Genomic DNA, 44,570 nt, shown 5'->3' with positions numbered 1-44,570 from the left:
AAGCACATTAAGTTTCTCTTCAAAAAAGGCTTATCCTTTGCAGTAATTCTAGCACTTATATTTTCTTCATTAGGAACCATTGCATTTGGAGAAGCCTGGCAGCCGAATACAGAGCAGCCCATATTGGTAGTCACAGGCCAGGGCATTGGATTAGCCAATGAAAAATCCTATACGTTAGAAGAGCTGAAAGCCATGACCCAGACTACAGCTCTTTACTCTGCAATAAACACCACTCCCACCAAGAGCATATATCTGGGTAAGGGTGTTAAGGCTAAAGATTTACTTGGCAAATCCGGTTTTGAGCAGGACAAATATGATTCTTACAAGATTGGTTTTGTAGCTTCAGATGGCTATACAGTCACCTTCGATCCCGCTCACAAAGGTGACTCTACCACATCCAAGAAACTTATAACTCCATCTTTCGGCACTGAAAGATACTATTTCCCTAAATTAAGCAGCGGTGATTCATCAGGCAAAGTACCTGTAGACACTATAATTGCATTTGATAGAGCCGGAGATAGGGGAAATCCGGATGTGATTCCTCAGGAATCTTCACTGGAACCATTATCAAACAAGGATTACCCCCTATTGATGGTAGGACAGCAGCATGTAGATGAGCAAAACAATCCGCTCTTCAATAAAACTATACAGAAAATAGTTGTAGGAGAAGAACTTGCTCCAGTATTAAAGATAGGCAGTAAGAGCTACACAAGAGCAGAAGTGCTGCTCTTGCCCAGAGTAAAAGGCAGCTGGACCTATATGAAGAAAACTGGTCCTGTAGCTGATTACTGTGTTGGAGTACCTTTAAAGGATCTCCTTTCAGGCTATGGAGATAATGACAAAGTAGAATTCATATCTGCAGACGGTTACAAAAATGAGCCTGTAACAATCGCCGATATCAAAGATGCTTCAAAGCAATACATACTTGCCTATGAAACAGGTACAAATTCCAATGATGTGCAAGGAGTTATTGATACTGCTAAAGATGATCCAACCATAGAGGGCTACTTCAGAGTTTACAGCCAGAATGGTTCCCTTATAAAGCTGGTAAATGAGATAAGGATAACTCCTGCTGCAGGAGGTATAGACTACTCAAAGAGTCCCTATAAGCACATCACCAACGGTGGCTTATCAGGGGATACCCCCTATAATGTAGACGCCATAACCGGAGCCACTTTGACCTTTGAAGGCCCTGGGCTTGAAGCCAGCATACCTCTTTCCATCAGAGAAATGGAAAACCAGGATGCAGGTATATTCCGGGGAGATTATACAGATATAAGGGATGGAAAAGAGACTACATTAAAATATGAAGGAATCAGACTGGATTATCTCCTTCGCAATATGACTTCTGGTGAGACAGGCATTAAGCTTACTGATTCTGCTTATAAGGTTCTTATAAAGAACAGAGTAAGGCAAACTATAGCAGAATTTACTCTGGAACAAATTGAACAAGCTGAGGCTTCCGGTAAACCCATCATAGTAGCTTACGGCACCTCCAATCAGGACGGCTCCAATGCAAGACCCTTCGTCTATGATGGAGAAGCTGGAGGAGATGCTTCTTTAGGCAATGAAGATGGCTGCATAAAGCTTGTTTATGATAAATCAGCATTTAATCAGGATCCTAATCCCGACTATACAAAGTTCGGCAATATGGCATATATCTATGTTGCTGAAAAAGAAACTCCCGGCTACAAGCATGACAAAGCACCATACAACACTCCAGAAAACTCTGAATACATTATAACCATCACTGGAGATAAGCTGGGTAGAGAAATAAACTATACAGTTAAACAGCTTGAGGATATGGTTAAATATGAAAATGGCAAACCTGCTGCTGACGGCATGGGTCACAGAGCTGAATACAGCCTATCCAATTCAACATATTGGTATGTAAATGAATATGAAGGCGTAAAGCTCTGGGATCTGCTGAAGAAAGCCGGCATACCAGCAGATATGGCAGTAGGTATAGACTCAGAAGCAATCGTTGAATTCTCTGCAACAGACGGATATAAGGATTTTGACAAGTTCACATTGGCTCAGATATCAAATCCTGAACTATTCGGCTACTATGAGAAAAATGCCGCCGACCTCAACGACGGTAAATATATCTCAAAACGATCAGAGGATCTAAGATCCACAGGTTATCCTGTATTGGTAGCCTATGGTGTAAACGGATATCCCTATGTAATAAAGAATACCCTTGAGGGTTACAAAAGCGGACTTGGTAATGATGGTGGTCCTCTCAGGATAATCTCTGGAAAGATTGAATATCACCATGCCAATGGTTCAAGGCAGGCAAAGCTTCTAGATAAAATAATAGTAGGTAAAGATGTAAACTACAGTACTCACAGTGGAAATCCTGATGATATATATAAGGCATTGGCTTCAGAGAAGTTGAATGTTACAGTTATAGGTATGGATGGAAGCACCCTTAAAAATGAAACCTTCACTGTTGCAGATATAGAAAACATGATATATGGTGCTGATGTTAAAAATACTGAAAAAGTAAAAGCCAAAGTAAAGAAATTCTTTGATGTAAAAAAAGGCGACAACACATACAGCGATCTCTATGAAGGTGTAGATTTAGCCTACTTCCTTAAGGAAAAGGTAGAAATACCCGGAAACAAAGGAACGGTAACTTTCACCGGAGATGATTCCAAATTGACAGTTACCCTGGATGAAGTATTTGCGGTTGACAATAAATCTGCCCTTGCATTTGCTAAAAATGGAGCTCCTATGGTAGCAGATAAAAATGCTGAAGGCTATGTAAGCTCCTATACTGACGGAACCAGTGAAAAAGTTAATGTTAAGAATGACGGCGGGCCCTTGATGATAGTAATGCCTTTTGGAAAAACATTGAGCAATGTTGATTCCATCACCATAAACCTACAGCCTGATAAATATGCACACATAGAAACTCCTTACAAAGACCTGGCTGATAGTACTTTGGTAGTTGAAGGGCCCGGAACCAAATTATCCACACCTAAGACTTTTAAGGTTTCCGACATAGAAGGAAAGCAAAATATAGTGGTCACTGGTGACTATAACATAAAGAAAACTGCCTCAGAGCAGCAGGTTCGCTACAGAGGAATAGATCTCTACAGCTTCTTGAGATCAGAAGATGTGGGTCTCCAATCCAATGCCAGCGAAGTCATATTTACAGCAGCAGATGGTAAAACCTTGACCTTCTCGTTGTCAGATGTGATGAAAGCGGATTATATAAATAATGCAACCAATACTGCCGATCTAAAGATGATATTGGCCTATGGTTCCAGCAGTGTAGACAATAGCAATATAGATGATGGTAAACCTTTGGTAGTAGACAAGGATTCTACAGGTTATGATCCTTTATATAACAACTCAGGCGGTCCTTTATATCTGGTGGTTGGACAAAAATCTCCAGAAGATATAAACTCTCAAAGCACATTGAAAAACGTTGCTAAGATAACCGTAAATGCTTCCGCCACCACCAGTTGGAAGCATGACATGAGCCCAACATATAGCCAGTACTTAGATACCTACACCCTGGAATTAGAAGGAACTGCACTGGAAAAACCAATAAAATTCACTCTCCGTGAGCTTGAAGCCATGGATGATATAATACTTAGAGACTCCTACACCTATATAGGTGAGCATCAACATGAAGGTCTAGACCTATGGAAGCTTATCTCTCAGAAGGCAGGATTGAAACCCGGAACAGAACTTACTTCCGTAAAGGTTGTAGCTTCCGACGGCTTCTCAAGGGATGTGCTCTCTGTATTCGGTAAGGAAGCCCTTGAAAAAGGTATAGCTGATGGCTTAGATAGAAAGATAATCATGCTAGCCTATGCAGGAGATGGAAATCCTCTGGTAACTGACACCAGCAGCGATGGCTATACCAGCGGCAATGAAGGAGGCCCCATCAGAATGATAACCCATTTGAATCAGGGGGCTTGCCTGAAAAATGTAGTGAAGATTATTGTAGATGGCAATACAACAGGAGCTTCTTCAACAACTCCTTTTGCAGATATAAAGGGTCACTGGGCAGAAAGCCATATAGAATACTTGTACTCAAAAGGAGCGACAAGCGGTACTGGAAACAGCAACTATAGCCCAGACAAAACACTTACAAGAGCCGAATTTGTAAAATTCCTTGTTAGCACTCTAAAAGGCATCGATTTGAAAGAAGCCAAAGAAGGAATATTCAAAGATGTGGCGAATGGACAATGGTATACTGATTATGCAAACTGGGCAGGAGTAAAGGGCATAGCCGCAGGTGTTAAAAATGATAATTTCCGCCCTGATGATGTTGTAACAAGAGAAGAAATGGCTGTTATGATATATAATGCTGCCAATATTATGAAAATAGAATTAGGTGCAGAAGTTGAATATAAAGAATTCACAGATGCTTCAAAGATAAGTGCCTGGGCAAAAGATGCGGTAAAGGCAGTCCAACAGTCAGGCATAATAAACGGCAAGCCTGATGGAAGCTTCGATGCACAAGGTCAGGTTACAAGAGCTGAGGCTGCAAAAATAATAAGAATGTTCATGGATAAAATGTAGAGATGCAAAAATATGGAGCAGGCAGTATATCTGCTTGCTCCAATCTTTACAATGGAGGTGGATTATGAAGACCAGAAATAAACTCTCATTGATAATACTAGTAATGGTATTATCCTTAAGCCTATTAACAGCATGTCAACCAGAAACTCCCTCCACTCCTGCTGCTGGAACACATGCAGGAACAACGCAAACAGAAAAAGCCGAAGAACAACCCCAAGAAATAGAAAAAACCTCTGAAGGAACTACACAGCAGGAGCAGTCTGATGAGGAACTATCTGCTGAAACACAAACAGAAACTTCACCTGATGCTCAAGCATCTGCTCCTGCAGAGCAAAAACCTGCAGATACTGAAAAAAGTTCACAGGAGACTCAGAAATCTTCTGAAGAATCATCACAAGCAAAATCCGATGATAAAACATCATTACATATAGAAGGTGCTGGTATAGAAAACCCATTAACACTTTCTCTTGATGAACTAAAAGCCATGAAAGATGCTTATTATGAAGATGACTATTTCTCCCTTAACAGCTACGGCACAAAGGAATATTTCCATTTCAAAGGTGTAAAAATGAAAGCTATTTTGGATAAAGCAGTCCTCAAGGATAGTGCAACTAATATCTCTTTTGTAGCTTCTGACGGATACAAGCATGAGATGACTCTAGAACAGGCATTGAAAGAAGACTATATAGACGAACAGGATCCCAGCAAAATGTATCCTGTAATCATTGCCTGGCATGAAAACGGCAATGATTATGATGCTAACAAAGGTGCCCCTTTCCGTTTGGTAATAGGCCAGAAAGAACCTGGTGATGTAAACAAACCGCAATGGGTGCAAAATATCGCCAGGATAATCATAGAATAAGGAGTTTGCTATGAAAAAGAATAAAATCTACATTCTTATGCTTCTTGTGCTTATTTTTGCAGTATCAGCAGCCTTATGGATTAATAATGACACTCGTATAGAAAAAGCACTGATAAAAGAAATACTTCCACAGGCAGGAAGTATAAAACTTATAGACGGAGCCTTAGGTAACCCTGTTATTCAGGACAACTTTCCTGCCATTGAAAAGGTTTACAGCATCGATGACACTCCTGCTGCCTTTATTGCTTCTGGAACTGGTTATGAGGGAGTCATAAAAACTCTGGTGGTTATGGATAATGATAAAAAACAAATTGCAGGAATACACATACTTGAGCAGGGTGACACACCAGATTATGCTGATCCCATCATGGAAAACTGGTTTACAGACAGGTTCAAAAACCTAGGCCTGTTTGAATACCTCAATCGTGTAGTATTGGATCCTGAAAAACCTACAGATATAGTCCAGGTAACAGGAGCCAGCGTATCCAGCCAGGCAGTTATTAATAATGTTAACTCGGCTATAGGAGCCTGGAATTACTTGGTGAACAATAAAACTTTGGACCCGGTGGATAACTTTATATCCCAGGAAATGTGGCAGAAGGACGAAAACAGCTTCATGATATCCTGGCCAGAGAACAATTCCATAAGGGTCAACATCGAAGATCTGAAGACTTATCCCCAAGTTACAACTGAGACTATACTTCAAAGAACCACAGGAGTTAAGATACCCATTAAAGCTGAAGGCCCTCTTCTTAAGGATATATTGGAAAAGAACGGTATAGACATCAATGCCTATGAAGCTATTGGCATCACAGGCAGAGACAACTATTATACCATGGTCAGCAAGGATATTATTCAAAATAGAGATATAATACTTGGAATCAGGTTTAACGATGAAGAAATAATCAGAGAAGAAAAACCTGTAAGAGTAGTCATTCCTGATGAGATGGGGGTATATTGGGTAAAGATGGTCAATAGGATTGATCTCTATACTCACATTTCACCAAAGGATATACAAAATGTTCATATATTCCAAGCCTTGACCCGTGATATACAACCTTACTATTATGAATATTACGGCAGCAAGGATGAATCCTACCTGGTAGGCAGAATATTATCCAAATTTGGGCATGTAGATGAAAATGGTTTCTTCACCATGGTAGGTTCGGATGGACTGGTTAAAAATGAAACCATCAGCATGGTTAGAGACAGATACTACATCAAAACCGGAGGAGACAATGCTCCAATGAACATAGGCCCTGCCTTCAAGTTGGGTATGAATGTGAAGGAAATGACTCATTTCTCTACTACAATTGATGCAGTAATATTCCCTGAGATGATAATGAAGGTAATAGACGAAGAAAGTATCCCCCAGGGTAAAGGCATGAGGCTTAAGGATGTGCTGGAAGAAGCAGGCATGATTATAGAGAGCGATGATGCTTTCATACTATTGGATACCAGTGGCAACAAGTATCCCCTAAGTCAAAATCAACTGGAAGCCTCCTACCTTATACCTGCTGATAACGGAGCCGATGCAGTAATTGGAGAGATTGTTGTAAAAGATGTTATGCAGATAAGTAAGATAAAAGATTAGGAAGTAATGAGCCATGAATAAGAATAAAGCAAAATCCATGAGGAGAGTCATACAAGCTGGCCTATTAGTGCTATTGCTTCTAATCCTCATCCTCTACAATCTTTATATAAGTGAATTCCTGGACTTCAGGATTTTAAGCATAGGAGATCTGAATCCTTATGGCGGCTGGAATGCATTAAAGGACTACTTAACTGACAGCAGCTATGAATTCGAGGGTTTAAGTAAGAGCATGGCGCTGACCATAGCCCTATTGGTTATGGCTATGGTTGGAGGCAGGTTCTTCTGTGGATGGATCTGCCCCATTGGAGCAATACAGGATTTTGGTACATGGATTGGCAGTAAAATAGGAGTAAAAAGATATCAAGCCCTAGGCAAAAGAAACTCCAATCCTCTATTCATTAAATATCCCATATTACTCGCCATTTTACTGCTATCCATATTTGGATATGGCGCAATTATAGCGGAGTTTTCTCCCTGGAGAGCCCTGTTGAACCTTCCGAAACTGGTTTCTGCATGGAAAGAAATGTGGATCGGTTTTTTAGTAATGGTGACTGTATTCATATCTGCATCTGTTATACCAAGATTTTTCTGCAGATATTTATGCCCGTTGGGTGCAGCCCAGACCCTATTCAGTTCATTAAGCCTATTGACCCTGAAGCATAGCAAAGGCTGCAGCCGCTGCAATAAATGTCTGGAAAATTGCCCTATAGGCATAAAGCTTTCACCAAATGATGATAATATATCGCCGGAATGCATAAGATGCATGGACTGTGTAGATAATTGCAAAATTACAACTGATATAAGTATTGCTTTGAAACTGGGTCAAAGGAACTTTTCTTCCAAATACTATGTATCTGCAGTCCTCCTCCTATTCTTTGTGGTTTGGCTCGGTATACCTAAGCTGTGGGGTGGCAGCTCCATGGTCAGCGGTATTGCTCTTAATAACCTGAAGGATGGAGTATATCAGGGTGAAGCCAAGGGCTTTGCAGCAAGAATCATTACAGAGGTTAGTATAGAAGATGGCAGAATTACAGGTATAAAAGTTATAGACCATCATGAGAGCAAAGGCTGGTACGAAGAAGTCTTTATGGTGCTCCCAAAAGAAATTATGCGAAAACAGAGAATTGAAGTTGATGTAATAAGCGGAGCCACAAAAACCAGCAAGGGCTTCTTAAAAAGCGTGGAAAGTGCCGTGAAAAAAGCAGTGGATACAGCAATATAAATCCTCCTTTTTTGTATAAAAAAGTGAAATTTATACAAAATAGTACTGGAGGTGTAATATATGCAAATACAGTTATCACAAAAAGAAAGAATGTTACTGGAAGACCAGAAGAATCATGAGCAAATATGCATACAAAAGTATACCAATTATGCTAATCAAACTCAGTGTCCTCAACTAAAACAAATATTCAATAATAATGCCCAGGCAGAAAGAAACCATCTTGATAGCATCAATCAATTGCTCAGCGGCAAAGTTCCTCAGATGAATCAGCAACAGAACCAGAGCTCAGGTCAGGCTATGGGTAATCAAGGCTTAACCAGCAATATGAGTACCATGGGTAGTATGAGTAACATGGGTAATATGAGCAATATGAGTAATGCTCAGCAGATTAGTGCAACCAACAAGGATTCAGATATGTGCACAGATATGCTAATGACAGAAAAATATGTTTCTGGAGCTTACGATACTGCCATATTCGAATTCAAGAATCCACAAGTTCGTGATGTATTGAACCATATACAAAAAGAAGAACAAAAACATGGTGAAGCTATCTTTAAATACATGGAAAGCAAAGGTATGTACAAAGTACAATAGTTCATAAGCTATAGGGAAAAAAGTACGAGGTATTATACAAAATACCTCGTACTTTTATTTTAATAAAGCATACAAAAACGGAATAATATGCTAAAATAGCATCATAGTATTTTGTATTGAAACTATTTTCAGGGGGTTAAAATATGACAAGGATAATAAAACATAAATATATACTGCTGGTTATACTCATTGCTTTATTAACAGTTTTAACTGCTACTGGCTGTTCTCAGCCAAAGATTCAGGTTGAAGAATTAAACAGAGGGATGACTGAATCAGAAAAGAAAATAAAAGCATTGGAATCTGAAATAGACATTCTTACAGAACAAAAATCTAATCTAATGCTTGAATTGTATTTGATAGGCGTGCCTGATAAGATTAAATATCTGAAAGGGTATCAAGGCAAAGTTAAAATAATGGAGGATACCACTTTCAAACTCATGCCTACAGGAAATTCAGAAATACTTGCCACTTTGCAGGCTGGTACTGTAGTTGAGGCATTAGCTGTAGGCGAAGTAACCACCTATGACCCTTGCTGAACTCTGCCTTTTGAAACCCAGGATTGGGTGCTAATCGTGTATGAATCCGATGATGTTGATTATCAGATAGGCTGGATAAGAGCAGCTGCATTAGGTGAGATCAACCAATAAATCTCACCTAATTTTTTCTAATGCCAATTAGCCAATCAGTTATGTCTTCATATACTTGTTGTCTATTGACTTCATTTATTATCTCATGGCGGCCTCCTTCGTAGAGTTTTAGCTTTACATCTTTTATGTTCAAGGCTTTATACATTTCATAAAGCTTTATAGTTCCTTTCTCATATTCTCCAAAGGGATCCTGGCTTCCTGAGATAATAAATATAGGCAAATCCTTGGGAATTGCTGCTAACTTATTATCATCATATAATGACCTTAACGCCCTTGATAAGCAGTAGAAAAACCCTACAGGGAATAATGTTCCACAGTAAGGATCTTCATCATATTCTTTTACTATCCTTTCATCACGACTAAGCCATGCAAATTTACTTTTTGGGTTCTTTATACCCTTGTTATAATTGAAAAAGGTTATGGAATCCAATAGCTTAACCTTTCTTCTATTTCCGAATAGTTTGCTGAATAAACTTGTGATCACTATACCAACAGATATCAACATACCCTCTTTTTTCGTAGAACCGGATAATATGACACCGAAAATGTCATTACCGTACCTGGTTATGAAATCCTGGGCTAAAAGGGAGCCGAAGCTGTGTCCTAAAACTACAACAGGCAAATCAGGATGTTTTTTCTTTATGTCATCAAGCAAATCATGTTCATCCTCAATTATTCTGTTGAATCCGTCCTCTCCTATATATCCAAGTTCTTCAATGCTATTGGCAGTTTTGCCATGGCCTCTGAGATCATTGGCATATACAATATAGCCATTATAATTGAGATACCTTGCAAAATCCTCATATCTGCCACCGTGTTCTGCCATGCCGTGGAATATGAGAACCACACCATTTGGCTTTTCCACCTGATCCCAGCAGCGTACATATATATTCAAGCCATCCTCGGCTCTCATCATATAATCCATAGCATTTACCCCCTTGTATTTCTATCTATATATTATTTTACATCATGATGTCATATATAGAGCTTATTATACCATTTCCTATTATAGGAAAAGTAAAATTACTCCTACTATAGAAATAACAGCCCCCAGTATTTCCTTAGGCAGAACTTTTTCTTTAAATATGGTAATTGAAGCTGGTATTATCAACACCGGTGATATGGAACTTATGGACGAAACGATTCCCGTAGCAGTATATTGAACTGCCAGCAAAGAGAATGTAACTCCTATAAAAGGCCCGAATATGGCTCCTATTGCTATTTCACCTATAGCTTTTCTGTCATCAAAGGCAGCTCTTATTTCAGGCCATTTATGTCTAACTGTTATAATAATCGTAAATCCTATGAATGCAGCAATGAGCCTTATCTGTGTAGCTGCAAAGGGATGATAGGATCCCATACCATGTTTGCTGAGTATAAGACCAAAAGCTTGTCCTAATGCTCCTAAGCAAGCATATACAAGTCCTCTTACCGGACGATTGAACTGAACTTTATTCTCTGCAGGATTCCTGCTTAATATTACAACGCATATACCCACCATGGTGGTAAACATTCCAACTAAGCCCAGAAGTGAAATCCTTTCTCCCATAATTAAAAATCCCACTAATGCAGTTATTGGAGGTGCTGCTGACATAATAAGCAAGGATATCCTTGAACCAATTTCCACATAGGCTTGAAAAAGAAACATATCTCCTAAAACAAAACCCATCAAACCTGATATTAAAAGCCAAAACCAGGTATGCCCCGTTGCGTCAGTGGGAAAAGCTAACCCCCTTGTAACAAAGGAACATATGCTTAGTAAAAAGAAAGCTATAAATAATCTTATATAATTCACCGACAAGGAGCCTACCTTTTTACCTGCAGACTCAAAGGCAACTGCATTAAGCGTCCAGCATATTGCTGTAAGCAGAGCAGCTATTTCTCCAATATGTGTTCCCATGAAGTTTCTCGCCCTCTTCCTCTTTATTTACATCGAAAAATTTAGCCATATCAATTATATCTTTTTATAGCACTGATAGTCTAGATATATTGGACCCTATAGTGCATTTTTGATTCTTTTGAGGGCTTCCTCCAATATGGTTCTTGGGCATCCCAGGTTTATTCTTACAAACCCTTCTCCTTTCTTTCCAAAGGTTATTCCACTATTTAATGCCACCTTAGCTCTATTTATTAAAAAATCATCCAGCTCATCCTGCTTTGTAAATATTTTCCTGAAGTCCAACCATCCTAAGTATGTTGCCTCCGGTTTCCTACATTTAACATTGGGCATGTTTTCTTTTATGAAACTTATCATGTAATCAAAATTATCTTCTATATAACTCATTACTTCCTCCAGCCATTCTTCTCCATGCTTATATGCCGCTTCTATTGCCGTAAGTCCAAATATATTAAGCAATCCTATACTCAAGCTTTGGCTGACTTTACTATATACCTCCCTCATATCCTCATCAGGTATCAGCACCATGGAAGAAGTAAGACCTGCTATATTGAAGGTTTTACTAGGAGCTGTGGCTGCGATTATAATCTTTTTGTATTTTTCGTCCAAGGACAGAATAGAATTGAACTTATAGCCTTTTAATATGAGATCAGAATGTATCTCGTCAGAAAATATTTTTACATCATATTTGAGACATATTTCCGCCATCTTCTCCAGTTCTTCTTTTCTCCAGACTCTTCCCACCGGGTTATGGGGATTGCACAGTATAAACAGCTTTATATTGTTTTCCCTTATCTTTTTTTCAAAGTCTTCAAAATCTATGGTGTAATAACCTTCTTTTTCGATTAGCTCATTTTCTATCATGATTCTGTTGTTATTTTTCACACTGGAGTGAAAAGGAGGGTAAACTGGAGTCTGTATCATAACCTTATCACCCTCTTTTGTATAGGCATGTATACCAAGGGTAAATGCAGTTACAACTCCAGGGCAGGTAAGTATCCATTCCTGGTCTATGTTCAGGTTGTTTCTCCTTTTATTCCATTCTATAAAGGGTTCAAATATCTTGGCTGAAGCCAAAGGATAACCAAAAACTCCATGATTGGCTCTACCTATCATTGCTTCTATTATCTTTGGGCTGGATACGAAATCCATATCTGCAATCCAAAGAGGTAAGATATCATCTCGTCCATAAGCTTCTTTTAATCCATCCCATTTAATGCAATCAGTATTTCTTCTGTCTATCAATGCATCAAAATTCATTTATATTCCTCCTTGTTTCTCTCATTTTTATATAGCAAAACATAGTATTATGTTAATTACAACCCTTTATTCTGCTGCCTTAAAATTATATATAGGCTTTATATTATCTATAATTTCTACCGTATCGCCTATATTGTCAACTATCTCTTCCATAGGCTTATAGGCCAGAGGACATTCGTCCAGAGTATCCTTGTTTACAGATGTGGTATATATGTCTTTCATAGTCTCTTTAAATTGAGTCAGAGTAAGAGAACTCTTAGCTTGTCTTCGGCTCATAATCCGACCTGCTCCATGGGGTGCTGAAAAATTCCATTCCGGATTTCCTTTACCTATGCAAATTAAGCTTCCATCTCTCATATTTATTGGTATCAATAGAATCTCGCCTCTTTGTGCAGATACGGCACCTTTCCTCAAAATCATGTTTTCTGTATCTATATAGTTGTGAATAGTTGTAAAGCTTGATGCAACCTTAAGCTTCATACCTTTTATTATTTCCTGGGCCATGGCTTTTCGGTTCAGGTCAGCAAACCTTTGAACTATTTTCATATCATGGATATAATCATCAAAAAGCTCTCCTGCAACATAGGCTAAAGCTTTAGGTATATCTGATTTTGAGTACTTGTTTAATGATTTATAGGCTTCTTCCTGGTAAAGACTTGCCACCTCTTTACCTAAATGTCGGCTGCCGGAATGAATGACCAAGTATAGACTGCCTTCACTATCCTTATCTACTTCTATAAAATGGTTTCCTCCCCCTAGTGTACCGATACTGAGCCTTGCTCTTTTTAAATTGACTTTATCCTTGCACTTAAGCTGGTTCAGGTCTATTTCATCATTAAATCTGTGCTCCTTATCTCTTATGCTAAACCCACATGGTATTTTGTTATAAATTAGCTTGTCAAGTTTCTGAAGTTCAATACGACTATTTTCAAGCTTTACGACCTCCATGCCGCAACCAATGTCAACACCTACAAGATTAGGAACCACTTTATCCTCAATGGTCATGGTAGTCCCAATAGTACAACCTATTCCGCTGTGAACATCAGGCATTATACGGATTTTGCTGTTCTTCACAAATTCCTGATCGCATAGAGCCTTAATCTGTTCAGCAGCTCCAGGTTCCAGATTAACAGTATATACAATTGCATTATTATATTTGCCCTTTATCTCAAACATTTTAATTTCCTTTCTACTTCCTTCAGAGTTCATAACTTCTTCCTTCCAATTCATCAATTACTTCCTTCAAAAGTATTCTTTTTGTAAAATCTCCCCGCTGATTTGCCTTTTCAATATGCTCCTTAAAACTCTTTTTGGTAGCTTAGTTTTATTTTACTATATAAGTTTTGCATATTGTATGTTTTCTAAAAATGCACCCTGAATATTAGAGTTTTTCTAACATTCGGAGTGCATTTGAATAGTAAAATATAAATGTTATTTAAACATTATATGAAGAAACCATTTGTCCAATGCTATAATCAGTGCTGCTGCAATCAGCCAACCCAATAGACCTAAAGCTAAAGATTTTACTGCAGGCATCCTTGCAATGGTAAAATAAACAGTTCCCAGGAAAGCTATGGTTGTAGGCAGGGCCAACATGCTGACGAGAACAACTTTCTGCAATGCCTGTCCATCTATCGATAGTGATAAAAAGTAATAGCCTACTAGTGTTACTACAGGAAATAAAACTATCATACCAGAAATATAAGGATTTTTCATCTTCCCCATCCAGCTAACTATCAGAACCAAGGTTCCACCAACTATAAATCTGGAAATTGCTTCAACAAAACTCATATCTTTTCTCCTTTTATCTGTAATGATGTATGTTAACACCGACTCTTCTAACATTCAGTAGAGCTTGAATCCCTCGCTAAATTAAATATACTTCAATTCGTATATCCTACGTTGGTATTAATGGTTATTGTATTAGTTGTGCCATCCCAGCCCACACCAAAGTTCATAGCAGAAGCCACATCTCTCAACTTAAAATAATTGTTTCCGTTTATACTATAGGCATTCACACTTATTGGCACACCATTCACCATAACATTCGACATATTGTGCTTGGCCTCTATTGATCCCTTCCATATCATCATTTCTAGAGGAGGATTGCCAACTGCTACATAGCCTCCATCATTTGTCCTGGTAACTGCATTTAAAACATCCCATTTAGAACCTCCAAAATGGTCAATATCGGCGATGATGCTGCAAAAGCTATAGATACATTCATTGTCACTACCATGATTAATGCTAAAAATATTGCATATAGTTTCTTCATCCTTATCCTCCATTTTTCTTTGTATTTCATAATATGTACTACCCCGTTTTGCTATATAATGCCTATTGTCTCTATTCTATGTAAACTTAGGATATAAGTCAATATTCGACTATATGTGATAATAGGTTCCTCTTGTTGTGTCTATGGTCTTGTAGTATTTTTGAATACTTCATATACATTGTACATGTTATAAAACAGGTGGTATAATGAAATGGAAATATTGCATTTATGGGAGACAGAACAATGACTGAAAAATATGATATAAAGCTTATAAATAAAAGAATTATTTCAATGATCCTGCCTGTAGCCTTTGAAGGAGTTCTTCAAATGTCTGCAGGCTTGGTTATGATGGGATTTATCGGCAGAATTGATGTAATAGCCGTAAGTGCCCTAGGTATAAGCCAACGAATAACACAGATGGTCTGGGCACTTTTTAAAGGCATAACAACAGGTGCATCAGTGTTTGTTTCTCAATACTATGGTGCTAAAGAACCAGAAAAGATGAAGCATGTAATACAGCAGACCATAATATCAGTAGTGATTTTAGTACTGTTGCTTCAAGCTGGAATATATGTTTTTTCATCTGATTTGCTGCGCATATTTGATCCAAGCCCTGAACTATTGGATAGTGCAAATACATATATTAGAACTGTTTCCTTTGGTTTGCCCTTTCTTGCCGTTATGCTGGTAATCGGAGGCGTGCTCCAGGGTATGGGCAATGCAAAAACACCCATGATCATAACCATGATCATGAATATAATAAATATAGTCTTAGGTTATCTATTGATATTCGGCAATTTAGGCTTTAAGCCTATGGGTATCAAAGGTGCAGCTATAGCAACTGCCTTATCACAGGTTGCTGCTTGTATGATTGGCTTGTATGTATTGTTGAATAAGAATGGAATACTAAATTCATATTTAAATAAGGACTTCTTCCGCATTGATTTGGCACAAATAAAGTCTGTCTACAGAGTGGGACTTCCTACTTCCATGGAGTCCATGTTCTGGCAATTGGCTGCAATAATACTTACCAGATCTATTCTTACCTATGGTGAAACAGCTTTTGCAGCTCATCAGCTAGGACTTCAGGCAGAATCCATATCCTATATGCCGTCTGTAGGCTTTGGAATAGCTGCAACCGCCTTCATAGGACAGGCATTAGGAGCTGGCGATAAAAAGCTTGCTAAAATATACCTGAAGCAAATAATGAAAGGTTCTATGGCCATAACATCCATTAGTGTAACAATACTGGTGTTCTTCCCTAAAACCATGATGGCTTTACTTACAGATAACCCTGAAGTAATAAGCTTAGGAGCCATATATCTCATTCTCATGGGTTTGGTCCAGATGCCACAGAATGCTTCTCATGTATTGGTAGGAGCCATGAGGGGTGCAGGTTACACCAACATCCCCATGTTGGTAGCCGGTACAGGACTTTGGGGTATCAGAGTACCTTTCACCTTAGTAGTAGTTTATCTTTTAAAGCTCCCTATAGTAGGTATATGGGTAGTAATGTGCATAGATTTAGTATTCAGATTCCTATTCAATGTAGTGCTCTATAAGAAAAAGAATATATATGATAAGACATTAGTATAGGCAGGGGAAATTCCCCTGCCTAATTAGTTTCTAAGCCTTGCTCCACAGTACGGACAATATTCAAAGTGAGGTTCTACTGTTCTGCCACAATGGGAACATTTGCTGCCTGCTGTATAGCCATAATTGTAATGCCCGGTTTCAACAGTCTTCAGATCCCAATATGTTATCTCCACATCTTCTCCATTTTCAATCCTCTTCCCTTTTTCCTGTGGTATTTCAAATATTCCACTGCAGTTGCTGCATATGACATAATATTTCTCATTCCATTTGAATAGAGGTATAAAGAAAAAGTGAAAGAAATTGTAGCTTTTTATAAGCTTTGCTCCTGATTCACTATTGCAACTGTTACAGGATATATTATTTAAATATTTTATTTCTTTTTCTTTGTTCTGTATTCCAAATATACCTATGAAAAACATATTATCCTCCATAAATCCATTAGTTTTTCAGATATATTATATCATTTTTCTGACACGTTGCCATAGAGATAATATTAGTATCCAAGGGCTTCATTTATCAATATTATCTTTATTCTTCCTACAGGATAGGATTTCTCGGTTATGGTCCAGGTATTGCATAGTCTCTGAGGACTGCTGCAATCCATACATTTTCCAGTCACCTGGCAGGGAGTTTTCAGGTCTGTATGGCGAATTGCATTCATAGGCGCAGCGGTGGATTTGATCCTATCCATTGCTTCATCAAGATTAGCTACTATCTTGTTGACCCCAATAAATATAACCACATTTTTAGGACCGAATGCAATTCCTGCAACCCTGTTGCCTATCATATCAACATTCACCAGCTGCCCCTTAACAGTAACTGCATTGGTTCCTGTCAAAAACATATCACTGGATAATGCTTTCTTGCGATTATATATCTGTTCTCTCCAAGTCAAATCCTTGCCAAAGGTTTCAATCAGCTCAACATCCTCCATCTCTTTGATTCTGGGTATAATTTTCAATAAATGGAGCGTGAGGGAATCTCCCCAGGCGACTACCTTTGGATTTGCCACATAGAATATTTCTTCCCAGAAGATTCTCTCTGCTTCCGCTTTATCATTGGCAAACCAGACATGAAATCTATTGGATTTTAGTGCTCCTATAACCTTATTTATATTATCCATTCAATATCCCTGCCTAATTTTATGCTAGTTATCAAACTCTGCTTAGTTTTTCTATGGCCTCTTTTTCATTTCGCTGCTGTTTACATCAGCAATCTTTATATCATTTCCTTTTATAACATTAATATCTTCTCATTCCTTATATATTAATAAATTTATTTATATGCAAAATAATACATAACCAAATCATAATTATCTGATATAATATCAGTAAAGATTTATTGAAAAATATGGGGGTAAATATTATGCCTAGTATCCCAGCTTTTATATCCTATGTAATCGTTACCACATTCACACCTGGTCCTAATAATATAATGGCTATGTCAAATGCCAGCCGATATGGATTTAAAAAAAGCATACCATTTAATGCAGGTGTGTTTACAGGCTTTTTTATTATATTTACTCTATGCGGCCTTTTTAGCATCACACTTTTCAATCTTATCCCATCTATTCAGTCAATTATGACTTATGTTGGTGCCGCTTATATACTGTGGCTTGCCTGGAAAACATATACCAGCAAACCCAATAGCGAGGAAGATAATACAAAAAACACAAATAAGTATATATGGGGATTGCTTCTCCAGTTTGTAAATCCAAAGGGTATCATTTATGCTATTACAACTGTTTCTGCTTTCATAGTACCTTATTATAAGTCTGCCCCAGTAATTGCAGGCTTTGCTGTGCTGCTAGCCTTTACTGCATTTGTATCAAATTGCTGCTGGGGATTGTTCGGCTCTGTGTTCCAAAGATTCCTTGTGAAAAATATGAGGGTTGTCAATACTATTATGGCATTGCTCCTTGTATATTCTGCCGTTTCCTTGTTCCTATAAAAGCCGGGTACTTGCACATTCCTCCAGAAAAGGTTGATACATCATTAGAGCATGATTTTCTGTTATAAACTCATCATTCAACAACTGTCCATCCATATCATAGCATCTCCTGCATATTACATTGTGCCTTATGTAACCTCCCCAGTATTCGTGGCTAATTGAGTGTTCCTTTTCATATACTTCATATTTAAAACAAGGTTCTTTCTCTGTTCTCCATTCTCCTGCCAGTTCTTCCTGGCTTAAGGTCAAGTGAAGCTGATAGATGTCATCAGTTCCATTGTATATCTGCAAATCTCTATAGTTGTATACGCATGTTGCACCGCTTCCAAAGGGTTGAGTCCTGTTGGAATCAGGAAAAACATCATAGCTGTGCCTATATCTCTCTGTCACTGTTAAAGGAGTATGCAAGGTCATCCAATATATAAGATTGGATAATTGACATAGACCTCCTCCTACTTCAGCTTTGTATCCTCCATAAAAAAGAGCCATGCCTTCTACATAGCCTTTCCTTTTGGTGGGCTTACCTATCATCCGCCAGTAAGAAAATGTTTCACCTGGCTTTATAATTATATTATTAAGCCTCTTTAAGGCTATATTAAGATTGATAATCTTATTATACTGATACCACATATCTACATCTTTAAGCTTTCTCAGAGTAGGAGTCTTGTGGCTGAAATATACATAGGGCAATAGATTATCATCCTTTGTTGATGCATACTTTTTCCGTCCAAAGTACCAATCCAAATACCTTCTATATGTATAATATTTTTTACCAAGAAAGATTCTTAGCCTTGATCGGACTTTAGGCCTCATTGCTAGTTTGTCATGGCTATATTTTATCAATATACCTCTACCTCCAAATGTGCAAGACATAATATAGTACTTTACCATCTTCCAATACAAATCATCCGCTCACAAACAGCCACCAATAAGGTGGTTATGATGTTAGACAAAATAATTGCTGCAATTAATTTCTTTTTATTTGACGTTTCTTTGCTTAGAAAATAATATACTACTGGTAATTCTACAAGAATAGTTAGGAATAGATAGCCGCTTAGTATCATATAATATGGCCCTTTATTAAAGGCAGCAGATAAAGAAAATCCTCCCGCTACGGGTCTGAATCTATATGCCCGTTCCAAGTATGGTGCAAGAAAAGACATTAAATTTGCTAGACCTACAACCTTCAGTACTTTTCTAGTGTCTGCCATACTTCCAACCTTAACCACAGAAGTTGTTTCAATAATAAGTGTAAATATAATGGCGAAGGGCAAAACCGTCATAGGACTTGTAGTCACCCAGTGCCAGGATGAGTTTCCATGAACCGCCGATGATAGAAACAGAATTATTATAATAGTAAATATAACAGCATTATAAAATCTATTCTTCATAACCCCAATCTCCCACATTCTATAAATATATCAATCTCCTTCCGTCCACCTAGTATATTGCAGCTATCATTAAAATAATTCCAATTATAGGAAAAACAACATAGGATATCTTCTGCATAGTCAGGTAAAACTCCGATGGTTTTGGGTCTTCCACATGCAGCCAGTAATTAAGCTTAAAGAGGAACAAAGGATACTTATAATCAATCCAAGTCACAAAAAACAAAATTATTGCATATATCAAATAGTGGATTTCCCCCCTGAAAGTATCCGTTTCAGAGAATGCAAATTCTGCGATATTCTTCAGGGGTACTTTATAGCTTTCATCATAAGCTATATCTACATTTCTCAATGCTGTAATATCAAAACTAAATAAAGGCTTACCGTTTTTATCCACCATGTATTGTTGCCCTTTTTTATACTCACCTTCGAAGATAATATTGCCGTCTTTGTCTATAATATTTTCAATGCTGGGATACCACTTATTTTCATGGTTTAGCATCACAGTATATTGCCTGTTTACATTGCCAGGAAGTCTATAAACAACTTCGATACTGTCGTGTGTATCCTCCAGTCCTTTTACAGTTATATGTATGCCACCATGCTTACTTTTTCCCATATAGTGTCTTTCGGCTCCTACAACGCTTTTTACTAGAAACGTATTATTAAAGTAAACACCTTTGGTGAAAAAAGCTCTGAAATAAAAAATCAATATTATTACCAGAATTGCAGGTAATACAATTTTTAAAAAGATATTCTTCCGATTCATCTCCCTGATTCTTTCAATTATCATTGTACTCTCCTTTCATATTGTACTACCATCAAAAACACTCGATAGCATTTTTACTTTCTTATTGGTGGCATCCAATTCAACTTCAACTCCTATTGGCAATGTCAGCATTGGATGGGTATGGCAACAGTCAAAGTCTGCCATGAAAGGAAGCTGCCTTTCACCTAAAACCTCCAATAGTATTTCATAAGGCTTCCTGCTTGTTTTCATATCATCAAAAAGTTCATGCTTTCCTAATATTATTCCGGATACTTTATCAAACACCCCATTGAGCTTTAATAGAGAAAAGCTCCTCTCCACTGTAGCTGCGTCCTCCAGGGAATCTTCAATGAAAAGTATATCTCCTTCTTTTATTTCAGGCATATATTGGCTGCCCCATATGCCCGTCATAGTATTGAGATTACCTCCAATCAACCTTCCTCTTGCAATGCCTTCATAAACAGTTATCCATTGATTTTTTCTCTTCTCCTTTTCTCTGTCCTGTTGTGACCAATCTATGTATTCATCTGTCCAGTATTCTGGCATTGGGAATTCATAAGGCAATGTTACATCTTCAATTAACATATTTCTAAAATATTCATAAGTATAATCTACAAAGGATGGAAATTCTCCGAAAGAAGCTACCAAAGCAGGCCCATAAAAGGTGGATACTCCGGTTTTCGCATATATTGCCAGGAGTATGGCGGTAACATCCGAATAGCCTATAATTATCTTTGGGTTTTTTCTAAAAGCTTCGTAATCTATATATGGTAGTATGGAATTGGAATTCATCCCTCCTATAGTAGACATAATGCACTTTACCTCAGGATTTCTGATTAGCTGATTCAGCTCATCTGCTCTTTCTTTTATAGTGCCGGATCTGTAGTAATCCTGTTTTCCTGTCAAGGCTCCTTCAATTATATTAAAACCTTTAGCTTCCAAATAGGCTTTTGCTCTATGGAACCTTTCTGGTACAGTATATGTTATAGGCGATGATGGCGAAAATATTCCAATGGTATCTCCCATCTCCAATTTTCTCATATTTGACTCCCCTTTATTTCAGCAATAAATATAGTGTTCTATGTGTATATATCTAAACTGTATCACACCCATTTGGTTTTTTCTACCTTTCATCAACATAGCATATTCAGTGTGAAATAGTGTTATCATGTATTTAGACGAATTTTATTTTAAAATGTTTAAGGAGATTGATATGCATTATATAGTATTTGATATGGAATTTAATCAGGATTTCTCTTCTTTGCAAGATACCGTAAAGAAATGGTCCAAATATCCCTTTGAAATAATTCAGATTGGTGCTGTGAAACTGGATTCTGATTTCATTAGAGTTGCTTCCTTTAACAGATTTGTGAAACCAACTATCTACGGAAAAGTAAGCTCATTTATCACTGAGTTGACAGGCATTACTACAGAACAACTTGTAAAAGAACAAGCATTTCCTGAGGTTTATAAACATTTTGTGGAGTTTATAAGGGATCCAGATTCTGTGTTTTGCATCTGGGGAATGTCTGATATAAAAGAGTTATTTAAAAATGTGGAGTACCATAATCTAGATTCTAAATGTCTACCTAAAAAGTACATTAATATTCAGCCCTATGTATCTAAATATTTTGGTCTCCCAACAAAAAACTTGCTCCGACTGCAAAATGCTGTCGAAGCTCTTCATATTCCTGTTATATATAGTTTTCATAATGCATTTTTTGATGCTTGTTATACTGCTGAGATATTAAAGAAGATAAACAGTCCATCTATTGAGCCTTGTTTCTATGATCCATCCTATGTGCCAGTCAAGCCAAGGCAACACAAAAGAGAAATTGATTATGACAAGCTCATACAGCAGTTTGAAAAAATGTATGCTCGTAAAATATCCAAAGTAGAACAGGAAATGATCAAGCTTGCCTATCACATGGGAAAAACTCGCCAGTTTTTGAAATAATAAAGAGTTATAGCTCCGGAAACCAGATTTTTATCTCTCTTTCGGCACTTTCAACTGAATCAGATGCATGAACTGCATTTTCTGATTTGGATAATGCATACCTGCCCCTGATTGTACCCGGTTCTGCATTTAATGGATCTGTGGCTCCGTTTAATTTTCTTACAGCATCAATAATGTTCTCACCTTCCATTACTACAGCGCAGACCTCTCCTTTTGTAATAAAATTCACTAGGGGCTCGTAGAAGGGTTTACCCTTATGTTCTGCATAATGTTCTTCAGCCATTTCCTTTGTTGGCTTTACAATCTTCAGTGCTGATATACTAAATCCCTTTTTCTCATAGATAGATATTATCTCCCCCATCAGTTTTCTTTCCATGGCGTCAGGTTTTATAAGTACCAGTGTTCTTTCCATAGTATCATCCTTTCTGCAAAATTCACGTCCTATGTATAGGATTATTACCAGACATTATGCTATAATATACCAATTATTTTGCTGCTCACATTCAAATTCAATAGTAGATGCTAATTATAATCTTTATATCCGGAATAATGTAATATTAGCAGGCTTCTGAATGTTAAATCGCATATACGCCTTTTTTCTGTCCTCCAATCCTTTTCCAATGCCAATCCTGAATATGGACTCCACTTTGTAAAGTAATAATGATTCATTCTCTTGTTGAATATGCCGTTGTTTTCTCTTAAAAGCTTAGCTAAAAAGTCAATCTGTTGCTCTAGTTCTTTAATATGACTGGTTACTCCAAGTCTGGCCAATATCTCCATCCTATGAAACCACATCATCCACTCCGAATCTTTGAGCACATTGACATCAGGGTTAAAATCCTGCATGCAAAATGCTGCTGGTGCTATTAGTTGATTTCTTTTTAAAACATGTATGTATGGTATAGGTGACAACTCTACCATTCTCTTAATAGAATCAACAACTATTTCTTTATTTTCCTCACTTCTCCAAGCTTTTGTATATGCAAGAAGCCTCAGGTCATATATACAAGGCCATTTGGTTCCATCCATAAAGACCAGTTTATCCTTATAATGTATTGCAATATCATCTATAGCAGAAACTGAACATACAAACTTAAGCTTATCCAAAGCCCATTCTATCTGCTCTTTAACAAAATGTCTATCTTCTATTCCTGCGTGAGCAAAGGTAGCAGCTCTTATAACCTTTGAACCTCCAAATGATTTATGATCCAGTATTTTACCAATATTAAATAAGCATCCTTTGTCGAAGGTGTCCTCTCTTCTCTCCAACTCTCCAAGCATTCCTTTAAGAGAAGGTTGATTTGGCAAGACACCCTTTTCCGATAATAATCTGATAGCAGTTTCTACTCCTTTTTCGCTATGAAAGTCCTCCTCTATCCAACCATCTGGACTCTGCCTTTCTATAAACTCCTGGACAAGCTTGTCCTCTAAAATCTGGCTTTGTAATAGCTCCTCTTCATCAGAACTCATTTCATTTAGAATTTCTTTTTTTACTCTATACTTTATTGAAGGGCAAGCACTATCTAACAAATATCTTATTGTTTCATTCATATAGGTTTCCTTTCTCCATAAACCTTTTTGCATTTTTCTTTTAACTTCAAACTATCATTTGTCTTACTTCCTACTGCTATTGGATAATTTTGTAATTCCTGAATTCTGTTCTAATTTATCTATAAAATCCTTTGCCTTTGCTAATATGACTTTTCCACTATCGTAAGTGAGTAAATCATATATCTCCTGAAATGGCGCCCATCTATATTCTTCAACCTCATCCTGGTCTATCACTACCTCTTGAGTTGTTGCATCAGCTATGAAGAAAATTACTTCTTTATATGTATTTTCAGCTACTTTATACTTATCATATTCCCTGAATCCTTCATGGGGTTTTATAACCAACCCTGTTTCCTCATATACCTCCCTTATGCAAGTCTCCTCTTCAGTTTCTTTACCTTCAACATGTCCCTTGGGAAACCCCCAGTGTCTGTCCGGTGAATTGCTTCTAATAGCTAAAAATTCTATATCATTATTTATTTTTCTATAAACAATAGCTCCACACGATTTCTCTAATTTCATAATAACTCCCCTCATCGCCATGATGTATATATCATTCTTCCCATTCGGAAGCTAACATTCCATAAACGATATGATTAACATAATGACTATATAGCCATTCAGCTTCTCTTATAATGCCTTCTTTTGTAAAGCCCAGTCTTTCAGCAATAGCTCTGCTTTTATAATTCTTTTCAGCACACCTGATTTCTACCCTGTTTAAGTTGTATACATTAAAAGCATGATCAATAAATGCTCTACATGCTTTTGTCATTATGCCTCTACCCACATATCTTTTGTCAAGCCAATATCCTATGTTTACCGATCTATTAAACCAGTTGATTCCATAATAGCCTATTACTCCTGCAAACTCCCCTTTGTACCATATTCCTGCCTGAAATCCTTCGTTTGATGCAAACTGTTTCTTTGTCATTTCGATAAACCCTATAGCATCCTCTATTGTTTGGGTACCATCTACCCAGGGTAACCATTCTCTCAAATAATACCTACAAGAATTAATTGACTCAAACATTGCCATTGCATGATTATTATCAAGCAGTCTTAATTCTACATCCTCATCAACGACATGCCTGAACATATAGTTAACCCCCTCCCGTAAATATATCTACTTGATTTATATTGCATATAGTTCAAGAACTATGAAATGATTTTTACCTCAGTATTTTCTCAAATTCCGTTATATAAATCCCATCTTTCACCTCAATATCTTTTTTCTTTTTATAACCGTTTTTTAAATATAAATTTACAGCGGGAAGATTATCCTTGCCAGTACATACAATAATTTTATTGATATTGCTATTTATTTCTTCTACAAAGTTAATAAGTTTATTTGCTATACCCATTCTAAAAAAGTCCGGATATATCGCAACTCTGTGTATATCTAATACATCGTCAATAACTTTAAATGAAATTATACCTGCTAGAACATCATTTATATGGTATCCATAAAAAATTTCATCACATTGTTGCAAACTATCTATGGTCTCCTTCAAGGCTGGTATCTCATAAAAGCCTATAAGCTGGGCTTCTATTTTATATGAGGCTCTTTGCAAATCCATTACACGATTTGCTGTTTTCATATCCTTTAGGTTAAGTCTCTTAATCATTTCTTTCTCCTTTTATTTCATATAATTCTATGATTATTCCATATTCTCCAGTATTGCTTTATCAATATATGCCTAAATTTTACCATAATATTTTAATACTTGCTATGTCAATTTACATACTCTTCTAATTACGACAGATCAAACCTCATTTATCATGCATTTATGCCACTTGTCCCAATTTTGTAATTTTATTGTCATATTTAAAGGAGTTTACTAATATATGTAGAATAAGTAAATAAATATACACAATCGTTAATTGTATATAGACTCCGATTCCAAGAGCCCGATGAAGGACTTGGAACGATAGGGCATGGGGAGAAATGCCCATACCTGCCATTGTGCAAAGGAGTCCATCTGTGGGTGCAGTATTGCCAAAACAGATGGACTTTTATATTGAGAAAAAGGAGGTGAAGCTGGCATCGATATGATGTCAGCAAAGGATGAGCAAGGTATTGATGATCTCTCCAGAGAAGTGCATCGGCTGCAGAACCTGTGAGCTGATTTGCTCCTTCAACAGGATGGAAGAATTCAATCCGAAACAAGCTGCCGTGTCTGTATTTGCCTATGATGAGGCTGCCATAGCAGTTCCTATCATGTGCATGCAGTGTGAAGATCCTTCCTGCATGAAGGTTTGTCCTGTGGGAGCAATCGTGAGAGATGAAAAGGATGCAGTCATAATCGACATCCAAAAGTGCATCGGCTGCAAAATGTGCATAAGCGCATGTCCTCTTGGCAACATCACCTTTAGTCCTACTCAGAAAAAGCTAATCAAATGTGACCTGTGTGGAGGAAATCCACAATGTGCAGAATTCTGTCCTTCAGGAGCAATACAGTATAAAGAAGCTACACCTGCAAATCTGAACAAAAAGAAAAAAATGGGTGAAAAGTTCAAGGATTTGTTTGGGGAGGTGTATGAGCAATGTTAGGTTTTACAGGAAAACTTCTCAGAGTAAACTTGACTGACAAGACCATAAAAAAGGAAAATCTAAACCTGGAAGATGCCAAGAAATATATAGGTGCAAGAGGCTTAGGCACCAAATACTTCATGAATGAAGTGGATCCCAAAGTGGAACCCTTCAGCCCCGACAATAAACTTATATTCATGACAGGTCCACTTACTGGTACTCTGGCCACATCCAGCGGAAGATATGAAGTAGTTGCTAAAGCACCCCTCACAGGAACCATAGGTGCATCCAATTCCGGTGGCCATTTCGGTCCCGAGCTTAAGTATGCCGGATACGATGGAATAATATTTGAAGGAAAATCAGAAAAGCCCGTTTATCTATACATTAATGATGATGAAGTGGAAATAAGAGATGCAGAACACCTGTGGGGCAAAAATGTATTTGAGACCACGGATATGCTCCTGGAAGAAGTAGGTGACGATGCAAGAGTCGCCTGCATAGGACCCGGCGGAGAAAAACTGGTATTATTCGCCACGGTTATGAACGACAAGCATAGAGCTGCAGGAAGGTCTGGTCTTGGTGCTGTTATGGGTTCTAAAAATCTTAAGGCTGTTGCAGTAAAGGGTTCAAAATCAGTTCAGGTAGCAAAACCTAAGGAATTTTTGGAAATATGCAAGAAGAGCAGAAAGATGCTTAAAGACCATCCTGTAACAGGTGGAGGATTGCCAACCTATGGTACAGAAATACTTGTGAATATATTGAACCAGAGCGGCGGTCTCCCAACAAGAAACTGGAAAGACGGTGGCATATTTGAGCATGCAGATGAGACTTCGGGAGAAACTTTAACAGAAAAATATCTGGTTAGAAATAAGGGCTGCTTCGGATGCAATATGGGCTGCGGAAGAGTAACAAGGATTCCTGAAGGTAAGTTCAAGAGCTTCGGTGAAGGTCCTGAATATGAGGCAGGCTGGTCCTATGGTGCAGATTGCGGAGTAAGGAATCTGGAAGCTATCTGCAAAGCCAATTTCATATGCAATGAGCTGGGTATCGACCCAATAACCATGGGTTCCACCATTGCCTGTGCTATGGAAATGTATGAAAAAGGCATATTAACCAGAGAAGAATTAGGAAGAGATCTCCCCTTTGGAGATGATGAAGGTATAGTAGAATTTACAAGAATGACAGGTTTGAGAGAAGGATTTGGAGACAAGTTGGCAATGGGCTCCTACAGAATGGCAGAGTCATATGGCCATCCAGAGCTTTCCATGTCTGTGAAAAAGCAGGAAATGCCAGCTTATGACGGCAGATGCTTACAGGGTATGGGTCTTGAATATGCTACATCAAATCGTGGCGGCTGCCATGTGAGAGGATACCTCACTTCTCCTGAAATACTTGGAATTCCTGCTAAGCTTGATCCATTGGTAACAGATGAAAAAGCTCCCTGGCTCAAAACCTTCCAGGATCTCACCGCGGTAGTGGATTCTGCAGGTATATGCTTATTCACCACCTTCGGAATAGGTCTTCCTGAGATATCTGAAATGTTAAGAACTGCCATGGGCGTTGATTTTACCGATGAAGAGGTGCTGCAGGCAGGAGAAAGAATTTGGAATTTAGAGAAGCTGTTCAATCTTGAAGCAGGCTTCACAAAGGATGATGACAGGCTTCCTGACAGATTGCTCAAGGAGCCCATGCCTGCAGGTCCTGCAAAAGGATTGGTCAATCAGCTAGATGTGATGCTCAAGGAATACTATGAGGTAAGAGGTTGGGATGAAAACGGCATACCAACGGAAGAAAAACTTAAAGAACTGTCAATTAAATAAGCAAGGTCTATGGCTGTCGGTATCACATTACCGACAGCCTAAATTTAAAGAAGCAAGGAGGGGAATTTCATGATAGTAAAATATTTTGCATATATAAGAGATTACACTGGTGCAAAGGAAATTGAAATTGACCATTTCCCCACTTTAAATGATCTTCTCCTTAAACTCTGCGAAAGATATGGTTCAAAATTTAGAAATAAAATATTTTCAAATGGGAATCTCAGCAATGAGATAATTATTCTGGTCAACGGGAGAAATATTGTGCATCTCCAGGGGCTTGACACCTGTCTCAGCTCTGATGATGAGATAAGCATATTCCCGGTGGTAGCAGGAGGCTGATGAATTTTGTTTGAAAAATATCCCAAGGAACATAGGTATACATTGGCAATGCTGCAGGACTTGCAAAAGGAATATGGTTATATACCCAAAGAAAAGCTTCTGGAGCTTTCTCAATACTTGGACATCCCTCTTTCCAAGCTTTACAGCATGGCTACTTTTTACAAGGCACTGAGTTTAAAACCCAAGGGTAGATATATCATAAAGGTTTGTGACGGCACTGCTTGCCATATAAGATCATCAAAAAGCCTGCTGGATGAGATAGAGAATTCTCTTGGAATAAAACCTGGCGAAACCACAAAAGACGGCAAATTTTCCTTAGAAGTCGTCAATTGCCTTGGTTCCTGTGCCATAGCTCCAGTTATGGTTATTAATGACAGATATTATGGCAAGCTGACATCTTCCAAAGTAAGGGAGATACTAAGAGAATACGGGGGTGCTGGGGATGAATAGGACAGTATATGTCTGCTGCGGCACCGGCTGCCTGGCAAACAACAGCTTAGATGTATACAGAGAATTAAAGAGGCTTATTGAAGAGCATGAAGTAGATGCAGATGTTAAAACCATTGTAAAAGCCACGGGTTGCAATGGTTTATGCGAAAAAGGACCCTTAGTAAAAATTGAGCCTGACAATATATGCTACAGCAAAGTAAAGGCCAGTGATGTTAAAGAAATTGTAGAGAAAACCCTTATCAATGGCCAGATAGTAAACAGGTTATTGATATTTGATACTGCTCAGGGAAAAAAAGTTATATCCCACAAAGACACGGATTTTTATAAATCTCAGCAAAAAATAGCCTTAAGGAATATAGGAGAAATAGATCCTGCAAATATTGACGACTATATTGAGCGCGGCGGATATGAAGCTCTTAGTAAGGTTTTATTTCAGATGACTCCCGAGGGTGTAATATCTGAGATAGAAAAATCCGGATTGCGAGGCAGAGGCGGCGGTGGCTTCCCCACAGGGCGGAAGTGGAGGCAGTGTTGCAACGTAAACTACTTCCCCAAATATGTAATATGCAACGGTGATGAAGGAGATCCGGGAGCCTTCATGGATAGAAGCATTTTAGAAGGGGATCCCAATACAGTCATAGAAGGAATGATAATATGCGCCTACTCCATAAAGTCTCATAGAGGATTCATATACATAAGAGACGAGTATTCACTGGCTCTGAAGAATATGGATTGTGCTTTGAGACAGGCAAGAGAGAGGGGCTATCTGGGTAAAAATATAATGAACAGCGGTTTTGATTTTGATATAGAAATCGTAAGAGGTGGCGGAGCCTTTGTCTGCGGTGAATCCACAGCCCTCATGCAATCTATCGAAGGCAATGTGGGAGAACCCAGAGCCAAGTATATACATTCTGTGGAAAAGGGCTTATGGGGGCAACCCACTGTGCTGAACAATGTTGAAACCTGGGCAAATGTACCTGAAATAATAATGAAAGGCTCTGACTGGTTCAGCTCCATAGGTACTGAAAACAGCAAAGGCACAAAGGTGTTTTCACTGGTTGGGAAAGTTAAAAATACAGGTCTTGTGGAAATTCCTATGGGCACAACTTTGAGGGAACTGGTATTCAAAATCGGAGGAGGCATAATAGGAGACAAGAAGTTTAAGGCGGTTCAAAGCGGCGGTCCTTCAGGCGGCTGCATACCTGAAAGCCTTATGGACCTGCCTGTGGATTTTGATACTCTAAAAAATATAGGCTCCATGATGGGTTCTGGCGGCATGATAGTCATGGATGAAAGAACATGTATGGTAGATGTGGCAAGATATTATCTAAATTTCCTATCTGAAGAATCCTGCGGCAAATGTGTTGCCTGCAGAGAAGGCATAAAGAGAATGCTGGAGATCCTCACAGATATATGCAACGGCAAAGGTTCTGAGGAGGATTTAGATCTTCTGGAAAGTCTGTGCCACACTGTGGAAGAAGCCTCTCTCTGTGGATTGGGAAAAACCGCTCCAAATCCTGTGCTGACTACATTGAAGTATTTCAAAGATGAATATTATGCACATATCAGGGATAAAAGGTGTCCTGCAGGGGTCTGTCCCGAGCTCACAGAATATGAAATCGATGAAAAACTGTGCATAAGTTGTGGCTTATGTGCGAAAAATTGTCCCGCCTCAGCCATATGGGGAGAAAAAGGAAAACCTTATTATATTAATACTGAATCCTGCGTAAAATGCGGCAATTGCTTAGACAGCTGCAAATTCAACGCTGTAGGAGTAAAGAAGGGGGCCAGGTTATGAAGATTACCATAGATGGTATATTCTGTGAAGCCGAAAAGGGCGAGATGCTGCTTCAGATTGCCAGGAGAAACAATATATACATTCCTACCCTATGCCACAGTGATGCCTTGCCTGGCCTTGGAACCTGCAGACTGTGTGTAGTTGAGATATTGGACAGAGGCAGAAAAGGTGTGGTAGCCTCCTGTATTTATCCTGTGAAGAACGAGATAGAGGTATTTACCCATTCAGATAAGATTAAATCCATCAGAAGAAACCTGCTTATGCTTTTATATGCAAGAACTCCCCAGGATGAGACCATAGACAGTCTTCGAAAAGAATACCATGTGCCTGACAATATAAGATTTTCCGGTGATAAGGATGAACACTGCATACTATGCGGATTATGCGTAAGAGCTTGTCAAGAGTTGGGTACCAGCGCCATTTCCACGGTAAACAGGGGGATCACAAAGAAGGTTTCTACTCCCTATGACGAGCCTTCCACCCAGTGCATAGGCTGCGGTTCCTGCGCCTATTTATGCCCTACCAATGCTATAAAGATTGAAGAAATCAACGGAGTAAGAACTATATGGAATAAGGAATTCCGACTGGTGAGATGCACAAGATGCGGGAAACCCTTTGCAACGAAGGAACAGCTTGAATATAACCGTAAGAAGCTAGGAGAGGATCATGTAGAGCTGTTGTGCGAAAGCTGCAAGAAGGCAGTCACCGGTGAAAAGCTTAGGGATATATATGAGAGAGTTTAGATAAATAGGGATATGCTATTTTAATCATATCCCTATTTATAAATCTACTTGCAGCTTTTTTATATATATTGAACATTAATTCATCACATTTCATGATATAAATAATGCTTAATCTTGCTCCAATTTTTCCCTAGTGCTTTTCGATGTGATTTCTGCCCCCATTATTACTTCAATATTGTCAAGAAGATACTTTTTACCCTTATCATTGATAACTACCATATCATATTCAACACCATTATAACTCTTTCTCTGACTTTCGAAACCATAATTAATAGAATTATCATTGATAACAGTCCTGGTTTTGCCAGTTTCTGTAGTCTCTTCACTCAGTATTCCCATAGCTTTCAATCTTTTATTGATTTCAACTCCCGTTAATCTTTTGCTTTGGTTCAAATCAATGCACATATTAACACATCTAGAAAACTCATTGACTCCTATTTTCCCTTCAGGAAAACGTACTTTACTTTTTTGCTCCGAAGTTATTACAAAAACCCTAGATCTGGGTTCACTTCTTTTTGAACTGTATACACCCCTAGTAACGTTGTCCAGTACTTCTGCTACAAAATAAAAGCACCTTATTATTCTTGGATCATTAAGAAAGCTTTCCTCTTCAATCTTTTCTCCATTTATTGGGTTGATACCATTTGCGATTTTCTGAAGAACTAGTCTTGCTTTCTGAATTTTTTCTAATTCTTCATTCATCTTTTTCCCTCCTTACCATCTCTGTATCAGGAGTTTAAAAATCACTCATACATACTTCAATATCCCTTAAAAACAAAGGCTCCCTGGATGCTTCATTCATTTCTCTTTAATTTATATTGTATTATTAATACTGTGAATTCTCAATATAAACTTACATCAGCATCATCACAGTATAAGCCCCTACAATGCCCCCCGTTACCACTAGCATAACATTGGCCTTGTAAAGGGATAAAATCACAGCAAAACCCCCTCCTACAAGGGCTGAATATATATCTCCTGTGGATGTGACTATTCCGGGAAATATAAGTGCTCCTAAAGTGGCATAGGGTATAAACTGAAGAAATACCTTCAAATATGGCGGCAGCTTCATATCCTTCAAAAATACCATAGGAAGCAATCGAGGTATATATGTCACTATAGCCATAAGAATCACAAGTATAAACAAGTTATTCATCAATCTTCAACCCCCTGTGGAAAAAATATAGTACCTAAAGATGCTGCGCCTATAGTAGCAATTATTATGGTTAATCCCGAAGAAAGAGCCGCAAACATAGGAATCCATTTAAGTAATGAATGTATCACCATGGATATGGCGGCAACCACCAGTATGGGTCTGGATTTTTTCATTGAAGGCAGCAGCAGGCCTAAAAACATGCAATATATAGCTATCCCCATACTGTTTTGAAGAGTATCAGGCAATGCCGTTCCAAATAAAAGACCTAGCCAAGTGCCTGCATTCCAGGAAAAGAAAGCCATGACATTTAACCCCAATTGAAAATATGGGCTTATCTTCTTTTCTTCCCTCATTGAAGCCAATGAAAATGTCTCATCAGTGATACCGAAAGCCAATAAAGACAGAAACCTCTTTGATGTCCTTTCATCAACTCGCTGGGATAGCGATGCCGACATAAGAAAATGCCTGAAATTCAATATAAATGTTGTCATAACAATCTCTATGGTAGTTGCCCCCAGCGTCAGCATATTTACTCCAACAAACTGGCTGGATCCTGCGAAGACTACCGAAGAAAGCATTATACTAATTGTATTCGGAATTTTAGAAGCCTTCGACAAAATGCCGAAGGCTATAGCGATTGGAATATATCCTAAGCCTATTGGTATTGCGGCTCTTAGTCCATCTTTAAACTCTGTTCCTTTGTTCAAAACCTGTCCCTCGCATTTCTATTTCGTATGTTAAAAAATTATTAAAACATTTGTTATATAAAATTATAAAATCTTGACCCCAATTGTTTATTAGTTGCTTTTGTACTCAATTAAAAAATACATTCAATAGAGATCCAATAACCAGATACTCCAAGAATACTACTGCAATGCAAGCCACTATAAAAATTGATAATTTCAGCTCTCCCATCTGGTCCTTCCAATACCTTCCTCTGAGTAATGAGAATATATCTGGAGTAAAGGAGTACCTTACAGATTCTCTAAAATCATCAGAGTCTCTAAATATAAAATAAAAGATTTTTCTATATATGGGTATGTTAAGCACCAGCAGTATAACAATTAACAGTGTCTTGATATTTACCACCTCCACAATACTACTGTCACTCTGTAACTAAGCCAGCCTTACAATAAGATAGTCATCATAGTGCTCAAATCCTAGTGCATTATATGCCTTTACAGCAGGAATATTATCCTTTACTACCATAAGTGTAGGCATTTTACCTCTTCCTATTATCCTTTCGCATATCTCTGAAACAACTGCTTTGGCATAGCCTTTACCCCTTTCTTCTGACCGGGTATATACGCTGCCTATCTGATTGATCTTTGGTGTATAGGTATGAATCCCTGCCTGAGCCACCATTTTACCATCTTTTTCAGCAATGATAAAATCTTCCTCCTTTGCCCTTTGAGATAATGTTTTTATAATTTCCTCTCTGGTAGTAGATTGATTGAATCCTTTTACCCTTCCTTCCAAAACAAAATCAACTATTTTATCGTCTGTAGCTCCAACTGCGTCAATGAAGCTTACTCCTTCCAGTGTAAAAGGTTTAAAGTTTTTATTTATAAAGTAAGAGCTTTCATCCCATTCCAGAACGTTTTTATAGTCTTTAATCTCATCATACAAAGGCTTTACAACTTTCCTCATACCCAGCAGGAATTTAAAATCTCTTTTTCTCATAATCTCTGCAAACAAAGGCACTGCTTCGATCCTTTCAAAATGAGGTATACAGCTTCCCAGATTATAGAAAGGCAGGATTCCTCTTAATTCTTCTCCCTCAAAGAATCCATAATAGTCTCCACATCTTCTCATATCCGGATTATTATCAATGCCAAACTCAATTATATTTGCATAGAGAAATGATGTCTCAATCTCATTTCTTCCTATGTAATTCATAATTTTCTCTTTATCCCATTGTGTAAGCAATCTTATCATCATCTACACCTCCTTATAATGCAAAAACCCCACAGAGTTTCTCATAAGAGTGACTCCGAAGGGTTATATCCATTCGTGTAGGACTGCCTCAGTCCCTATGCTGCTCACATATACATGCTAAAGCATACTCACTTTTGAAGTATTATTCCATATATTTTTCATTTTGTCAATATGGTTGTTCCTCCATATTTTCGTACATCCGTTTACCACTCAATACAAGATATAGCTCGGCTTTAGTAGCATTGTCATAGGGCAATACAAAAAGTACTCCTACTCCGAAAAGTAAAAGGCCCAGTATATACCATCCCAAGAAGGATAGATCCAGTACAAACATATCGAATTTATGTCCATTTGTCATTTCTATACTCATGTTTATTGCTTCCCTAGCCCCTATATTTGGATTATCAGCCAATATATAAGGCACCATGGAGTAAGCATAGTACTTTATTATGCCGGGTATTATGAGAAGCAGATACCATAGAAAGTTCTGTATGCCTTTAAGAAGCATGGTGCCTATAATTCCCATGTAGTTTTCTCTGTCAAAGGCATATTTGAAACAGCCGTCACTGTCCTCATAAAGGGCTGATTTAACGAAAAACCTTCTTCCTCCTACCTCTAAAGGATAACCTAAGAAAATTCGTAAAGCTATTACAGATAAAATTACTAAAATAACTATAGAACCATAAATTGCTATATGCTCAATGGTTAAATCAAAAGGCAGAAAGTTCCTCGATTCGGTATAGTTTCTATAACTGCTTCTTCCTCCTGAGCTGCCTCCTCCACCTCCATTCCCTCCTGCCAGCAATATTACTAAACTGATTAAAAATGCTTTCCCGTAGTTGTTGCTAAGTACAGCTTTCGCTCTGTCCTTTAATTCTTTTCTTGTCCACATATTGATACCACACTTTCCATTTATATACTCTTATAACATCATACTCATTTGTTAAAGAGTTGACACTCATTGCAATAATAAATGCTTCCTCCCAAATAAGCTTCTTTATTTATGACATTACCGCATGCCGGGCATGGCATGCCTGCATTTTTTGAACTCATCACAGTTTTATAACCGCCGTTTATACCAAAAAAATCTTTTTCAGTATCCCTGCCGCCCTTTTCAGCCATTTCTCTAATTGTTGATTCAATAGATTTAAAAAGATTTATCAAATCCTCTTCTCCCAGGGAGTTCATTTTCCTTTTAGGATGTAGCTTTGCATTCCATAGGATATCCTGCAAAACACCGTTTCCCAATCCGGGAATTCGCTGCTGAGTTGCAAGAAAAGCCTTTAGACTTAAACCCTTAGTATTCTCATCCATCATACTTAGAAAATAATCTTCATTAAATTCCTCCGAATAAGGTGAGGGTTTTTCTTTCGCCACCTTATAATAAGGATTTTGATATTCTCCTTCTCTGAAGCACCACATGCCTCCATACATTTGTACAGAACAGCTCATTGAACTTCCATCATCAAATGTAATCATAAGCTGATGCTTTGCCGGAAGCTTTTCTCCTTTTTCGTAATACTTTATCCTTACGCCTTCTCCAAGCAATATTCTGCAATCCTCGGCAGAGATTTCAATGAATCCTCCAAAGCTTGTGCTACCATCTATGTGCTTACCTGCCAAAAGCTTTTGATAATCTTTAGGGTCTTCAAAATACCAAGCAAATTTATGAGGTGTATGTGAGGCAACAACTCTGTCTATCCTTTTTCCCTTCAGAGTTTCATTTATCTGTCTTGCAATAACTTTTGCTTCCGGCAATTCAATCATCTAAATACCCTCTTTCCTTCATATTTTATGCTTAAATTTTACCATATATTTTCTTTATATCATACTAATGTTAATTTAATTTTACCATGATAAAATTCACTGTAAATATAGCTTTTTTTGTGATAGTCTAAGAATGTGAGCTGATATAGGGAGGGGTAGTATGAGTAAATTCAGACATATTGAGGATTTCTTTAGAAAGTATAAATGGAAGTATCTATTGGGTATATTTGTTCTTCTGTTTGTTGACGGTCTTCAACTAATAACACCTAAGATTTTAGGTTATGTTACAGACGCTTTAAGCACCCATAGACTGTCGATGAAAGAAATATATTTTTATGCATTCCTGATAGTGCTTATTGCAATTTTTGTAGCAGTTTTCAGATATGTATGGAGAATGCTCATAATAGGTTCTTCCAGGGAGTTGGAATTCTGGCTTCGCAACAAATTGTTTGCTCATCTGGAGAAGCTTTCCCTTAATTATTTCTACCACAAGAAAACAGGAGATCTTATGGCTCATGCAACCAATGATATAAATGCAGTTAGAATGGCCTTTGGCATTGGTGTTGTAATGATGACTGATGCCATATTTCTCACCGCCTCTACCATCATAATAATGATGGTATCTATTGACATTAAATTTACCTTGATAGCTTTGATTCCTTTCCCTTTTGTTGCAATTATAGTAATGTTTTTCGGTAAAATGATTCAAAAAAGGTTTAAGAATGTACAGGAAGCCTTCTCGAATCTAACAGATAAGGCACAGGAAAGTTTTTCGGGAATAAGGGTGATAAAGTCCTTTGTCCAGGAAGAAAGGGAGATAAGTAACTTTGGAAAGGCTAATGATATAAATTTAAAGGCTCATATGAATCTGGTAAAGATATGGGGAGCCATGTTTCCTCTGGTTGTTTTTCTATCAACTATAAGCTTTGTAATCGCACTTTACTACGGTGGAACCCTTGTCATTGATAAGGTTATAAGCCTGGGTCAACTGGTAAGCTTTATAACTTACTTAGGTCTTCTCACATGGCCAATGATGGCAGTAGGCTATGTAATAAATGTATTGCAAAGAGGAATAGCTTCTATAATGAGGCTTAATGAGATATTGGATACAGAGCCGGAGATACAGGATGATGATAATACCTTGGATATAGATGATTTTGAAGAAACAATAGAAATTAAGAATCTGTCCTTTACATACCCGGGAGCAAAGGTACCTGCTCTTTCAGATATCAATATAAAGCTGAAAAAAGGAAAGACTTTAGCAGTCATTGGCAAGACAGGAAGCGGAAAAAGCACTTTGGCTAATTTACTGCTAAGGCTCTACAATGTGGAGGAAGGAAGCATATTAGTAGACGGCTATGATATCAATAAAATTCCCCTTAGCATTCTCAGAAGGAAAATAGGTTATGTACCTCAAGATAATTTTCTATTTTCATGCTCAATAAGAAACAATATAGCCTTTGCAGATGAAAATCTACCTTTTGAGAAGATAGAGGAAGCAGCTAAGATAACCAGCGTATATGATGACATTATGGGCTTTCCACAGCAGTTTGATACTCAACTGGGAGAGAGAGGTGTAACCCTCTCCGGAGGACAGAAGCAGAGGATTTCTATAGCCAGAGCTATAGCCAAGAATCCAGGTATAATGATATTTGATGATTGTCTCTCCGCAGTAGATACGAAAACTGAAGAAAAAATACTTAGCAATCTAAAAGAAGTAACCAAGGACAGAACAAGTATAATAATAGCTCATAGAATATCTACTGTTAAGCATGCTGATGAGATAATAGTATTGGATGAAGGCAGGATAACAGAAAGAGGAACCCATGATGAGCTTGTGGCCTTAGGTGGCTACTACAGCAGCATATACCATAAGCAGCTTCTGGAAGAAAAGATTGCTGGACAGGAATAGGAGGTAGGATCTATGAATAACTTTCATGAAGAAGAAGTATTGGGAAAAGCCTTTGATGCCCGATTGATGAGAAGGCTCCTCAAATATGCCAAACCCTATATTGGTCTCATATCTGCCTGCTTTCTGCTGTTGATTCTCATAACTTTCAGTGATCTTGCCAGGCCTTATTTGATGAAAATTGCAATAGATAACCATATAGCAATAGGTGATAAAGAAGGATTAAAGAGTATTGCATTGATATTTGTTGCTGTAATTACAGGAGGCTTTATCTGCAACTACATACAGGTTTATCTTTTACATTATACCGGCCAGAAGATTATATACAACATGAGGCAGGAACTTTTTTCCCATCTTTTAAGGCTGTCTCTCTCATTTTATGACAGAAATCCTGTAGGCAGACTTGTCACCAGAGTAAGCAACGATATGGAAAACCTTCATGAAATGTACACTGCCGTTTTAGTAAATCTGTTCAAGGATATTCTGACCCTTATAGGCATCATCATAGTAATGTTGAGGATGAACGCAAAAGTTGCCCTCATAAGCTTTATCGCCATACCGTTTATATTTTTATCTGCCATGATTTTCAGGAGAGAATCAAGAAAAGCCTATAGATTGGTCAGGGTAAAATTAGCAAAGATAAACGCCACCCTAAGTGAAAACATATCTGGCATGAAAATTATTCAGATATTCAACAGAGAAAACTTTAAATATGATGAATTTTTTGCTATAAATGATGAACATAGGCAGGCAAGCCTGAGAGAGGTTTTTGTATTTGCCGTATTCAGGCCTTCTATGGACTTAATCTATTCCTTTTCCTTAGCGCTGCTCATTTGGTATGGAGGCGGTAGAGTACTGCAGGGTACGCTGCCTTTTGGAGTTCTATTCGCTTTTGTAAACTACATCGATCAGTTCTTTAAACCCATAAATGATTTGACAGAGAAGTTCAATATATTGCAATCTGCTATGGCATCAGCAGAAAGGATTTTTCTTCTCCTGGACCAGGAAGAAGGAATCAAAAATGTAGAAAATCCCAAACCGTTGGGTAGACTGGAAGGGAAAATTGAATTCAAGAATGTCTGGTTTGCTTATGAAGATGAGAATTGGGTTCTCAGGGATGTAAGCTTTACCATAAATCCAGGCGAAACCGTAGCCTTCGTCGGCGCCACAGGAGCAGGCAAGACATCTATTATCAGCCTGATAACACGGCTCTATGATATTCAGAAAGGTGAAATACTCATTGACGGTAAGAATATAAAGGAAATAAACAAATATGAGCTTCGTTCCAAGATAGGAGTAGTGCTTCAGGATGTTTTCCTCTTTACCGGGGACATAAAGGGGAACATAAGATTGAACAACCAGGATATAGACGATGAAAAGATTAAGGAAGTGGCTGGCTTTGTAAATGCAGATACCTTCATAAAGAATCTGCCCAATAAATATGACGAGAAGGTTATGGAAAGAGGCGCCACACTATCATCGGGACAAAGGCAGCTATTAGCTTTTGCAAGAGCTTTAGCCTTTAATCCTTCGGTTCTGGTTCTTGATGAGGCCACTTCAAACATAGATACTGAGACGGAGCTTTTGATACAGGATGCCATCAAGAAACTGATAAAAGACAGAACCAACATCATAATTGCCCATAGACTTTCAACTATACAAAACGCTGACAAGATCATAGTAATGCACAAAGGCAGGATAAGAGAAATGGGTAAACACCAGGAACTGCTGGACAAAAAGGGAATGTATTACGACCTGTATCTGTTGCAATATAAAGAATAGCTTTGTATAAAAAACATTTCTTTAACAGATAATTAGTTAAAGAAATGTTTTTTTATTGTTGCGAAGCAATCTTTTTTATGTAAAGCGGTGATGGTATGGACTTGAATGCTAAAAATCTAGAGCGTTTATTAGGCAAAAATCTGGATATATGTTTTAAAAATATATATGTTGGCTTAGACAGAACTATTAAAGTAACAATTGTTTATATAGAAGGGCTGACTGAAAAAGAACATCTAAGCAATTTTATCATCAAACCCCTTTTGGAAGGCCCCGACTTTCGTCATGCAGAAAAAGAAAAAGAAGTAATAACTTTAATTGAATCAGGCAGCTTATATTTTCCCCTGGGCAATAAGCTTAAAGATATTGATTCTGCTGTTTCTTCATTATTTAAAGGAAATGTTTTATTGGTTTTTGATGAAGAATCAGTTTCATTTTCATTTGAAGTCCAGGGATTTGAAAAGAGAGCTATAACTGAACCTTCCAGTGAAAATGTAATCAAAGGGCCAAAAGATACCTTCGTGGAAGATCTTATGACCAATATTTCCACAGTAAGAAGAAGAATAGCATCCCCGGACTTAATTATAGAGAAAACAACTGTGGGACAACAAACAAAAACTACAGTTGCTTTAATATATCATAAAGGCATTGCTAACGAAGATATAGTTGATGATATAAGAAGAAGAATCGATTCCATTCGTATTGACGGGGTATTTTCTACTGCATATCTGGAAGAATATTTGATAAGTAAAAAGTATTCACCTTTTCCTCAAATTATATTTACAGAAAGACCTGATAAGTTTTCATCAAATATCATAGAGGGGAGAGTCGGAATAATCATAGACGGCTTTCCCACAGCTTTAATACTTCCAGCCACCTTGGTAGCTTTAATGCAAGCTCCTGAAGATTATTCCACAAACTTCCTGGTGAGCTCTCAAATAAGATTTTTACGATATTTATTGATTATCGTAACTCTTTTTCTGCCGGGCTTTTATATAGCTGTTACCTCTTTTCATTATGAAATGCTGCCGACAGTATTGATATTATCAGTAAAAATAGCCAAAGAAGGAGTCCCCTTCCCAACGTTTCTTGAAACTATAGCTTTGCTTATCGCTTTTGAGATTTTGGTTGAAGCCGGTATCAGACTTCCTAAAAGCATAGGTCAAGCCTTATCAATTGTAGGAGCAGTAGTAGTTGGTCAGGCAGCAGCCCAGGCCAAGCTTTCTTCTCCTGCAGTTGTTGTACTGATATCTGTTACTGCCATATCAAATTTTGTATTGCCCAATCAGGATTTGTCCAATGCCATTAGGCTATGGAGGCTTATCATAGCTATAGCTAGTAGTATAGCTGGTCTTTTTGGCATGTGCATAGGCGGTCTTTTTCTGTTATGTCATCTTTGCTCCATTGAAAATTACGGTGTGCCATATCTGTCACCTTTTGTGTCCAGCACTAACCCTCAATTTCAGGACACTTTTATCAGAAGTCCTGTAAGGTTAATGAAAAAAAGACCTATTGATTTGAAAACCCTAAATAAGAAAAGGATAGATTAAGATATGAACTATAAAGTGTATAAGATACTTATTGTTATTCTTATATTCATGCTTATTACAGCTGGCTGCTCAAATATTAGTTTTGGAAAAGTAGAGATAGATGAGCTGTTAATTCTAAATGCAGTGGGAGTAGACAGGTCAAATGACAATAACGAAAGCGCTGTAGCAATATCCGCTGCTTCAAAAAGCATAAACGCAACCTCAGAAGAGACCAGTAATGCATCTGCTGGTCAAAAAACCAAATCAGCACTGCTTGTCTCTACTGGTGAAACAGTTTTTGAGGCTATTAGAAAGCTCTCAACCTTTTCTGAAGATAGATTATTCTGGGGACATGTTGACTATATCCTGATTGGAGAAGATGCAGCAAAGGATAACTTGCCCCAATATCTGGACTTTTTTATGAGAGACCATGAGTTGAGATTAAACTCAAAGGTTTTGATAGTAAAGGATAATACGGCCAAGGCCGTTTTTCAGCAAACCATTGAAGAAGAGAACTTTATAGGTGATATACTGGAAAATCTATTTAAATCAAAAGGACGGATGTCCATATCCGATGAATTACTCCTGGTAGAAATTATGGGTATGTTTGATAATACCTGTATATCAACCTACATCCCATGTATTGAATTAATAAATGAACCAAATAATAAAATAAAGCTGTCCGGATTTGCTCTATTCAAAGATACTGATTTGTTTGGGTATATTACTGATGGTATGGCAAGAGGCTTTAACTGGGTCAGAGGAAAAGTTGACTCAGGAGTTATAGCTGTTAAGGACAGAAATGGGCAAAAAATATCACTTGAAATAATAGAATCAAAAACTAAGATAAAACCTGTCATATCCGATGGCAGGCTTGATATAAAGATCAAAATATTATTTTCAACTAATATAACTGGTGTAATGGGAACAAAGAATATTTTTGAAAAGGATGAACTGGATTTTCTGAAAACACAACAGGAGGAAGCAGTTAAAAATGAAGTAAAAAAAATAATAGAGTTTGCTCAAAAAAATAATATGGACATATTTGGAATATGCAATGAAGTTCATCATAAAAAGCCAGTTTATTGGAAAAGTATAAAAGACAACTGGTCTGAGATATTTCCAAATCTCAATATAACAGTGGAAGTTGACTCCAATATAAACAGAACTTATGATATAAAGCAACCAGTAAGAAGCGGTTATGGGGTGGATTAATGATTGCCTGGATCATCATAATAATTCTGATATCATCTTGGGAACTTTATAATATGAGAAAAAAAGATTTGAAGAAAGAAAAAGTAATCCTTATTTTTCTTACCTTACTATCTTTATTTATGGTTTTTATAAAATCAAAATATCCTTACGATATCAGTATAGCAAGATTTGCACTTGATCTGTTTGGCTTACCACATTAAATCAAAGGAGAATAGTACATATGCTGGCAGGTAGACAAAAGATATCATTGAAACAGGCTTTGCTTATTTATATTACTTTATTTTTCTCACCTTCAATACGATTCATGCCTTCCTATACTGCAGTCATTGCAAAACAGTGCGGTTATCTGTCCCCTATAGTACCTTTTATTATTTTACTCCCTGTCATTATCTTATTGAATAAAGTATTTATGAAACATAAAGATAAATCTTTGATAGATATTTACTACCATTCCTTAGGCAAAACTGCAGGAAAAGCTTTGCTTTTTTTATATGTCTTATGGATGCTGCTGATAACTGCATTATACACAAGATATTATAGTGAAAGGCTTGTAACTACAGTATTTACCCAAACTAAGATCGATATTTTTATACTGGTAATGATGGTCACTATTGCATATGTATTAAAATCTGGTTTTGTAGTAATTGCAAGAATGAATGAAATAATCTTCCCATTAATCAGCGTAATCTTCTGGAGTTTAGCAATATTTATGCTGCCTAACTTTAAAATAGATAATATCACCCCAATAAGTTATTTAGATATAATCCCTGTTATTAAAGCAGGTTTTGGCATCTCATTTCTATGGGCTTATATTATTTATATACTTTTTTTAAGTGACATTATCAATGATAAAGAAAACTTAATGCGCCAGGGTATGTATACATTAACTTATTTGACTATTTTGTCTTCAATTTTAGTTGCCTTTGTAATTGGTATAATTGGCTATTCCATAACAGCTAAAATTCCTCTTCCATTCATGGATGCTGTTAAAATAGTATCCTTTTTTGACATAGTAGCCAAAATTGAATCGGTAGTAGTCATAATATGGATCTTAGCTGATTTTATCCTTATCTCAACCTTTTCATATATTATACTGCATTTACTGAAATCCATATTTAATTTAGAGGATGAAAGACACTTTATCAATATATTTTTAATAATCTTATACTTCCTTGCAATGCTGATCACATCCAGTAAAATTGAACTTGAAGCCTTTTCATATACTATAGGTATTGCAGGCAATTTTTTACTGAATATAATCATACCCTATATTGTTTTGGCTATAGCTTTATTCAAAAAATAAGACACTGGGGACGGTTCTTTTTGTCCCCAGTGTTTTATTTGAGGAGTGAGTATTGTCGGTCTATGGTTATGATGGCATCATAGTTTGGATGCCTCTTTTTTATAGCCTGTTTCACTTCCTCTACCAATACTTTTTCGTCCTTTTCCTTAAATCCGTAAGGCACAACCATATCGAAAATAACATTCATGTG

The 44,570-nt window shown here is 37.5% G+C and carries 44 protein-coding genes and 1 riboswitch; of the genes, 20 read left to right on the top strand and 24 right to left on the bottom strand.

From position 1 onward, the window contains the following. Positions 1-123: 123 nt before the first annotated feature. The 6 genes from ACESM9_RS01335 to ACESM9_RS01310 all read left to right on the top strand — a co-directional run bounded on the left by ACESM9_RS01335 (position 124) and on the right by ACESM9_RS01310 (position 9,350). Complete coding sequence (locus tag ACESM9_RS01335; RefSeq protein ID WP_372994507.1) at positions 124-4,542, top strand: S-layer homology domain-containing protein; 4,419 nt, start codon at positions 124-126, stop codon at positions 4,540-4,542. Positions 4,543-4,606: 64 nt separating this feature from the next. Further along, entirely contained in the window at positions 4,607-5,404 is a 798-nt protein-coding gene (locus ACESM9_RS01330; RefSeq protein ID WP_372994505.1) for a molybdopterin-dependent oxidoreductase, read from the top strand. A 10-nt stretch (positions 5,405-5,414) separates the two neighbouring features. Beyond that, complete coding sequence (locus tag ACESM9_RS01325; RefSeq protein ID WP_372994503.1) at positions 5,415-6,998, top strand: FMN-binding protein; 1,584 nt, start codon at positions 5,415-5,417, stop codon at positions 6,996-6,998. A 13-nt stretch (positions 6,999-7,011) separates the two neighbouring features. Further along, positions 7,012-8,220, top strand: coding sequence for a 4Fe-4S binding protein (locus ACESM9_RS01320; protein WP_372994501.1), 1,209 nt, complete (start codon positions 7,012-7,014; stop codon positions 8,218-8,220). Positions 8,221-8,280: 60 nt separating this feature from the next. Continuing rightward, complete coding sequence (locus ACESM9_RS01315) at positions 8,281-8,814, top strand: spore coat protein (RefSeq protein ID WP_372994499.1); 534 nt, start codon at positions 8,281-8,283, stop codon at positions 8,812-8,814. A 143-nt stretch (positions 8,815-8,957) separates the two neighbouring features. Next, positions 8,958-9,350 carry a hypothetical protein gene (locus tag ACESM9_RS01310; RefSeq protein ID WP_372994497.1) on the top strand — a complete coding sequence of 131 codons (393 nt, stop codon included), beginning with the start codon at positions 8,958-8,960 and terminating at the stop codon, positions 9,348-9,350. 118 nt (positions 9,351-9,468) lie between these two features. Here the strand turns inward: ACESM9_RS01310 and ACESM9_RS01305 are convergent, their stop codons facing one another. The 6 genes from ACESM9_RS01305 to ACESM9_RS01280 form a co-directional block, all read right to left on the bottom strand. After that, the gene (locus ACESM9_RS01305; protein ID WP_372994495.1) at positions 9,469-10,386 is read right to left on the bottom strand and encodes an alpha/beta hydrolase; all 918 of its coding nucleotides are present in this window, start codon (positions 10,384-10,386) and stop codon (positions 9,469-9,471) included. A gap of 81 nt (positions 10,387-10,467) precedes the next feature. Next, the gene (locus ACESM9_RS01300) at positions 10,468-11,361 is read right to left on the bottom strand and encodes a DMT family transporter (RefSeq protein ID WP_372994493.1); all 894 of its coding nucleotides are present in this window, start codon (positions 11,359-11,361) and stop codon (positions 10,468-10,470) included. A gap of 96 nt (positions 11,362-11,457) precedes the next feature. After that, entirely contained in the window at positions 11,458-12,618 is a 1,161-nt protein-coding gene (locus ACESM9_RS01295; protein WP_372994491.1) for a MalY/PatB family protein, read from the bottom strand. A gap of 66 nt (positions 12,619-12,684) precedes the next feature. Continuing rightward, on the bottom strand, positions 12,685-13,794 hold the full coding sequence (locus ACESM9_RS01290; protein ID WP_372994513.1) for an RtcB family protein: 1,110 nt from the start codon (positions 13,792-13,794) through the stop codon (positions 12,685-12,687). A 255-nt stretch (positions 13,795-14,049) separates the two neighbouring features. Further along, on the bottom strand, positions 14,050-14,409 hold the full coding sequence (locus ACESM9_RS01285) for a GlpM family protein (RefSeq protein ID WP_372994489.1): 360 nt from the start codon (positions 14,407-14,409) through the stop codon (positions 14,050-14,052). A gap of 92 nt (positions 14,410-14,501) precedes the next feature. Beyond that, entirely contained in the window at positions 14,502-14,906 is a 405-nt protein-coding gene (locus tag ACESM9_RS01280; protein WP_372994487.1) for a stalk domain-containing protein, read from the bottom strand. Positions 14,907-15,136: 230 nt separating this feature from the next. On the opposite strand from ACESM9_RS01280, the gene ACESM9_RS01275 reads away from it, so the two are divergent. Next, entirely contained in the window at positions 15,137-16,489 is a 1,353-nt protein-coding gene (locus ACESM9_RS01275; RefSeq protein ID WP_372994485.1) for an MATE family efflux transporter, read from the top strand. A gap of 23 nt (positions 16,490-16,512) precedes the next feature. Here ACESM9_RS01275 and ACESM9_RS01270 read toward each other — a convergent pair whose 3' ends face one another. Both ACESM9_RS01270 and ACESM9_RS01265 read right to left on the bottom strand, forming a co-directional pair. Beyond that, positions 16,513-16,908: a zinc ribbon domain-containing protein gene (locus ACESM9_RS01270; RefSeq protein ID WP_372994483.1), complete on the bottom strand. Its 396-nt coding sequence runs from the start codon at positions 16,906-16,908 to the stop codon at positions 16,513-16,515. A 74-nt stretch (positions 16,909-16,982) separates the two neighbouring features. After that, positions 16,983-17,612: a lactate utilization protein gene (locus ACESM9_RS01265; protein ID WP_372994481.1), complete on the bottom strand. Its 630-nt coding sequence runs from the start codon at positions 17,610-17,612 to the stop codon at positions 16,983-16,985. Between the two features lie 242 nt (positions 17,613-17,854). On the opposite strand from ACESM9_RS01265, the gene ACESM9_RS01260 reads away from it, so the two are divergent. After that, positions 17,855-18,439 (top strand): LysE family transporter, encoded by a 585-nt coding sequence (locus ACESM9_RS01260; RefSeq protein WP_372994479.1) that lies wholly within the window; start codon positions 17,855-17,857, stop codon positions 18,437-18,439. Here the strand turns inward: ACESM9_RS01260 and ACESM9_RS01255 are convergent. The 4 genes from ACESM9_RS01255 to ACESM9_RS01240 form a co-directional block, all read right to left on the bottom strand. After that, complete coding sequence (locus tag ACESM9_RS01255) at positions 18,434-19,252, bottom strand: VanW family protein (protein WP_372994511.1); 819 nt, start codon at positions 19,250-19,252, stop codon at positions 18,434-18,436. The two genes, ACESM9_RS01260 and ACESM9_RS01255, sit on opposite strands and share 6 nt — an antisense overlap. Before the next feature lie 71 nt (positions 19,253-19,323). Continuing rightward, positions 19,324-19,830, bottom strand: a complete 507-nt coding sequence (locus ACESM9_RS01250; RefSeq protein WP_372994477.1) for a hypothetical protein — start codon at positions 19,828-19,830, stop codon at positions 19,324-19,326. Positions 19,831-19,879: 49 nt separating this feature from the next. Beyond that, positions 19,880-20,620, bottom strand: a complete 741-nt coding sequence (locus tag ACESM9_RS01245) for a hypothetical protein (RefSeq protein ID WP_372994475.1) — start codon at positions 20,618-20,620, stop codon at positions 19,880-19,882. Between the two features lie 12 nt (positions 20,621-20,632). Continuing rightward, positions 20,633-21,637, bottom strand: a complete 1,005-nt coding sequence (locus ACESM9_RS01240; protein ID WP_372994473.1) for a S66 peptidase family protein — start codon at positions 21,635-21,637, stop codon at positions 20,633-20,635. Between the two features lie 172 nt (positions 21,638-21,809). On the opposite strand from ACESM9_RS01240, the gene ACESM9_RS01235 reads away from it, so the two are divergent. Beyond that, complete coding sequence (locus tag ACESM9_RS01235; RefSeq protein WP_372994471.1) at positions 21,810-22,553, top strand: exonuclease domain-containing protein; 744 nt, start codon at positions 21,810-21,812, stop codon at positions 22,551-22,553. A 7-nt stretch (positions 22,554-22,560) separates the two neighbouring features. Here the strand turns inward: ACESM9_RS01235 and ndk are convergent, their stop codons facing one another. From ndk to ACESM9_RS01210, 5 genes are all read right to left on the bottom strand, one after another. Continuing rightward, positions 22,561-22,965, bottom strand: coding sequence for a nucleoside-diphosphate kinase (gene ndk / locus ACESM9_RS01230; RefSeq protein WP_372994469.1), 405 nt, complete (start codon positions 22,963-22,965; stop codon positions 22,561-22,563). 110 nt (positions 22,966-23,075) lie between these two features. After that, positions 23,076-24,104 carry a hypothetical protein gene (locus ACESM9_RS01225; RefSeq protein ID WP_372994467.1) on the bottom strand — a complete coding sequence of 343 codons (1,029 nt, stop codon included), beginning with the start codon at positions 24,102-24,104 and terminating at the stop codon, positions 23,076-23,078. Between the two features lie 63 nt (positions 24,105-24,167). Further along, a complete protein-coding gene (locus ACESM9_RS01220; RefSeq protein WP_372994465.1) occupies positions 24,168-24,626 on the bottom strand; it encodes a bis(5'-nucleosyl)-tetraphosphatase in 459 nt (152 codons plus the stop codon). Between the two features lie 31 nt (positions 24,627-24,657). Beyond that, entirely contained in the window at positions 24,658-25,200 is a 543-nt protein-coding gene (locus tag ACESM9_RS01215; protein WP_372994463.1) for a GNAT family N-acetyltransferase, read from the bottom strand. Between the two features lie 73 nt (positions 25,201-25,273). Further along, positions 25,274-25,729 (bottom strand): GNAT family N-acetyltransferase, encoded by a 456-nt coding sequence (locus ACESM9_RS01210; RefSeq protein ID WP_372994461.1) that lies wholly within the window; start codon positions 25,727-25,729, stop codon positions 25,274-25,276. 255 nt (positions 25,730-25,984) lie between these two features. After that, positions 25,985-26,094: riboswitch (molybdenum cofactor riboswitch) on the top strand. A 75-nt stretch (positions 26,095-26,169) separates the two neighbouring features. On the opposite strand from ACESM9_RS01210, the gene ACESM9_RS01205 reads away from it, so the two are divergent. The 6 genes from ACESM9_RS01205 to ACESM9_RS01180 all read left to right on the top strand — a co-directional run bounded on the left by ACESM9_RS01205 (position 26,170) and on the right by ACESM9_RS01180 (position 31,784). Beyond that, a complete protein-coding gene (locus ACESM9_RS01205) occupies positions 26,170-26,655 on the top strand; it encodes a 4Fe-4S dicluster domain-containing protein (protein WP_372994459.1) in 486 nt (161 codons plus the stop codon). Further along, positions 26,649-28,454 (top strand): aldehyde ferredoxin oxidoreductase family protein, encoded by a 1,806-nt coding sequence (locus ACESM9_RS01200; RefSeq protein WP_372994457.1) that lies wholly within the window; start codon positions 26,649-26,651, stop codon positions 28,452-28,454. The genes ACESM9_RS01205 and ACESM9_RS01200 overlap by 7 nt, the downstream gene beginning before the upstream one ends. Before the next feature lie 69 nt (positions 28,455-28,523). Continuing rightward, on the top strand, positions 28,524-28,793 hold the full coding sequence (locus ACESM9_RS01195; protein ID WP_372994455.1) for a ubiquitin-like small modifier protein 1: 270 nt from the start codon (positions 28,524-28,526) through the stop codon (positions 28,791-28,793). Positions 28,794-28,799: 6 nt separating this feature from the next. Beyond that, a complete protein-coding gene (gene nuoE / locus ACESM9_RS01190) occupies positions 28,800-29,243 on the top strand; it encodes an NADH-quinone oxidoreductase subunit NuoE (RefSeq protein WP_372994453.1) in 444 nt (147 codons plus the stop codon). Then, entirely contained in the window at positions 29,236-31,041 is a 1,806-nt protein-coding gene (locus ACESM9_RS01185) for an NADH-ubiquinone oxidoreductase-F iron-sulfur binding region domain-containing protein (RefSeq protein ID WP_372994451.1), read from the top strand. Before nuoE ends, ACESM9_RS01185 begins: the two co-directional genes overlap by 8 nt. After that, entirely contained in the window at positions 31,038-31,784 is a 747-nt protein-coding gene (locus ACESM9_RS01180) for a 2Fe-2S iron-sulfur cluster-binding protein (protein WP_372994449.1), read from the top strand. The genes ACESM9_RS01185 and ACESM9_RS01180 overlap by 4 nt, the downstream gene beginning before the upstream one ends. A 108-nt stretch (positions 31,785-31,892) precedes the next feature. On the opposite strand, the gene ACESM9_RS01175 is transcribed toward ACESM9_RS01180, so the two are convergent. The 7 genes from ACESM9_RS01175 to ACESM9_RS01145 all read right to left on the bottom strand — a co-directional run bounded on the left by ACESM9_RS01175 (position 31,893) and on the right by ACESM9_RS01145 (position 36,645). Further along, a complete protein-coding gene (locus ACESM9_RS01175) occupies positions 31,893-32,486 on the bottom strand; it encodes a hypothetical protein (protein WP_372994447.1) in 594 nt (197 codons plus the stop codon). A gap of 151 nt (positions 32,487-32,637) precedes the next feature. Further along, a complete protein-coding gene (locus ACESM9_RS01170) occupies positions 32,638-32,940 on the bottom strand; it encodes an AzlD domain-containing protein (RefSeq protein ID WP_372994445.1) in 303 nt (100 codons plus the stop codon). Continuing rightward, entirely contained in the window at positions 32,940-33,647 is a 708-nt protein-coding gene (locus ACESM9_RS01165) for an AzlC family ABC transporter permease (protein ID WP_372994443.1), read from the bottom strand. Before ACESM9_RS01165 ends, ACESM9_RS01170 begins: the two co-directional genes overlap by 1 nt. A gap of 106 nt (positions 33,648-33,753) precedes the next feature. After that, positions 33,754-34,029 (bottom strand): hypothetical protein, encoded by a 276-nt coding sequence (locus tag ACESM9_RS01160; protein ID WP_372994441.1) that lies wholly within the window; start codon positions 34,027-34,029, stop codon positions 33,754-33,756. A gap of 27 nt (positions 34,030-34,056) precedes the next feature. After that, a complete protein-coding gene (locus ACESM9_RS01155) occupies positions 34,057-34,881 on the bottom strand; it encodes a GNAT family N-acetyltransferase (protein ID WP_372994439.1) in 825 nt (274 codons plus the stop codon). A gap of 163 nt (positions 34,882-35,044) precedes the next feature. After that, complete coding sequence (locus ACESM9_RS01150) at positions 35,045-35,770, bottom strand: DUF975 family protein (protein WP_372994437.1); 726 nt, start codon at positions 35,768-35,770, stop codon at positions 35,045-35,047. A gap of 44 nt (positions 35,771-35,814) precedes the next feature. Continuing rightward, the gene (locus ACESM9_RS01145; protein ID WP_372994435.1) at positions 35,815-36,645 is read right to left on the bottom strand and encodes a DNA-formamidopyrimidine glycosylase family protein; all 831 of its coding nucleotides are present in this window, start codon (positions 36,643-36,645) and stop codon (positions 35,815-35,817) included. 160 nt (positions 36,646-36,805) lie between these two features. Here ACESM9_RS01145 and ACESM9_RS01140 point away from each other — a divergent pair, with 160 nt between their 5' ends. The 5 genes from ACESM9_RS01140 (at position 36,806) to ACESM9_RS01120 (ending at position 44,380) form a co-directional block, all read left to right on the top strand. Beyond that, entirely contained in the window at positions 36,806-38,557 is a 1,752-nt protein-coding gene (locus tag ACESM9_RS01140; RefSeq protein WP_372994433.1) for an ABC transporter ATP-binding protein, read from the top strand. 12 nt (positions 38,558-38,569) lie between these two features. Beyond that, on the top strand, positions 38,570-40,336 hold the full coding sequence (locus tag ACESM9_RS01135) for an ABC transporter ATP-binding protein (protein WP_372994431.1): 1,767 nt from the start codon (positions 38,570-38,572) through the stop codon (positions 40,334-40,336). A gap of 95 nt (positions 40,337-40,431) precedes the next feature. Next, complete coding sequence (locus ACESM9_RS01130) at positions 40,432-41,883, top strand: spore germination protein (protein WP_372994429.1); 1,452 nt, start codon at positions 40,432-40,434, stop codon at positions 41,881-41,883. Positions 41,884-41,886: 3 nt separating this feature from the next. Continuing rightward, positions 41,887-43,077 carry a Ger(x)C family spore germination protein gene (locus ACESM9_RS01125; RefSeq protein WP_372994427.1) on the top strand — a complete coding sequence of 397 codons (1,191 nt, stop codon included), beginning with the start codon at positions 41,887-41,889 and terminating at the stop codon, positions 43,075-43,077. 220 nt (positions 43,078-43,297) lie between these two features. Beyond that, on the top strand, positions 43,298-44,380 hold the full coding sequence (locus ACESM9_RS01120) for a GerAB/ArcD/ProY family transporter (protein ID WP_372994425.1): 1,083 nt from the start codon (positions 43,298-43,300) through the stop codon (positions 44,378-44,380). Positions 44,381-44,570: the final 190 nt, after the last annotated feature.

Source organism: Lutispora sp., assembly GCF_041687175.1.
In the GTDB taxonomy this organism is placed as follows: Bacteria; Bacillota; Clostridia; order Lutisporales; family Lutisporaceae; genus Lutispora.
The sequence above is the reverse complement of the archived record's forward strand: the minus strand, read 5'-3'. Positions and strand labels throughout refer to the sequence as shown.

What these genes read in the sequence shown, in the direction of transcription:
- ACESM9_RS01200 (WP_372994457.1), top strand. Translation starts at nt 26,649, where the DNA reads ATGTTAGGTTTTACAGGAAAACTTCTCAGAGTAAACTTGACTGACAAG.
- ACESM9_RS01265 (WP_372994481.1), bottom strand. Translation starts at nt 17,612, where the DNA reads ATGGATAATATAAATAAGGTTATAGGAGCACTAAAATCCAATAGATTT.
- ACESM9_RS01310 (WP_372994497.1), top strand. Translation starts at nt 8,958, where the DNA reads ATGACAAGGATAATAAAACATAAATATATACTGCTGGTTATACTCATT.
- ACESM9_RS01275 (WP_372994485.1), top strand. Translation starts at nt 15,137, where the DNA reads ATGACTGAAAAATATGATATAAAGCTTATAAATAAAAGAATTATTTCA.
- ACESM9_RS01210 (WP_372994461.1), bottom strand. Translation starts at nt 25,729, where the DNA reads ATGATTAAGAGACTTAACCTAAAGGATATGAAAACAGCAAATCGTGTA.
- ACESM9_RS01175 (WP_372994447.1), bottom strand. Translation starts at nt 32,486, where the DNA reads ATGAATGAAGAATTAGAAAAAATTCAGAAAGCAAGACTAGTTCTTCAG.
- ACESM9_RS01205 (WP_372994459.1), top strand. Translation starts at nt 26,170, where the DNA reads ATGAGCAAGGTATTGATGATCTCTCCAGAGAAGTGCATCGGCTGCAGA.
- ACESM9_RS01260 (WP_372994479.1), top strand. Translation starts at nt 17,855, where the DNA reads ATGCCTAGTATCCCAGCTTTTATATCCTATGTAATCGTTACCACATTC.
- ACESM9_RS01280 (WP_372994487.1), bottom strand. Translation starts at nt 14,906, where the DNA reads ATGGAGGATAAGGATGAAGAAACTATATGCAATATTTTTAGCATTAAT.
- ACESM9_RS01120 (WP_372994425.1), top strand. Translation starts at nt 43,298, where the DNA reads ATGCTGGCAGGTAGACAAAAGATATCATTGAAACAGGCTTTGCTTATT.
- ACESM9_RS01185 (WP_372994451.1), top strand. Translation starts at nt 29,236, where the DNA reads ATGAATAGGACAGTATATGTCTGCTGCGGCACCGGCTGCCTGGCAAAC.
- ACESM9_RS01145 (WP_372994435.1), bottom strand. Translation starts at nt 36,645, where the DNA reads ATGATTGAATTGCCGGAAGCAAAAGTTATTGCAAGACAGATAAATGAA.
- ACESM9_RS01170 (WP_372994445.1), bottom strand. Translation starts at nt 32,940, where the DNA reads ATGAATAACTTGTTTATACTTGTGATTCTTATGGCTATAGTGACATAT.
- ACESM9_RS01315 (WP_372994499.1), top strand. Translation starts at nt 8,281, where the DNA reads ATGCAAATACAGTTATCACAAAAAGAAAGAATGTTACTGGAAGACCAG.
- ACESM9_RS01270 (WP_372994483.1), bottom strand. Translation starts at nt 16,908, where the DNA reads ATGTTTTTCATAGGTATATTTGGAATACAGAACAAAGAAAAAGAAATA.
- ACESM9_RS01330 (WP_372994505.1), top strand. Translation starts at nt 4,607, where the DNA reads ATGAAGACCAGAAATAAACTCTCATTGATAATACTAGTAATGGTATTA.
- ACESM9_RS01195 (WP_372994455.1), top strand. Translation starts at nt 28,524, where the DNA reads ATGATAGTAAAATATTTTGCATATATAAGAGATTACACTGGTGCAAAG.
- ACESM9_RS01240 (WP_372994473.1), bottom strand. Translation starts at nt 21,637, where the DNA reads ATGAGAAAATTGGAGATGGGAGATACCATTGGAATATTTTCGCCATCA.
- ACESM9_RS01305 (WP_372994495.1), bottom strand. Translation starts at nt 10,386, where the DNA reads ATGGATTATATGATGAGAGCCGAGGATGGCTTGAATATATATGTACGC.
- ACESM9_RS01135 (WP_372994431.1), top strand. Translation starts at nt 38,570, where the DNA reads ATGAATAACTTTCATGAAGAAGAAGTATTGGGAAAAGCCTTTGATGCC.
- ACESM9_RS01220 (WP_372994465.1), bottom strand. Translation starts at nt 24,626, where the DNA reads ATGAAATTAGAGAAATCGTGTGGAGCTATTGTTTATAGAAAAATAAAT.
- ACESM9_RS01125 (WP_372994427.1), top strand. Translation starts at nt 41,887, where the DNA reads ATGAACTATAAAGTGTATAAGATACTTATTGTTATTCTTATATTCATG.
- ACESM9_RS01155 (WP_372994439.1), bottom strand. Translation starts at nt 34,881, where the DNA reads ATGATGATAAGATTGCTTACACAATGGGATAAAGAGAAAATTATGAAT.
- ACESM9_RS01250 (WP_372994477.1), bottom strand. Translation starts at nt 19,830, where the DNA reads ATGAAGAATAGATTTTATAATGCTGTTATATTTACTATTATAATAATT.
- ACESM9_RS01235 (WP_372994471.1), top strand. Translation starts at nt 21,810, where the DNA reads ATGCATTATATAGTATTTGATATGGAATTTAATCAGGATTTCTCTTCT.
- ACESM9_RS01225 (WP_372994467.1), bottom strand. Translation starts at nt 24,104, where the DNA reads ATGAATGAAACAATAAGATATTTGTTAGATAGTGCTTGCCCTTCAATA.
- ACESM9_RS01255 (WP_372994511.1), bottom strand. Translation starts at nt 19,252, where the DNA reads ATGAGGCCTAAAGTCCGATCAAGGCTAAGAATCTTTCTTGGTAAAAAA.
- ACESM9_RS01140 (WP_372994433.1), top strand. Translation starts at nt 36,806, where the DNA reads ATGAGTAAATTCAGACATATTGAGGATTTCTTTAGAAAGTATAAATGG.
- ACESM9_RS01290 (WP_372994513.1), bottom strand. Translation starts at nt 13,794, where the DNA reads ATGTTTGAGATAAAGGGCAAATATAATAATGCAATTGTATATACTGTT.
- ACESM9_RS01245 (WP_372994475.1), bottom strand. Translation starts at nt 20,620, where the DNA reads ATGATAATTGAAAGAATCAGGGAGATGAATCGGAAGAATATCTTTTTA.
- ndk (WP_372994469.1), bottom strand. Translation starts at nt 22,965, where the DNA reads ATGGAAAGAACACTGGTACTTATAAAACCTGACGCCATGGAAAGAAAA.
- ACESM9_RS01150 (WP_372994437.1), bottom strand. Translation starts at nt 35,770, where the DNA reads ATGTGGACAAGAAAAGAATTAAAGGACAGAGCGAAAGCTGTACTTAGC.
- ACESM9_RS01320 (WP_372994501.1), top strand. Translation starts at nt 7,012, where the DNA reads ATGAATAAGAATAAAGCAAAATCCATGAGGAGAGTCATACAAGCTGGC.
- ACESM9_RS01180 (WP_372994449.1), top strand. Translation starts at nt 31,038, where the DNA reads ATGAAGATTACCATAGATGGTATATTCTGTGAAGCCGAAAAGGGCGAG.
- ACESM9_RS01130 (WP_372994429.1), top strand. Translation starts at nt 40,432, where the DNA reads ATGGACTTGAATGCTAAAAATCTAGAGCGTTTATTAGGCAAAAATCTG.
- ACESM9_RS01300 (WP_372994493.1), bottom strand. Translation starts at nt 11,361, where the DNA reads ATGGGAACACATATTGGAGAAATAGCTGCTCTGCTTACAGCAATATGC.
- ACESM9_RS01295 (WP_372994491.1), bottom strand. Translation starts at nt 12,618, where the DNA reads ATGAATTTTGATGCATTGATAGACAGAAGAAATACTGATTGCATTAAA.
- ACESM9_RS01285 (WP_372994489.1), bottom strand. Translation starts at nt 14,409, where the DNA reads ATGAGTTTTGTTGAAGCAATTTCCAGATTTATAGTTGGTGGAACCTTG.
- ACESM9_RS01215 (WP_372994463.1), bottom strand. Translation starts at nt 25,200, where the DNA reads ATGTTCAGGCATGTCGTTGATGAGGATGTAGAATTAAGACTGCTTGAT.
- ACESM9_RS01325 (WP_372994503.1), top strand. Translation starts at nt 5,415, where the DNA reads ATGAAAAAGAATAAAATCTACATTCTTATGCTTCTTGTGCTTATTTTT.